The following is a 51,026-nucleotide window of genomic DNA, read 5'->3' on the forward strand; positions in this document are numbered from 1 at the left end:
AATAGATAAATCAATATATGAAAAACAAATCTTTTATTATATCAGATTTAATTTACAGACTTTCTTGCACACTCCCTGTACAGGATCCAATCCTTTTAGTTTAACTCTTCAAAAAAGTGTAATTTTTATCTTTTTGATTCTATATTTGAAACTCTGATTGAATAATCCGTCTTAATACACATTTTTTCTTTGTATCATCATTTTTAATTTCTGAAATAAAACCATAAAATTTCAAAAAATCATTTTCTAATATATCAATTTTATTAGAAAACCTTTATTTTCATTAATATATCACTATAATCCAAGTTATATTGGTAGTTTCTTTTTTAAAATGTTTCTTTATAAAAAAATATACTCAAAGTCATATTTTTTATATATTATTTATTATTTTTTATTTACATTTTTTAAATTTTATGCTAATATGTAAACATAAAATATAAAAAAATACTATTTATCAAATAAAAGCTTTATAAATAAAATTTCTGGGAGGAAGAATGCATTTTGACGATAACGCAGAAATCATTAATCCGGTACTGAAAATTATCAGAGAATACGAAATGATTGAGAAAGCAGAACTCGCACACTATAACTTTCAAAAAGAGCAAAAGAAAAGACTGAAAAGAAAATTCAAAAAATCAAAACAATATAAAGTATTAAAAACCGCCGCGATATATATAGGAATATTTATGATGATTTCAGCTTTCAAGATGAATGCAGTATACGCTGTTATGGATCTGAATATGCAGCTGAAAATACTTGATTCGGAAATTACTGAATCGGAAAAGGTTTTGAACAGCTTCAACATGTCTGATATCTATCAGATGGATCTCGCAAAAGTAAAAGACACTTCCAAAAAAATGGGATTTACAGAAGACAAAAAAGTTGCCTATGTTTATTTTAAATAAATAATTAATTTGGTTTTGTTCATGTTCGAAAGGACCGGCTTTCACATATGCCGGTTAAAGTATAAAATTTACAGACCTCGGAAAATTTAGTCCTCTAAATATTCAGGGGTATTTTTTTATAACATAGCTTTTCCTTATTCAAAAAATTAAAAAAATTTGTGCTGTAATTGAATACTAATAAATGAAAGGAGCTTAATATGAAAATACTGATTGTTGAAGATGAAATTATGATTGCAGAGGCTGTTGCCCATATATTGAAAAAAAATAACTACAGTGTTGATATAGCCGCTGACGGGGAATCAGGGCTGGATTTTGCTTTATCAGGTATTTACGACATTATTATTCTGGATATTATGCTTCCGAAAAAGGACGGCTTTAGCGTACTGCATTCTCTGCGGGACGCCAAAATACCAGTTCCGGTTATTATGCTCACTGCCAAAAATCAGACACAGGATAAGATAAAAGGGCTGGATTCCGGAGCAGATGATTACTTGGAAAAACCCTTTGAAATGGACGAGCTTTTAGCAAGACTGAGAGCTTTGTCACGGAGAAAAGGAGAATTTGCTTATAACGGAATTCTTCAATACGGGGATATAACCCTTAATCCACATCAATTACTGCTCACATCCAAAGACAAAGAAACAAAACTTACGCCAAAAGAAGCTCAGGCTCTGGAACTGCTCATTGCCAATAAATATATTACTGTTTCCAAAGATATAATGATAGAAAAATTATGGGGTTATGAATCAAATGCAGAAGACAACCATGTAGAAATCCATATATCTTTACTGCGTAAAAAGTTAAAGCAGATTAACAGTACGTTGACAATAAAAGCAATTAGAGGATTAGGATATATTCTGAATTATCCCGGGGAGGTATAGAATTGCTCACAAAACTTAGAAACAGATTTTTCCTGCTAATGACAGGTTTTTCGGTAATATTTCTTATCACAGCATTTACAGCTGTTTATGCTGTATCTTATTTCAAAACTTCATCTGAAATCAATGAAAAGCTTAATTTTACCGAAGTATTGGAGATTAATACTGATAAAGAAGTATCTCTCGGCGGCGAAAAAACCACTGCTCTGGTGGTCAGCAGAGTCTTCCCCAATCTGGGAGTTTATTTTAATCTGATTGTAGATAAAAATGGGAAAATACTGGTAATTGATTCTGCACTGGAATTCCCCGCCGATGTTTATGAAAAAGTGGGATTTGATGCATGGACACATAATAACAGACAAACAATAAAATTCGCAGACAGATTATGGAAATATAAAATAACACCTTCTGTAACTCAGATAATAATAGATAACGGCAGTTCCTCAGATCATACCGATACTGATGAAACTTATCAGATTCGCTTTTTGGATGTGACCGAATCTATGGAAAGCCTGAATACTCTCAGAAATACATTGTTATTAACTGGTTCTGCTCTGCTCTTAGCTTTTTTCTTTATGAGCCTGTACTTTTCCAATCGTGCAGTAAAACCAATGCAGGCTGTATGGGATAATCAGCAACGCTTTCTTGGTGATGTTTCTCATGAGCTGAAAACACCTTTAAGTATTATTACGGCAAATATCGGAGTATTGTATGCAAACAAAGAAGAAACTGTGGAAAGTCAGATCAAATGGCTTGACTATATCCTAAACGGAACAAAGCGAATGTCAGAATTAGTTCAGAACATGCTGACTCTCTCCAAAATAGAAACTGAAAATACATTTTCAATTAAGACTCCGGTTAACATAAGCAGCACTCTGGCTGAAACCGTTAATTCTTTTGAAGCTGCGGCAAATACCAAAAATATTAATATAGAAGAAAATATAAGCGGAAATATTTCAGCGACCGCTTATCCAGGCTTAATAGAACAGGTAATTTATATTCTGCTCGATAATGCAGTACGCTATACCCCGTCAGGAGGAATTATCAGCATTATACTGCACAAAGAAAAGTCCGCTGCTGTACTGACAGTTCAAAACAACGGAGCCGGAATTCCAAAAGAGGATCTGCCCAAAATATTTGACAGATTTTTTCGTTCAGATATTTCGAGAACTAACAGCGGCGACAGTTTTGGACTCGGTCTGCCTATAGCAAAATCAGCAGTTGATAAACTAGGCGGTAAAATTGAAGCAGAAAGTACAGAAAATGAAAAAACAACTTTCACTGTTAAGATTCCACTCTAATTTTTTTTGATATTCAAGGTTCCCTAAAGGTTTGATTGTTATAATACAGTATAAACTCAAATAAAGGAGAACCCGAATGAAAAAAAATATTTTATTAAGACAAATTATGTCTGGTTTCATTTTCTGTATTTTTATTACAGGAATAACAGCCAGCAGTGAGATTCACGCTTCAGCTGTACCGCTTCAGGTTCAGCAGTCTGAAAATTCCGGGAACATCGTAAGTTTAAATAACCCGCAAATACTAAGTCCGCTGGAAAAAATACCAACCCGCCAAAGTATCATGACTGAGATTGAAGAACTTAAAACAAAACTAAATAAAAATCCTAAAGATACTGATACACAGCTGGCATATGCCAGAAAACTATTTCAGCTTGGAAATTTTCCTGAATCCAAAAAAATTCTTGATCCGGTTTTGAAAAAAGAAAAATTTTCAGACGAAGCACTTTATCTTTCAGCTCAAATTGAGTATGTTACAGGAAATTATAAAGAAGCAGAAAAACTATATGACAAATTAAATGAAAGCAGTTCAAAAGACTATGAAACAAAGGCGCAAACAGGACTTTTATATATCTACTACCAGACAAACCAATTTGATAAAGCCAAAAATCTTACAGCTGATCTGGAAAAAAACATGGATGAACCTTTAAAGGAAATGATGAAAGGATTTCAGAATAATAAGCCGTATAAAATCAGCTGGAACGGAAATTCTGAAATAAAAATTCCGTTTATTGCTAATGAACCGTTACCTGTAGTCGAAATGCAAATTAACGGAAAGAAAATCAATGCAATTATTGATACTGGTGCATCTGATTTTTACATTGACGAAGAAACTGCCGCTGCATTGAATATTCACACACTATCCGTTAATACAGGAAAATATGCCGGCGGAATAGAAGTAGAGACTAAATTTGGAATGGCTGATTCTTTATCACTTAACGGAGTCAGAATAGAAAATATTCCTGTGGTGATAGCATCTATTAACCAGTTCTCAGCTTTGTACGATAATATAGAAATCAGCGGAATTATTTCCACAGGAATACTCAAACAGTTTTTAGCAACAATGGACTATCCTGACAGCCGGCTTATTTTAAGACCTAAAAATGCACAGGGTAAATCTCTGCTGCAGCAATATCTGGCAAAGCAAAATAAAGTATATGAAATTCCTTTCACCCTTTCCGCTGCTCATTTTATGACAGCTAAAGGCAGTATTAACGGAAAAGATTCTCTAAACTTTTTTATGGATTCTGGTCTTGCTGATGAAAAATCCGGACTTATATTACTGGAGCAAACAATGGCTTACACAGGTATTCCCATGCCCAAAACAACAAAAGGATCGTCTGCTGACGGCAGCGGAGGATTAGGTGGAAATGATTTTGAGGTAGGTGAGTTTATCGTTAATAAATTCAGGCTTGGGAAACTGCCTGCTGAGTATAATGTATGGTCTTTATATGGTATTTTGGAATCATCATTTAATTATGAAGAACCCAATGGCTTTATCATGGACGGACTTATCAGCCATAACTTTTTGAAAAAATACAGCTGGACAATAAATTTTGATACTATGAAAATGATTTTCACACAGTAATTTTTTGAATAATTCAGAGCCAAATAATTTAAAAAGGGTAGTACAGAAATTATAATACTCATATCTAATATTATAAATTCCCAATACTATCCTGATAAAAAGTCAATAATGATAAATACCACTATTTATTCATTATTGCTTTTTTTAATTCTTTTATTTCCTTTTTCTGTTTGTATGCTTTTATTTCTTGATTTTTATACATTAATTCCAAAACAAAACATCTGTATGTACTTTCAAAATTTTTTAAAATAATTATATTTTTCATAACCATTTCATAAAAATCATAATCCGCCGGTTCTTTCATTTCCAGATCCTCAGAAAATTCAGCAAGCTTTTTAGCCCGCTTCATAAGCTTTCTTACAACATTTTTATATAAATCAGTCATTTTATTAATTTTCTTTGTTAACTGTCCAAGTTCTTTTCCGGATTTCCCCTTTAAATTTACCAATAATAACCGCAGTTTCTTTTCTCCAAGTTTTTCCATTTTTCTTATTTCTTTATAAATCTTAATATTATTTATCTCCATAAATCTGGATTCAATTTCCGGATTTATACCTGATTCCCGGTCTTCTCCCGCTATTTCCTCTGCCATAACTTATTCTCCTTCTATAAAAATATTCTGCTATTCATAAAAAGTCACGCTGTAGTCCTTCATTCTTTCATTTTCATCATATATAAATTTAGCAGAAAACATTCTGTCCTCAAGCATCCATCTCATGAAAAGCTCGTCGCCCTCCCACATATCCAGATCAAAAAGTTTGCTGTCCTCTATCCATTTCAGGTCTCCCTCGGGAGATTCTATAAGCTCGCCGGAAAACTTTTCTACAACATAAAGATAGCCGTACCAGTCTTCACTGCTGTTAAAATCAGGAAATGTAAGAAGCCCTCTTAATTTCAGTTCTTCTGCCTTCAGTCCTGTTTCCTCAAAAACTTCTCTTACTGCGCACTCTTCCGGCGACTCCCCTTTTTCTATCTTTCCGCCTACCCCTACCCATTTTCCTTCATGCATGTCATTTTCTTTTTTGGTTCTGTGAAGCATTAATGTTTTCCCGTCTTTTTTTATATAACAGAGTGTTGCTAATTTCAATAGTTTCAACTCCTTTTCGATTTTTTGCCCAAAATTTTTATTTCGTATTATCATATCTCATTCTGCAAATTTCCCTGTACTCACAGAAACGGCAATTCTTCGGGTCGTCTGTCCGTCTGTATTTATCCGACTTCTCAAAGTCATCTATTACATCTTTCATATCACTCATGGTCAGGAAATCTTTTCCGTCATCCTTATCAATAACATCCATATTCAAAACATCATAAATTATCTTTTCTGCACTTTCATTTTCATAAATCAGATTTGAGTAAAAGTAAAGCTGCCCCAGTTTTCCTTTTCCTGATTTAAAATCTATAATAAAATGTTCTTTCTCAGTTTCTATAAGCAGATCGAGCTTTCCTACTATTTTCACATTATCCGTAATCTGTCTTTCCTTTTTGAATTCAGGCTCAAAAACTATAATTTTATCCTTTATTTTTCGCTCCAAACTCCTGAAAAATTCCGTAACACTTTCAGTTACTATAGGGAATATTATTTCCTCATAATAATTGCCATATTTTTTTGATATCTTTTCAGACTCGCTTTTTATTACATCTTTTATTGTTTTCTCTACTTCTGTACTGTTTACATCAAACTTCATTGTATCTATAATCTTGTCTTTCTGAGCAACAGATATCCTTTCAAATACCTCATGTATAAGAATACCCAAGGATTTTGATGTTATTTTTTCCTGAGGTTCTATGAATTCTTTCAGACCAATCATTTTTTTCAGATAAAATCTGTAATGACATTCCTTCAAATCTCTAAAATCATAAGCCCCGATTTTCAGTTCCCTGTCCGGCCCTGATTTATACAGGGTATCGTCTCTGTTCCCCTTATATTCTATTCTTTTTTCATCAAACATTTCTTTCAAAATATCAGCAATATTTGACTCATTAAACATAATCTCATTAAATTTCAGATTATTTTCTATTCTTATTTCTTCTGCTAGTGAACTGACAAAGATATTCTGATCCTGTATCTCTAAAGAGTATATATCTATTAACTTTGCACTGTTCAAAAACCTGAAAATCCTGAATTTCTCAAATTTTTTCAGCTCTTCTGTGCTGGGAAGTCCGTTCAGCTCACGTTCTCTTTCCCCGAGAAAAAATAAATTCTCATTTATATCATAAAGATTTTTTTCATGAATATTAAAAAGTACAATTTTTTCTTTTTCTTCATTTCTAAAGCTTTTAAAATCATCAAGCATTATCTCCTGAGAATCCTCTTTTATATTCAATGTCACTTCTTTAAAATCAAAATATTTCAGTATTATTTTCAAAAAATTCGCACCGTTCGGTTTAAAGTAACTATCCCAGTCCCTGTGTATTTTCAGCTTTTCTATTGCCTCTATTTCATTTAAAGCTTCATAATATTTATCGAGATCATCAGTGTATCTGTTATCCAAAAGCATAGATTTATTGAATTTTTCCATTACTTCTAGGACTTCAAGGAAGTTATCCGTATTAAATATATTTTCCAGATCAGAAAATATTGCAGATATTTTTCCCTTAAAAATGTCGCTTACATTCAGATGCTTTACAAGATTTCTGGTAATGTAAATATAGTCATACTGTATTATTTTATCTACAGTCTCGGTAAAATAAACATCTATTTTATAATAAGCCGCAAAAACTTTGTTTGATATTGCATTTCTGAATTTCTTGAGATTTATGTTAAAATCCTCTGTATGTGATTCCTTACTTTCCAAAAGGTCGAGAATATATTTAAAAAAAGTATAGAATCTCGTGTTTTTCAGATAAATTCTGCTCTTTACATTTGCCTTACTCTGAGACAGCAGATTAAAATAAATCTCATTTTCCAGATCAGGAACAAGCAGATTCAGATTTTCCATATCTTTATTTCTTTCAAGAATATCAAAAACGTTAAGTATCTCATTATCACTTTTATAAAGTGATATTTCCTTATCTTTATCAAAAACCATTCTAGCTTTTTTTATTTTTAACTCAGCGTTATCATAATCTTCTTCATCAATCTGATTTACTATTTCTACGGAAAATTCCTTTTCCAGACTTTTGGCTGTCTCTTTCTCAAAAACAGTGAAATTAAAGTGATTAACAAAAACTATATCATTATATCCTTTTAAAAATAAGGTACTAAAATTTTCAGGACTTTCAAGGAAAAGTTTATTAGTGTAATCTAATTCTGAAAGTTTTTTTTCATATTTCACTTTCATTTCCTCAAGAATTTCGTAGACTTTTCTTTTATTTTCACTTTTAAGAGCAAGTTTTTTTATTCCCCATTCCTTTAATTCTTTATAGAAATTCAAAAATGAAGAGGCTATATCAATAGAATCAAAATAATTTTCTATCTTAAAAAAGTCTCTTTCTCTCTCATCAAGTATTTCATAAAATAATATCTGTTCCTTCTCCTCTTTAAGCATTACTTTATCTGTATAAAACAGCTTTTCCCTAAGTTCCCCTATAAATATAAAAAGGTTTTCACGTGTAATATCTTCATTTTCATATAACTTCTCAAACTCAGCTTTATCCGAAGGACTGGAAAAAACAAATACTGTATTTTTTTTATTCATATATTCTGAAAAATCTCCAAAATATCCTATATTGCTTATTTTCATTCTATCTCCCGTATTTTTTCATACAGCTTTCCAGCTGTAAATTTATTCGGATTTTATTTATAAATATTACATATATGATACCATAAATTCAGCTAAAATATAACAGCAAAAAAACTTCCCGCGGCAAAATCTGTTTACCGCAGGAAACTTTCTGTATACCTTTATTTTCCCCTATCCCAAATCTGTATGATGTTTATAAATTGTCCTGTTGATTCCACCCTTAAATTATTCTTTATTACATTTTCTCATTTTAAAAAACTTCTGCCTTTTTTTCCAATTCCGGCTTTATTTCATCAAATCTTTTATTTAATGTATCTGTATCATATACATTAGTTCCTTCTAAAACTGCAGAATCCGTATCCAACCCGAAAAAGTCCTTAAAAATGAGATTTAGGTACTTTATTCCGTTTTCCATAGATTTCATAGGTTCTTCTGAATAAATTCCGCCTCTTCCCATAAAAAGCATCATCTTTTTCCCGGCTATAAGACTCTGAAAGCCTTTTTCAGTATATTTAAAAGTTTTTCCTGCAATCAGCAATCTGTCAATATATGCTTTTAATATTGACGGAATTGAGAAATTCCAAAAAGGAGCAGCTATAATAAATTTATCATATTCCAAAAACTGATTGGCATATTTTTTTACTTCTGTCTCTTCCGGCATAGGCATTCTCACAAGTTCCTCTGCATTTAGCGCCTGAATCCCCTCATTATAAAGATCTAACTCTTCAACTATATCATCAGGATTGAATTTTTTATAATTCTCCAAAAATTTTTCCGACATCTTTAGGCTCCAAGAATCCTCAACAGATTTCGGAGTTGATTTTATGTACAGTATCTTGCTCATTTCCTACTTCCTTTCTTTTATAAATGTGTTATAATAATGTTATCTTAAAAAGGAGCTTTTGTAAAGTAAGCACTTTTTAGTTATCTGATATCAAAAAGATACTAATTAATTTTACTGTGAAAGAGGTATAAAATATGTATGAAGATTCAAAAACCTGTCCTGTAGAAACAACATTACTGCTTATTAATAATAAATGGAAAATAAGAATTATTGGTTCTCTGTTAAACGGAACGCGAAGATTTAACGAAATCAGAAGAATTCTTGAGGATATTTCCCAAAAAGTTTTGACTCAAAATCTACGTGAAATGGAAAGAAACGGACTAGTTAACAGAGAAATTTATCCCGAAATCCCCTTAAAAGTAGAATATTCCCTGACAAAACTGGGTTATTCTCTAAAGCCTATTTTAGACGAAATGGTGGAATGGGGAATTAAATATGAAAAAAACTTGCTGGATAAATAAAAAATGCAGAATACTCCAAACTTGTATTCTGCATTAATACTTTTTTACTTATATACAGGTACCAGATCCCTGAAATAAAAATAATTATTATCACTTAATTCCCTAAACCATTTCCCTGATTTTTTCATCTTTCTGTTTCTGGAATCTTCCAGATTTATTTCCACAAGACCATATCTGTTCTTAAAAGCATTTGCCGGTGATACACAGTCTGTAAATGCCCAAAGCATATATCCCTTGCAGTTTGATCCTTCATCTATTGCTTTCAAAAGCCATGCCATATGCTCGGATATAAAGTCTATTCTGTAGTCATCCTGTATTACTCCATCTTCATTTTTATATTTATCCTCGCCTTCCACGCCCATTCCGTTTTCAGAAATCATCCATTCCACATTTCCATATTCATTTTTCATTCTCATTGCCATATCATACATAATTTTAGGATATATCTCCCACCCTCTGTGCGGATTCATTCTTTTCCCCTGTATTTCATGATGATCAAAATAATAAGAAGGATGAAAAGGCACTTCTGGATTCCATGCAGAGTTTCTAGCTTTTATTCTTACGGGAAAATATAGATTCAGCCCCAGAATATCCACAGTATTCTTTTTTATTACTTCCAATTCTTCTTCTGTATAATCAAAGAGACAGTTATGCAGATCCAGCACTTCAAAAAGTTCCTTTGGTATCTCGCCTTTTACTGCGGGATCCATAAAAATTCTGTTATAAAACAGGTCAAACATGTCAGCTGCCTTCATATCATGCGCAGATGACGATCTCGGATAAGTCATTTCCGGGTTCAAAACCACGCCTATTTTGCTTCCCGCTTTTTCTCCGTAGTTTCCTCTCCTAAAAGCTTCCACTGCTTTTGCAGTAGCGAGAATTTTATTGTAATTCCACTGCATTGCCAGCTTCGTATCCTGTTTAAACGGGAATCTCTGTGCATCAAGTATTGTTCTTGTCTGTAAAACTATAGGCTCGTTAAATGTAAACCAGATTTTTACCCTGTCCCCGTATCTTTTGAATGCTTCCACAGCATATTTCACATAAAGATCTATTACATGTTTGGAACCCCATCCACCGTATTTTTCAAATAAAGCAGCGGGATACTCATAGTGTTCCAGACAAATCATAGGTTCTATACCATTTTTTATCATTTCATTTATTACACTGTCATAAAAAGCAGCCCCGTCTTCATCTACTTCACCTGTCTCAAAGTCTTTTATAAAACGGCTCCAGTCTATAGAAGTTCTATATGAACGAAGACCGCATTCTTTCATAAGTCCTATATCTTCCTTATATCTGTTATAAAAGTCTGTTGCCACAGCAGGTCCGTAACCGTTATGCCATAATTCAGGAGTAGCCTTATACCATAAATCTATAAATGTATCATGTCCTATTTTCTTTCCGCCCCATCCCTCAGTCTGCCAGGCTGATGAAGCAGCCCCGAGAATGAAGTCTTCTGGAAGCTTATACTTTTTCATATTATTATCCATATCTTCTCCTTACTATTTTTTATCAAAATTTTGTATACTTAAAAGGAGATATTCCAGATACCACCGGATAATCTCCTTACTCCTGTTATCTCTATTCCCCGAGCATATCCAATGCCATTTTCAATACTTTCGGCCCGTTGCACATACCGTAGTCTACCATTGGTATTGCCTCTACTTTCAAATTATATTTAGCAGCTTTCTGCTTCATGGCATCCAGCTGGAATTTTATCTGCGGCCCTATTAATACCACATCTGCATCCTGCATATTTCTGTCAGCAGCATCAGTAGACACAGCCCATATTTTAGTTTCCAGCCCTTGTTCTTTGGCTGCCTTTTCCATTTTAGTAACCAGCAGGCTTGTTGACATACCTGCGGAACACACTAGTAATATTCTTACCATATTTACACCACCTTCTTAATTATCTGAATTATTCCTTATGTTCGCTTAAATGCAATGCTTCTTCCTCAGCTTCCTGCTTTTGCAGGTACAGATCCCACGCTTTCAGGAACGGCCAGTATATCAGTGCGGAGACTGCTATATTTACTGCCTGAAGAATAACTGCTCTCCAGTCGCCGTTTGTAGCGAGAAACCCTGAGAAGAAACTCGGAACTGTCCATGGTACTGCTATTCCCGCAGGAAAGTTTACAAGTCCAAGTGCCATTGATATATATGTTATTGCACCCACTGCCATTGGTGCCAGAACGAATGGTATCATCATTATAGGATTCATCACTATTGGCACACCAAAGATAATCGGCTCGGAAATATTAAAGATCGCAGGCCCTATTGCCAGTTTTCCTATTGATTTCATTTGTTTTGATCTTGCTATTATAAATATACATATTATAAGACCAATTGTAGCACCACATCCGCCCAGCCCGTTTACAAAGTTATCATGAAACTGCTTTGTAACAATATTCGGCAGCGGCAGCCCGGCTTCTAGAGCCTGACGGTTTTGATCCATTGCAGGAAGAAGTATGGAATCCATGACTCCGAATACTACCCTTGTTCCGTGTATACCCATTGTCCAGAATAAATGATACAGGAATATAGTTCCCAATGCCCCTCCAAATGACAGACCTACTTTAGACAGCGGTGTTGCTACGAATTTTGTTATAAAGGCAAAGATTGTTTCGTATTCAGTGCTTTCAAAGAATAATCTTATGCACCAGAATAATAAAAGTATAACCAGACACGGTACTATTGCCGTGAAAGATTTTGACACTGCCGGCGGTACAGATTCCGGCATCTTTATTACAAAATTTTTCTTAACTATAAACATAAAGATTTCAGTGGCTATAAATGCTGTAATTATAGCTACCATCAGACCGCCCGCCGAAAAGTTTCCTGTCGGCCACACTCTTCCAAGGCTTAGTTTTTCACCTGATTCCAGTATTACATTATTGACAGTATTTACAGGTATCAACAGCAGATATGCCGCCAGTGATATTGCAGCTGCGGAAAAAGCATCCATATCCTTTTCCTTTGCTATCTGATACGATATAGACATTACCGCAATTACAGCTACTATGTCAAATGTTACTCTTACTGGATATAGTATCTTTGTCAGTACATCCGGACCAAATGTTGCTGTCATCCATTCAGCATAACCTGGTATAGGAACATTTCCAAGAATCATAAAAACAGAACCTACTATAATAAGCGGCATCGTAACGGCAAGACCGTCTCTCAAAGCTCTGATATATCTCAGAGAAGCTATTTTGGCTGCTACAGGCATAGCATACTTTTCTAAAAAATTAATTACAAAGTTCAAATATTACCACCTCTTCATGATTTTGTGAGAAAATATTTTTCGGAATTTTTTTTGTAATTATATCGATTATTATGAAAAAATACCAAAAAAAGAAAAAAATTTCCTTCTTTAAAATTATACTTTATTTTTTTAAAATGTCAATATCCCTTTCAAATTTTTTTCTCTAGATCATGATTTCACTTTAAATACAATTATTCACCATCAGCCTTTCCGCTTTTATAGTTATTTTTAAAATTATAAAATTTTTTTCACTTTTTGAAAATATGGAAAAAATTTTCATTTAATAGAAAAAGCTGTTCAAAACAGCTCTTATAGGTTTATATATTAGAAATTCAGACTTTTTATTCCTTAAAACAATATTCTTTCAGATAAAATTTCGTGAAAATAAAAGGCTGTTTCGGCATAACCAAAACAGCCTATTTCCTTAAGGGGTATTAAAGGAAATTTAAAATGAAGAAAAAAGCTTTTATCTAAAAGACCTGTATATTATATGTATTCTTTCTTTGAGAGCTCTTTATTTAAACTTAGAATCATGTTAGGACATATATTCTATTTACTGTTATTATTTGCTTTCATCACTTTTTATTTTCTTTTTATCAGGAAATATAAGTTAGAATATTACTTTTATTTCTAATTTACTTAAATTTTCTATTTTTATCTATTATACTAGTTTACAAATTTATAATTTCAATAATTTTGTAAACTAAAAATATATTTAAACGCTTATTTTAGATGAGATAAATTACTTTTATATAAAATGAAATTTTAAAATATTAAAAATTATTCTCTATTGTTAATTATCTTATTTATCATATTTTAAATATGAATATTTTATTTCTGATGCTGATTTTTATTGTTCCCTAAATTAAATTACCTCCTATTCTTTATATATCAATTTATAGTCGTAATAGTTTTTTTAAATAATTAACGTAATTCCTCCGCTTTCACTTAAGAAAACCGGTTTTTTTAAGTTTTTAAACGATAATTTTCCTTTAAATCTTATGCTATTTCTATATTTCAAAATTATACAAGATATATTTACTCATTTTCAAATAGACTCAAAACGACGTTTCCAAAGGATTTTTCTATATTTTTAGTTTACAAATTTCTTTATAAAATCCTTTATTTACACATCTATAATAAATTACATTTTTGTAAACTAAAAATCAATTAAAACTCATTATTTATATAGTTTACATCAATTATTATACTTTTTGATTTATTATATAATAATCTTTGAATCACTTTATTTTACTCACTACTCACTATTTTAAGTTTACAATTTTATTTCATATTCAGTTTACAATATTTCATATTCAATTATTTTTGTAAACCAAAAACATATAAAAATTCATATGAACATTGTATTTATACAAATATTTATATATGAATTTATAATAATCTCTGCTAAAATAATTCTCATATTTCTACAATCATTATTTACAAATATTTCTTTTTTTATTTTTTGTAAACTAAAAATATATTCTAACCCTTTATTTCAAGTGTATTCAACTAAATAAAATTATCATAATTTTATGCTTTACGTAAACATCTCAGTCAAATACTTCCCGTGATAAGATTTTGGCAAGCCCCAGCAGCACAAAATCACGTTATTTTCTTCATTTTCTAAAAGACACTGCCAAATATCCGGCTACAAACAAAAAACGGCTCTAATAAGCCGTTTCTCTAAAATTCTATTTTATTATCTTTTATATATTCTTTTACGTTTATTATTCTTTGATTTCTGCTTCCCCTAAAACTCAGTTCTTCTGAATGAAGTTCCTGAATAAAACGTCCGTCTACGACAACATCAATATATTTCAAACATTCTTTTTTGATACTGTCAAGAAGCAGCTGCTCCATTGTATACCCTGTATAACACCAAATATCAATATCGCCTGTTTCTTTTCTAAGTCTTACAAGAAAATCCAAAAACTCTTCTGCGTTATAAAAAGGATCTCCGCCGCTGAGTGTTACACCGCTCAGCATTTTATTGCCGTTTATCTCGTCTGCTATCTTTTTGAAATACTCACTGTCCATGACATCTCCGTTATCCGGATTCCATGAGTCTTCATTATGGCATCCCGGACATGCATGGGAACATCCTGAAAAATATATTGAATACCGGAACCCCGGACCATCAGATATAGTTTCCCTGAATATTTTTAATATTCTCATTTAGACACTCCGTGCTTTATCCTGTCCTTTTCTTCAGCTTTCTTAAATGAATTCCAGCTGTCAAGATCTCCTGTTAGATATCCTGTTATTCTTCTTGTTCTGGAAATTTCCTCGCTTCCGCATATAGGACATTCTATTTCAATAAGACTTTCAAATCCGCATGACTTACATCTGTCTATAGGATGGTTAATAGAACCGTAACCTATGTTATTATCTTTCATAGCTTTTATTATCTGTAGAATTACTACAGGATTCTTTTTTGCCTCTCCGTCTAATTCTACATATGTAATGTGTCCGCCTTTTGTAAGCTCATGAAATTTTCCTTCTTTCTCTATTTTTTCAAGAGCCGAAATTTCAGATTTTACATCAATATGGAATGAATTTACATAATATTCTCTGTCATTTACATCTTTGATTTCACCAAATCTTTTCTTATCAATAGTTGTAAATCTTCCTGACAGACTTTCTGCCGGCGTAGCCAGTACAGAGTAGTTCAACTTATATTTTTCCTTATATTTATCCACTGTTTCATTCATTATTTCCAAAGCTTTTATCAAAGTATCGTATGACTTCTTGCTGTCTCCGTGACCTTTACCAGTCAGAGCCACCATAGCATTATGACCTCCGATAAATCCTATTCCCAATGTTCCTGAATCCAGAACCGTACCTACTTCATCATTACCCATAAGAGTATTTCCGCCTTTCCAGATGTTGTTTCTCATCATGAAAGGAAACTGTTTTGCAAGTGCTGTTCTTTGAAACAGGTATCTTTCTTTCAATTGTTCCGCAACGAACTCTGTATACTCCTGAAGTTTCACTAAAAATCTTTCAATTGCTTTATCTTCAAGTGATTGTGCATCTATTCCGCTGTTTTCTGCCAGAATTTCATTTTTTGCTTCTACTGCGAGTCTTGGAAAATTAATTGTAGTAAATGACAGATTTCCTCTTCCTATAGAAGTTTTCTCTCCTACTACATTTTCAAAAACTCTTGTTCTGCATCCCATTGTTGCCACTTCATGTTTATATCTGTTCGGATCATCCATTTTCCATAGTTCGTGCTTATTATATGTAGCATCAAGAAATACGAAATTAGGGAATAATCTTTTTGCTGTTGTTAAAGTTGTTTTTATTAATAAGTCAAAGTTTGGAGTTTTGTACTTAAGTTCTCCTTTTATTGCCTTATCCCAGTTTTTAAGAGCTAATTCGTAATCTTCTTCTGAATAATTAAGCCCTTCTTTTACCTTAAAAATCTGAATAGGGAAAATAGGTGTTTCTCCGTCTCCCAGTCCTGCAATTGTTGCATTCAGCAGTTCATTTATAAGCATTCTTCCTTCAGGTGATGTATCAGTACCGTAGTTTATCGAAGAAAATACTACCTGATTTCCTCCACGTGAATGCATAGTATTTAAGTTATGTATAAATCCTTCCATTGCCTGGTAAGTTTCATATTTAGTATCATAATACGCTACATGTATTGCTTTTTCTACTTCGTTCATTGTCAAATTCAGCTTAGACGACAAAATTAGCTTCTTCTCATCAGTTACTACAATCGAGTCTATTAATTCCACGAGAAGATCTTTTAACTCCTGATTTGCTTCTTCCACATAATCAGATTCAAGATATGCCAAAACTCTGTACTTCAAGTGTCTTCTAAAAGATTTCAGTACTCCTTTTGCCATAAAAAAATCAAATGCCGGTATCGATTGACCTCCATGCTGCTCATTTTGATTTGTCTGAAATATGATTGTAGCCAGTGTAGCATACGTTGATATACTTTTAGGCTGTCTTATGAATCCGTGCTTTGATTTAAATCCGTTTTCAAAAAGGTCTTCCAGATCATACTGAACACAAGTTGTAGTTTTCGTAGGATAATAATCCAAATCATGTATATGGATATATCCTTCCTTATGAGCATCAGCATATTTCGGTGTCACCAGATACTTCAGGGCATAATCCTTTGATGTTTCAGAAGCAAATTTCATCATTTGTCCTGCGGGAGTATCAGATGACATGTTAGCATTTTCATTGTTGGTATTATTTTTTTCTACATTTATAATACCGTCAAAAATCTCTTTAAAATTATTTTTTATTGTCGAAAATCCTTCGTATTCCGTTACTCTTTCTTCATCATTTTTATTTATATACACCATTCTATCCATAACGACCTCACTATATATTGTTTTATTTAATATATAATACCACCATATATAGTGTTTTGCAAATAATATCTTAGAATTTAAAATAATAATTTTTTTGAATTTTTCAAGTTATTATTTGATTAAAATTTTTTTATTTCCATAAATAAAGACCTGCCATATTTATATTTTTTTCTTTTAAATTTTTAATCATTGTATGCATAATATTTTTTAATTACTTTTTATTCATAAATGATAAATTTAATAATATAATCGGCAGGTCTCAAAATTTATACGGCAAAACCGTTTTATCCTTTGTTTATCTGGATAAAGCCATAGTTTTTACCTGACATGGTTTTAGAACAATATCCGTACTATCCAGATCATTTAGTTTATCTTCATTTAAATTTGTTTCATATATATTCTTTATATTAGTATCCAAAATAAATGAATCCTGTATATTTTTATTAATATTTGGATTATATATCCTTACCAGCAGAGCATCTTCTTTTTCTGCTTTTTTCACTGCACTGAGAATACTTCCCTCTATTTTTTTGCTAAACAGCGAATATTTCTCAGGTGTATTAAACCCTGCTGGATTTAATCTCATGGCATTATAAGGAATTTTGTTATAAACATAAACCGGAGTGACATACTCTTTTCCTTTTTGCGGAGCCAGTCCGTCTATTTCATTTCCGCTGTGTGTAAATATGGCAAATTCAAATGTTAATTTACCAAGCATCTGTGAATCAGGGGTTTCTAGCTTTATTCCAGACGGTCTTCCCGGTCTGTAATACATCTCTTCTTTCCCCAGAAGTCCTATTCCTCTGAATAATGTAAGTGCTATCTCGCTAAAATCTTCTCCTGTTATCTCATATTCACGAAGTCCGTTTGTCAGCAGTGACATACCCGAATTCCCGTCATTCAAATCTGCAAAAGACATCATTTGATATACAGGAACCGGTTTTTCCTTCCAATTCTCCGTTTCCCATACTTCATTTGCAGTATCTATAACCGGTCTTTTTATAGTTCCGAACTGATTATCCGACACAGATTCTGTACTTTTATATCCTGTAGGAACTATGAATCTGACTCTGTGATCTTTCGACTGATTATCTATTTCTGTTTTTACTTCCACTTTATCAGAATTTTTTCTTAATTTTATTTCTGTAGAAACCATCATTTTTGAATCTTTTATTTTATTTTTTCTGCTGTCAAGATCCTTTGGTATTTCCATTTCATATGAAACATATATTGTTTCAGCAAACGAAGTATGTTCAAATTTTATTTCTGCATCTATATCTTTATTTGTAACTATAAAATCATCTTTCAAAGGTGAATAATCATATTCATCCCCGTCGTCAGAACCGTCTTCTGCCATAAGCAGTTCCTTGTATTCCTTCATCAGCTTTTTATCAAAAAGATTTATAGTTCCGTTTGAATTAACTGTAATCTTATAATATTCATTCTCAATAAAAGCTTTTTCTTCTTTTGTTTCTTTCAACCCTTCATTGCCTGTATTATACTTAATATAATATGTCTCATAACCCACGGCAGGAATATTTTCTGCCAAAAACTGTATTGAAAACTCATGGAACGGATCATAATTTCCGTAATGTACTATTTGTCTGTCTATCAGTCCCGGATCCAGTTCTTTTTTCTCCTTTATATAATAGGGAATTTCTTCTCCTTTTTTATTATATATAGTGAAATTCCCGCCTCTCAGCCTTATTTTTGTTTCTATAGTCTCTGTACGCTCATACGGCAGAAGGTTAAATGCTGTTAGTTTATCCATTCCGTCTTTATCTTCTATTGCATCCACGATTTTTCTCATATAAAAATCTATCAGCTTATCAGCTTTATCATGAGCCAGTTCAAATCTTGCCATTATTTCCCTGTGCACCTGATCTGTACAGCAGCAGCTGATACTGTCATGTGCATGATTTTTCATAATTTCCTTCCACATAAGCTCTATCAGCCCGTGATGATACTCAAAGCCAAGTGAATAAGCTATAGAAGCAAGCGGTTCCAGAATATTTGTTATTTTATTTTCTATAGTAACATTTGCGATTTTTATATCCATTCTTGTTGATGATATAGTTCTATGCACTCTCATATACTTCGGATCATTAAATTCGCCTTTTATTACATCAAGCTTTTCCCTGTTTTTTTCCAGTTCTGCAAATATATTCTCATATCTGCTAATAAAAAAATCTTTGTCAGGGTATATTTTTTTCATCATATCCATTACTTCAAATATATTTTGCTGAAGCGGCATCTGGTCATGCCCGTTTGGAAGTATAATATTCTCAGTTACTGCTCCTCTCTCCAGCACTGGAAAATATTTATCCAGCCTGTCTTTCAGCTCTTCCTCGTTAAGCGGCAGATATTTTCCTATTGCATATCCCAAAGGCAGTATCTGTGCAGTAACTTCACTTCCGTCATTAGACTGCCATAAAAATTCCGTTTTATTTGTTCCGTGTCTTTCAGAACATCCTCTCCAAAAAACCGTATCCTTTATACCAAACCCGTTCAAAATCTGCGGCAGCTGCGCACTCTGCCCGAAGGAATCGGGAAGATATCCTATTTTCATATAATCCCCGAATTCCTCTGAATCTTTTATACCATAAAGAAGGTTTCTAACTATTGATTCTCCCCCTACCATCATTTCATCTGTCTGAGTGTACCAGGGACCGATTATAAGCTTTCCTTTTTGTACCAGATTTTTTACTCTTTCCCTGTTTTCAGGCTTTACATCAAAGTAATCCTCAAGAATAGCTGTCTGCCCGTCCAGCATATAATACTTATAATCTTCGTCATTCTCCAGTCTTTCAAGTATTTCTTCCATATTATTTACCAGAAGAATTCTTGATTCCTCTGTCGTAAAATACCACTCTCTGTCCCAATGCATATGGGGTATTACATGTACTTTCCAGTCCATAGTCTTATTGCCTCCTGTTTCCTTATGAAATCTATTATTTTGAAATACTTTTCTTATACTTATGCCCTTTTAAGATTAATAGTAAAACAGTTGAAATAGCAGTTCCTATTAGTGCTGCTACCAGCCATAAAACTCCTCCTGCAAGAGAACTTTCCGCTCCGTCCATATTCATAAACAGCATAGAAAGTATTCCTGCTCCGGGAACCCCAAGCCCGAGTTTGAAATATACTACCATTGCTCCTGTAACCATTGATCCCGCTACAAATGCTCCCAAAACCCTGAAAGGATCATTTAACGCCACAGGAATCGCACCTTCTGTAATTCCAGCAAGTCCCAGTATCCATGTAGAATTTCCCAGCTCTCTTTCCTCTTCCAGAAAATAATGCGGTTTCAGCTTAGTCACCAGTGTCGTTGTGAATGCCGACACCATTTTTACAGATGCAAAAGCTGCATAAGGCACGAGATTCCCGTTCCCCATTGCTCCTAGACAGAAAGCATAGGCTGCTTTATTCACCGGTCCTCCGAGGTCAAATGAAACCATTGCTCCCACTATTGCCCCGAGTAAAATTGCATTTGCTCCCTGCATTGCATTCAGCCAGTCCGTCAGCGCTGTATTCAGCCATGCCACCGGTTTCCCCACTACAAACATCATAAGTGTTCCTACTACAAATGTCCCTAATACTGGATACAAAAAGAAATTAAAGAAACCATGAAGCGTTTTTCCGCCTTTTATATTAGCTTTGATCCACTTCATTATATAACCTGCAAGGAATCCTCCGACTAATCCTCCAAGAAATCCTGAATTAATAAGGTTCGCTGCGAATCCTGCCGCAAATCCCGGTGCAAGACCCGGCTTATCAGATATTGAAAACGAAATATACGCTGCAAGTACCGGTACCATTAATGTTCCAAGCAGTCCACCGCTTAATTTTCTGTACATCCAAAGCCATGAATTTTCCTGATCCCATAAAGCTTCCAGATGAAGTGTCTGCTTCATAAGTGTAGCTATGGCAAGAAGCATTCCTCCCGCGACAATAAGGGGTACTATATATGATATTCCTGTTAAAATTGCTCTTTTTGATTCTTCTCTGAATGAAAGCTTTCTCTCAGGTTCCTGTACTGCTGTATAAGCACTTCTTCCTTTTTTAGCAATTTCAAGTGCTTTCTTTATAAGACCCTCACCATTCTTAATCGGTTCCGCAACAGGTACTTCTATACTTGGAATTCCTGTGAATCTTTCCTTTTCTTTTACTGCTACCTCAACTGCAAATATTACTGCTTCTGCTTTGGCAAGCTCTTCATTAGTGAATCTTCCTTCTATTCCGTTTGCTCCCTGTTTCTCTGTTCTTACATTTACATTAAGCTTTCTCCCGGCTTTTTCCAAAGATTCCGCTGCCATATATGTATGTGCTATTCCTGCGGGACATGCAGTAACCCCGAGTATTAATCTTTCTGCATTAGTATCTTTGTTTTCTTTTTTTACTTCCTCTTCCGAAAGTAGTTCCAGAAATTTTTCACTGCTGTCAGCTTTCAAAAGTTTTTCTATTAATTCTTCATCAGCAAGTTTTGACGTAAGTTTAGTCAATATTTCAATATGAGTACTCCCGGCTTGTGAATCCGGTACTGCTATTAAAAATATAAGTTCCGCATCTTCTGAATCCTCATCTATTTTTTCCCAGTCTTTAATGGGAGTTTTCACTGTAGCAGCAGCAAAACACGGCTCTAGTACATACGCTGACTTCCCGTGCGGAATAGCAAGTTTCATACCGACATTTGTTGCCCCTTGCTTTTCTCTGGCTTCTACATCTTTAAGATAACCCTCTTTATCGCTTATCTTTCCGCTTTTAAAAAGCTTTTCAGCCAGAGCTTCCAGCGCTTCCTGCTTTGATTTGTAATCAGCTTTCAGGATTATCAAATCTTCTCCCGTTAATTTTTTCAAATTCATAATTCCTCCTTGTATAGACATGTTTAACTTTCTTAAAAAAATTGTCTTTTTATGAATAAAATCAGCATCTTATCCTGTATAGACAACTTGTTTTTCCCTAAAAAATAAAGAAGAAAAACTTCTTTACTTATATATACCACATTTTCAATATTTGTCAATATCTTTTTTTAAAATTTCCAAAAATTTATATTTTTCCTGATTATAATAAGCCTTTGTATACTCGAATATTTCATCATTTTCAAGCACCGCTGTATTTTCCAGCTTAAATACCGGTATATTTTCTTTTATATTAAGCAGTTCCTTTATATCTCTGTTCGGCAGTACACCCATGTATTCTTTCTGCATTTCTTTTATCTTGTAATTCTCGCTTAATGCGTAATTATACTTAGATTCAAAGAATTCATTTAATTTTTTTTCGTTTACAAATTTCTTGGGGATATATGTTATTTCCACAACCACAGGTTCTTCATTAATAAATCTTAGTCTTTTCAGATATACTATGCGTTCATCCTTGTTTATATTAAGTTTTTTGCTGATCTGATCAGACGGGAAACGTTCCTCATACAAAAGAACATGAGTAACTGCATTTAGATTTTCTCTTTTTGTTCTTTCGCTGAACCCTATTGCCTCATTCAAATAAATTATATGCTTATTTTCATTATTTTTTACATAGGTACCTTTTCCTTTTATTTTGTACAGATAATTTCTCTGAACGAGATTTTCAATGGCTTTTCTGCATGTCATACGGCTCACTCCGAATTTTTTTGCCAGCTCATTTTCAGATTCTATTTTTTCCTCTGATAAATATACGTCACTTTTTATATTATTTAAAATATACTCTTCTATTTTATCGAATTTCATCATATTCTTAATTTTTCCCTTTATTTTTATTATATGCCATATGGGAGTTTTTTTCCAGTGTTTTTATAGTTGATTATTTTCGGGTTATTTCTGAGCTTTAATACTATGTCGTTATAGGAGTAATTCTATTTTTCTGTTATCCAGGGAATTTATGTCTATTTGATCTATAATATTGATTGTTACTGTATGCTCTCCATCTTCCATTCCGTATTCATCAATAACAGAGATTTTTATTTCTTCATCTCCCAGCTCTTTTACATATCCTGTTAGAGAGCTTTTATCTTCATCAAAATATAAAGTGATCAAAAGTTTCTTTTTCTTTGCTATTTTCAGTGTATCTGTCAGCAGATCTTTTTCTTTTGTATTGTTGATTTCAATATTTTTTTCCAAGTAATGTAAATTTTCGGCTATCTTCTTTATTTTCTTTAAATAAAGTGTGTTTCTCTCAATTTTTATGATATCTGATAATCTTCTTAATATATATCCGTCATTTAAGCCTTCTGGAGAAACTGCCCTTATTCTTATAATATTATCTTTTACCATATCTACATAACCGACAAAAAGGCTGTTCAATTTACTTTCATTGAAGTAAAATTTCATTATTTAATTTACATTCTTCTATTTCTTTTTTAGTATGTTCATTTCTTTTCCTCCATATGCTTTTTTATTAATCGCTGCTATTTCATATATAATATTTCTTCCAGAGAAGGCACTTCCGGATTATCTTCATAAGGCAAGTCCACATAAATATCATCTAAATACTTTATTCTGCCTTCTTTTTCAAAATAAATTGTTATATCTAAATTAGTAAAGTCATATGAACCGCCATATTCATGTTCTTCATATTCAAACTCAAATTCTTTATTTAATTTTTTATGATGATATCTGATTTTTGTCAAAACTTCTCTTATATCTTCACCATTTTTTATTTTTAATCCATTTTCCAAATATAATTCTTTCACTATAAAACTCAAAGAGTGAAAATCAACCAAATCTCTTTCTAAAAAATAATTAGTTCTATAGAAAATTCGAAGTTCCAATTCGGAATATACAAAATATACATTAAAATCTTTGTATTCACTATCTCTTTCTATTTTTCTTTCATCTGGTTCTCCAAATGCTTTTATTATTTCTTTCAAATCAATTTTCTCTATTCCGTTAATTCCATAGATATTATTTAATGTGAATTTCATCGTTTCCTCCTTATTTTCACTATACCAAATACAAAATCCAGATTTTTTCAATTTATACTTTTTGTAAAAAAAGAATTGCTTTATCCAAAGCTTCTTCTGGTGTTAATAATATACTTGAGTACCTGCTGAAACCAGTGAATTCTTCCGGGTAACTATATTTTGCATTAATATACTCCAATTTTCCCCGCAATTCATCACCAGATAGTTTTTCTGCTCTTAATTCCAGCAAATCTGCCAGTCCTATTTTCTTTATTTCTTCTGCGCTTTCTTCAGCAGTTATTGTTTTCTTTTTATCATAAACAATATTTCTAAATATCTCATAATCATAGAGCTTCCCGCCTGCCAGTATTTCTATATCATCTTCATAGTATCCGCTCTTCATTAATTTAGCACTAAAATCAATTAATTGCAATTTATCTATAAAATCATAACAATAAGCTACTATTCCTGTCTTTAATTCTTTACTGACTTCAAAAAGCCATTTGATTTCTTTCATAATTTTCTCCTAATCCCCTTATCTTCAAACAAATAACCTGAGTAAAAATTTTAATAAAACAAAAAAAGTCCATAAAATAAAGGCAATGAACTTTTCCCAAGAGACTTTCACTTAATAGCACTGTCCAAACAATAACCATCCAAACCACAAATATAATTTTCTTCTTTAACTATTTATTATTTTTATCATTTCAATAATAGAAAACTCTTTCTCAACATTAAAATCATAAAAACCAACATGAATATCATTCTCATACAACCAACATAAATCAGTTCCATAGGGTGCACTAAAAATATCCAAAATTACAGGATTTATATTATGCATAGATTTCGCACTTAAAATTATAAAATTATCAGGATTGCTAACATATTCTTCATCTTCATCAATCGCATAAAAATTCCAGCCATTCAGCTGTTGAATTGAACTCTCTTCTCTAAATGAATATTTTATTGGTTTCCCGTAAAGAATATTCTTAGAAACTATAAAACCGCCATAAAGTTCACTTTTTATCCCCATTTTCAAACTCCTCCACAATTTTTAAAATATCATTTCTGCCAGAATAACTAAATTTCATAATTCTCTATTACCTTTTTTGATTATTCCATATTCCTCTTTAGAAGTCAAATAATTCTAGTCTTTGTTAAGAAAAAAACTAAGTCAAAAAGTATTTCAATTTTATCGACTTTAAAACTATTAAGATTTAAAATATAAATATAATTTCTATCTGAAAATACAAAAGTTTGAAGTTATTAGACCTCACTTCCAACCCACAAAAAAAGACTGCCTTAGCAAAGACAGCCTGAAAGTTTAAAACAAAATTTCTGGAGAGATTTTAGCACCCGGCCTCATGACCGGATACAAGTGTTTTAAAATTAACAGATACTTATTAGTCCTAATTTCAGTTAAACAAAACACTGGTGTTAATAACACATTGACTTTTTTCCCTACAGTATAAAATATTTATCCCGATACTTTCATCCCAAAAAACTCCAATTTTTTTAAAATTATCATAAACTTTTATACTGTTTGATATTATAATACTACTTCTATGTGAACTTAATGTGAATAATAAAAATATTTTTTATATTTTCATATCCCCTTGTTTTATAAGTCCCATTTTTCTCATAACACCAGATACTAAAAGAGCTATTACAGCAGGAAATACAAAATGCAGAAGAATCATAGGAAGAAGTGACTTCTCCCCCATTACTTCAAATGTGGTGAACTGCCCCACTAGACCGCTTGTCCCCATTCCTGCTCCGATTTTATTATTTTCCATCTTAAATATTGCCGCCCCTACACCTCCGAGTATTACCGATGCTACCATCGGCGGTACCAGAATAAGAGGATTTTTTATGCTGTTAGCCATCTGCAGCTTTGAAGTTCCCACTCCATGCGATATAAGTCCGTTAAATCCGTTATCCTTATATCCTGCCACTGCGAAACCTATCATATGACATGCACATCCTATAGTTGCCGCTCCTGCTGATAATCCCGACAAACCAAGGGATATTGCCACAGCTGCACTGCTTATCGGAGAAGTTATTATAATTCCCATTATTAGTGCTACAAGAATTCCCATAGGCAGAGGATTCAAATTCGTAGATTTATTTATTATGTTTCCTATAAGCATCATAAATCTGCTTATATACGGCGAAGCAAACACGCTTACTACTCCTCCGGTTATTATGGAAATACCCGGAACAACAATAATATCACACTTAGTTTTACCAAATACCACTTTTGAGGCAAGTGCTCCGGCTACACTGGCTGCAAGTGCTCCCACAGGTTCACCCGATGCAAGTATATACGAACTTCCCCCGTATTTAATGGTTCCTGCTCCGAGCATACCGCATACTACAGATGCAAAAACTCCTAAAGGCGGTGCTTCAAGTGATAATGCCACTCCTGCTCCAATGGCCGGCCCCATCATATACTGCGCTACCTGCCCGAACATAATTAATTCCTTGATATGCAGATATGTCCCTATCTGCTTAAGAATAACCCCTGTTACCAGCGATGCCATTAACCCTAATGCCATTCCGTTCAAAATTTTTACCAAAGTATTGTTCAAAAATCCTGTTTCCTGTTTTTTCAATTTTCTTCTCCTTTTGTATATCAAAAATTTTATATTATAATATTAGATATCCCTTTTTTAATAATTCACTTTTTATCTTTTCAAAACTTTCTTTATTCATTGTCTCAATTGTATGCATATGAAGTCCGTCAGTAAGTGAACACAACGGCTCTACACTTGATGATCCCAGCTTTTCCATAAACTGCTCTATGTCGCCCATATTTCCTATATTCAAATTTCCTTTTACTTCACCATAAACACCGTGTTCTACTGATACATCCAAAATTTTCCCGCCATAATTCACTATAATTTCCAATTCATCCTCCAGTTCATATTTCCCCGAATGACGGCAGACTATTGTATTCACTATTCCCTCATGTCTGAGTTTTATATAACCGTTAGGAGTCGCTATGATATCTTCCCCTGTTGCTCTCAAAAGAGATATATCCTGTACTATAACCTGTCTTGAAACATTAAACTTTTTTCCTAAAATACTGCCTTTTACACTCTCGGAAGATTCATTTAATATTTTCAGTATTTGGTTTCTTCTTTCCTGATTATCCAACTTTACACCTCATTTCACATTGTCTATTCTTCTGTCTTGTCACCTATGTTATTTAATTTATCATATTTTGGATATTTTTTCAATTTTTATTTTTTCTTATGTATGTATAAAAAAAACTTTACATAATGATATTTTTCTCTATTACATGACAAATCTGATTTACATATGTAAACCAAAGGAATATTTGTCCTTGACAATGAAAAAATTTTGAGACTATAATTTATTACAACATACATTTTACTTAACAGAAAATAAATATGTACTTTTTATAATTCTTTATTTGAAAAAGGTGGCTGATAATTATGTGTCCGAACCGACTAAAAGAAAATGGATTCAGAGAACTGGAAGCATTCATAAATTCACTGGATACAAAGGAGGGAGCATTAATCACAGTTTTACACAGAGCTCAGGAAATCTTTGGTTACCTCCCCAAGGAAGTACAGGAATTCATAGCTGATAAACTTAATGAACCCCTTGCCAGTGTTTATGGCGTTGTTAGTTTTTATACTTTTTTTACTATGATTCCCAAAGGAGATATTGCGATATCTGTCTGTATGGGGACAGCCTGTTTTGTCAGAGGTGCTGAAAAAGTCCTTGATGAATTCCAGAGCAGGCTTGGAATAAAAGCTGGGGAAACCTCTCCCGACGGAAAATTTTCTCTGGATGTTCTGCGTTGTATAGGTGCCTGCGGAATTGCTCCTGTAGTATTGGTAAACGGTAAAGTATACAAGAAAGTAGAAGCAGGAGAAGTAAAAAATATTGTAAGCGAATATATGTGAAGGGAGTGAAGTGTATGCCCCGTGATGAACTCATTGAAAGACTCGAAGATATGAGGAGCAGTATTTCCAAGGAAAGAAATTACAAAAAGCAGGTACTTGTCTGCTGTGGAGTAAACTGCCTCACTTCAGGAAACGACATAATTCTGGAAAAATTCCAGAGCAGAATAAAAGAAATGAATCTGGACAGTGAAATTAACGTGACCAAAACAGGCTGTTTCGGATTTTGTGCCAGAGGCCCTATTGTAGAAATCCTTCCGGACAAAATCTTTTATACTGAAATAACACTGGACGATGTTGATAAAATTATAGATAAACACCTCTTAAAGAATCAGGAAATCGAAGAACTTTTATACACCAATCCACTCACCAAAGAAAAAATTGGCAAACCAAAACACATGGACTTTTACAAAAAACAAAAAAAAATCGCACTTAGAAACTGCGGTATTATTAATCCTGAAAGCATTGATGACTATGTTTTGGCAGATGGTTACACTGCATTAGACAAAGCTCTGAAAATGACTCCTGAAGAAGTCGTGGAAATTGTGAAGAATTCAGGACTAAGAGGGCGCGGAGGTGCCGGCTTTCCCACAGGAAAAAAATGGGAAATAGCTCTTCATAATGAAGCTCCAGAAAAATATGTAGTCTGTAATGCTGATGAAGGTGATCCCGGTGCATTTATGGACAGGTCTATTCTTGAAGACGATCCTCACTCAATAGTGGAAGCTATGGCTATCTGCGGTTATGCCATAGGTGCTGAATATGGTCTTGTATATATCAGGGCAGAATATCCAAATGCTATGAAAGTGATTGCTAAAGCTATAAAAGATGCAAGAAGCCATGGATTTCTCGGAAAAAATATTTATAATACTAACTTTAGTTTTGATATTCAGCTCAAATACGGTGCAGGTGCTTTTGTCTGCGGTGAAGAAACTGCTCTTATCCGTTCTATGATGGGAAAAAGAGGTGAACCTGTGAACAAACCTCCGTTCCCCGCAGAGAGAGGTTACAAAAATTCTCCTACCAATGTCAATAATGTAGAGACTTTGGCTAATATCCCCGTTATTATAAAAAGGGGAGCCGAATGGTTCAGATCTTTTGGTACTGAAAATTCACCTGGAACAAAAGTATTTGCCCTTGCGGGAAAAATCAACAATACCGGTCTTATAGAAGTTCCTATGGGAACTACATTAAGAGAAATTATATACGAAATAGGCGGAGGCATTAAAAACGGAAAAAGATTCAAAGCCGTGCAGACAGGAGGTCCGTCAGGGGGATGTCTTACTATTGATGATCTTGACACTTCTATAGATTTCGACAGTCTTACGGCTAAAGGTTCTATGATGGGTTCCGGAGGTATGATTATCATGGATGAAGATAACTGTATGCCTGCCATGGCAAAATTTTATCTGGATTTTACAGTTGATGAATCCTGTGGAAAATGTACTCCGTGCAGAATAGGAAATAAAAGGCTTCTTGAAATATTAAAAAGAATAACAAGCGGTGAAGGAACTGAAGATGACCTGTATACACTGAAAGAGCTTTCACTTATTATAAAAGATTCTGCTTTATGCGGCCTTGGGCAGACAGCGCCGAATCCTGTGCTTTCCACCCTTGATAAATTCTGGGATGAATATATTGCCCATGTAAGAGATAAAAAATGCCCTTCCGGACAATGCAGGGCTTTAATAAAATATGTAATTAATAATAAGTGTATAGGATGTACACTGTGTGCAAGAATCTGTCCGGAATCCTGCATTACAGGAAGCCCGAAACAAAGACATTATATAGATACCGAAAAATGCATTAAGTGCGGTTCTTGTTATGAAGCATGTAAATTTCACGCAATTGACAGAGTCTAACTCTGAGATGGACTTGATTTTACATTATTAACAGAACCACTAAAAAGGAGGATATTTATGAAACATGATTTAATCACTCTGACTATAGATCACAAAACTGTGGAAGTACCGGAAGGTACTACTATACTTGCAGCAGCCAAAAGTGTCGGTATCAGTATTCCTACTCTCTGTTACCTGAATCTTGCAGACTTTGGCTGTGTAAATACCCCGTCTTCATGCAGGATGTGCCTTGTAGAAGTAGAAGGCAGAAGAAATCTCGCCCCTGCATGTGTTACTACTGTTACGGACAAAATGGTAATCAGCACTAATTCCGTGAGAGCATTAAAAACCAGAAAGACTATGCTGGAGCTGCTTCTTTCAGACCATCCCAAAGAATGCCTCACATGCCAGAAATCCGGAAACTGTGAATTACAGAATCTTGCTGACAGATTTTCTATAAGGGATATAAAGCTGAAAGGTGAGCAATCTACTTACAGGCTTGATATATCCAAGTCTCTTATACGTGACATGGACAAATGTATAATGTGCCGCCGTTGTGAGACAATGTGTAATGAAGTCCAGACTGTAGGAGTCTTATCAGCAATTAACAGGGGCTTTGAATCTGTTATTGCCACTGCTATGGAAATCAATCTAAACGACTCTGTATGTACATACTGCGGTCAATGTGCTGCTGTGTGTCCTACAGGAGCTTTAGTGGAAAATGACTCTACATGGGATGTTGTCACAGCTTTGGGAGACCCTGAAAAAACAGTAATTGTTCAAACAGCTCCTTCTGTAAGAGCGGCTCTGGGAGAAGAATTCGGATTAGAGCCCGGTACGCTTGTTACGGGAAAAATGGTAGCAGCTCTTCGAAATCTTGGTTTTGATAAAGTATTTGATACCGACTTCGGTGCTGATCTTACTATTATGGAAGAAGCTTCCGAATTTTTAGACAGATTAACACGTCATCTTGCAGGTGACACCAGTGTAAAGCTCCCCATTCTTACTTCCTGCTGTCCTGCATGGGTAAACTTCTTTGAACACAATTTCAGCGATCTTTTGGATGTTCCTTCTACTTCAAAGTCTCCTATGCAGATGTTCAGTGCTGTTGTAAAAAATGTCTATGCTCAGGAGCTTGGCGTTGACAGAAAAAATCTTGTTGTTGTTTCGGTTATGCCTTGCCTTGCCAAAAAATATGAAGCAAGCAGGGATGAATTTTCAATAGGAAATGATTATGATACTGATATTGTTCTTTCTACAAGAGAACTTGCCAAATTAATAAAGCAGTATAATATAGAATTCAGTCTGCTGGAAGATGAAGAATTTGACAATCCCCTTGGCGAATCAACTGGTGCAGGTGTTATTTTCGGAAGAACAGGCGGAGTTATTGAAGCAGCTCTGAGAACAGCTGCTGACTGGTACACTAAAGAATACCTGAAAGATATTGATTATACTCAGGTCAGAGGATTCGAAGGAGTACGGAGTGCTGATGTAAAAATCGGAGATCTGGATCTGAAAATAGGTATAGCCCATGGCCTTGGAGATGCAAGAAAACTTCTTGAAGAAGTGAGAGCTGGTAAATCTGTATATCATGCTATAGAAATAATGGCATGTAAAGGCGGATGTATCGGAGGCGGCGGTCAACCTTACCACCATGGAAATACTGCTATCTTAAAGAAAAGAACCGAAGCACTTAAAATAGAAGATGAGTCTAAAAAAATAAGAAAATCTCATGAAAATCCTTTTATTATAAAACTATACAAAGAATACTTCGGTGAACCGCTCAGCCACAGATCCCATGAATTACTGCATACAAGATATTTTAAAAAACATAAGATATAAATACAAAACAGCTGTCTTTTTAGCGGCTGTTTTCTATATATACCATGATTTTCAGTTTAAATTCTGTATTCACTAAAAATATCAGAATATTATAAAAAGAGGCCTGGCAGCATTAGTACCAGCCTCTCTAGATGTAAACTTAGGAGATAAGGTTCTTTGCAGCTGTTTCGGAATCCTTATATTAATTCCAAAACATTCTGTTTCGAACCAGCTTTCTTTCCATTTACTAGCAGTATAATGTTTATTTCTTTTGAAAACTTTTTTACTAAAAACTCCTGGATTTGTGTAAAATTAAAATATTATACTGCTCCTATATATCATATAATTTCAATGTGAAAATAATGTGAATAAATAAAAATTTATTTTATATTTAACAGTCCGCATTATTATTTATATATTTATCAAAAAATCTTATATCTACCTGTATCCCATAAAAAAAGAACTGTCTCAAAATAATTCTTTCATTTCAATAATCTTATATCAAAATCTATTTTGAAGCAATTCTTTATATATTATTTTTTTTCATTTGATTTTATAACTCTGAATATTTGTTCAGCTGTTTTTTCCACTAATCTCTGTGCATTTTTTGTGTCCATTGCCTCATTAAGAGTCATCGGCGAATCTATTATTGAAAAAGCTGCTGTAATTCCACATTCATATATATTCCCGATCTCGTCATCAACGCTTCCGCCGATTGCTATAACGGGAATTCCATACTTTTTCGCCAGCTTTGCCACACCGGAAGGTGTTTTTCCCATTGCTGTCTGAAAATCTATTCTTCCTTCTCCTGTAATAACATAGTCCGAACCTTTTATACTTTTTTCCAGTTCTATTTTCTCAGTTATAATATCTATTCCCGGTTTTAATTCCGAATTGAAAAAAGCCATAAATGCACCTCCGAGCCCGCCTGCTGCCCCTGCTCCCGAAATATTGGAAATATCAGTTTTTTTTATGTTTTTTATTACATTTGAAAAATTTTCCATACCTTTATCAAGTATTTTTATCATCTCTTCAGTAGCGCCTTTTTGTTTTCCATACACATAGGCGGCACCATTAGATCCGTAAAAAGGGTTATCCACATCACATGCTATCAAAAATTTTGCCTCGGATACTTCTTTCATTACTTTATTATCTCTAAAGCTTTTTATCTTCAGGAGATTTTCTCCGTTTGGATTTAACTCATCCCCGTTTTCATCCAGAAATATATATCCAAGAGCTGAAAGCATTCCTATTCCTGCATCATTGGTAGCACTTCCGCCTATTCCTATTATAAACTCACGGCATCCTTTTTCAAGAGCATCTTTTATCAATTCCCCTGTTCCGAATGTAGTGGCTTTCATAGGATCACGTTCGTCTGAATCAAGGAGGGGCAGACCGCTTGCTGCTGCCATTTCTATTACAGCTGTTTTCCCGTCTCCGGAAATACCGTAAAATGAATCTACATCACGCATTAATGGGTCTTTTACCTTTATATTGACCATTTTTCCGTCCAAGTTATCTATCAGCGCTTTTACTGTACCTTCTCCACCGTCTGCAAGAGGGATTTTTAGGAATTCGGCATCTTTATATACCTTTTTTACACCTTTTTCAAAAGCTTCTGACACTTCCAACGATGTCATACTGCCTTTAAATGAATCTATTGCTGCTACTACTTTCACTTTTTACTCCTCCTTATTGGAATATAATATTCTTAATTTATAAGCTAAATTTCTTATTTTGTCAATTTAATTCTGTATTTTTGCTATAATAGAATCATTAATTTCAATTAGGAGCAGAAATTTTACATATTTTCTTTAACTTCATTTATTGAACTTTCTACATGTCTTATAGAAAAGATTTTTGCCGTCTCAATGTCATTCTCTCTTATAGCATTAAGAATTTTTATATGCTCTTCGAGTCTTTCCTGATTTTCGCTGTTTCCTCTTTCGATATTTCTTCGTCCGTGAATTTTCAGCAATTGCGATATTATGTCATACAGTCTTGTCATTAGTTCATTATCAGTACATTCTGCAATTTTCTTATGGAATTCCATATCCCATTCATAAAATTCCTTGTTTAAATCCTTATATTCCATCATCTTTTCTACTATTGGTATAAGTTCCGCTGTTAAAATACTGCAATTATTCGCCATCGCCACACTCACTGCCAATGGATCCAGAGCTTTCCTCACTTCCAGTATTTCCAGATATCCGTCCAAATTAAGTGAAATATTCGGTATGATATCATTAAAATAAATATTAGGTGTAAGATTATTTACGTAAGTCCCCCCACCTTGTGTTCTTGAGAGTATATTCAAAGCAACAAACTTTTTTATTGCTTCTCTCACCACTGAACGGCTAACGCCCAGCTCTTTGGAAAGAGATATTTCCGGCGTTATTTTGTCACCGACATCCCATTCGCCCGTTAAAATTTTTTCCTGTACATAGTTAAATACTTTTCCAACCTTATCATCCATAGTTTTTCTCCCTTAAGTTTAAATAAATTATAGTTCCGGATTTTAAAATATCTAAGTAAAAAATTTTCCTAATACAAAATGACCTGATAACCCTAAATTTTAAAATAAGATCACCATAGATTTAACATAATTAAAAAATTACGCTCTATTGTCAAATATATCTAGTTAAATTTTTTATGTTATGTAATCACCTCCTTGTTTAATTCCTTGTTATCTTAAAAAATTTATTAACTATTGACATGTTTTTCTAAAACAGTTTTTTATTTTGGGATGAGATTTTTTTATTATAATTTCGTCTATTTACATATATAATCATAGTATAAACATATATTATTATATTGTCAATAGAAATTTGCCATATGTTTCTGATAAAAGTTATATCTGTTCAATTTTCAATTTTCCTTTGTAATGATTCCACTAAAATTGTTTACATATTTCATTGTTTTTTTATAAAAACTAACAATAAAATTATATTTTCTCAGTTTTTATCATATGGCCTTTTCTATTATTTTCAAGCCCGGACTTTGTCTGCTTAAAACCCATCCAGTGTATAATGATTACACAGCTGCTGCTTTATAACATATCTTCGGTTTTATATTACAGATACTTATCTTCTTTCATGAGATAATTCTGTACATAATCCTTTATCCCCTCTTCCAAAGATGTAAATCCTGCATTGTATCCGGCTTTTTTCAGTTTTTCCATCTTTGCTTCTGTAAAATACTGATATTTTCCTCTTAAATCTTCAGGCATATCTACGAATTTTATTCCGTTGATATCCCCGTTCATTGATTCCACGGTTAATTTTGCCAGTTCGTAAAAAGCTCTTGCTCCGCCTGTTCCCAGATTATATACCCCGTTAGGTGCTCCTTCTTCTTTCATAAGGAAATACATTACGTTTGTAACATCTTTTATATATACAAAGTCTCTAAGCTGATACCCGTCCTTATATCCTTCTTTATGTGACTTAAAAAGTTTTACGCCTTTTTCTGCATTATATTGGTTAAATGCGTGAAAAACCATACTCGCCATTCTCCCCTTATGATATTCCTGAGGTCCGTATACATTAAAGAATTTCAATCCGAACCATTTTTTCGGAGTTTTCTTCTGCTTTAATGCCCACACATCAAAAATCTTTTTTGAATAACCGTATTTATTCAGAGGTCTTAATGTAGTATGACCTTCGAGATCTATTTCATCATCATATCCAAGCTCGCCGTCTCCATATGTAGCAGCACTGCTTGCATATACGAAAACCGCATCTTTTTTTATTGCATAATCCCAAAGCTTTTTAGTATACTCATAATTGTTGTCCATAAGGAAATCCATATCTTTTTCAGTTGTTGCCGAACATGCTCCCATGTGGATAATTGCCGTTATTTTTTCATCTGTTGTTTCCAGATAATTAAATAATTCATCTTTATCTACCCAGTCGTAATATTTTCTCTTAGCGAGGTTCAGCCATTTATCTTCTGTTCTGAGTTTATCAGAAACTATTATATCTTCCATTCCCATTGTATTCAGCTGCCATACAAAAGCACTTCCTATAAATCCTGCAGCTCCTGTCACTATTATCATTCTTATACCTCCCCGGCAAATATTTTGGCTAATCTTTCCAGTGCTTCATTTATATCACTATATTCAAGTATTTTTATCTTATGGTTTCCTCTGATCATTGCGGATAATTGCTTCTCCGAACTTTGGTCATAAAGACATATTATATTCTTATCCATTGCATCGGCATAACCTATTTCATATCCCACTCCTATAGAAAGTATTGATACTTCGGCTACCATTACGTCACTTTCTCTCAGCCAGTTTATATCCTGCTCATAAATCTCCCTGTCTGTCTGATGATACACGAATTTTTCTTCATCAGGCTCTGATATATGCTCTGTAAGAACCTTTCCGTATTCTTTTAATCTTCCTATTATCATCTCAAATTCTTTTCTTTTTTCTCTTCCGCCTCTTACTGAGCCTGCAAAATATATTTTCATATTCTATTACACCTTCCCGTTTCCATACATTTAGTTAAAAAGGAAGATTTGAAACTCTTCCCTTGGCATATGATCCTTAGTTTGATTCAAAATATTAATGTTTATTTTTTTGTTCATAAAGCTCATCCCAGATGTAAAAAAGTTCTTTTGGTGCGTAATTATCTCCTATATCCACGCCTTTTCTGTTTTCACCGTGAAAATCCGATCCCGCACTTTTTATAAGAGAAAATTTTTCTGATGTTTTTTCAAAGTATTTTATATCCTCTTCTGAAAATAACGAGTAGTATGTTTCTATTCCGTCCAGTCCGTTATCTTTCATATCTTTTACCAGCTGGACAAAAGCATCTTCATCCAGTCCTATAAGCTTCGGGTGGGCTAAAAACGCCAACCCTCTGCTCTTTTTTATTATTTCAATTCCGTCAAAAGGATTCATGTTCGATTTTGGAACATAGGCAAGGCCGTTTGAGCCGAGATATTTTTCGAATGCTTCTTTTACATCAGCCACATATCCCTTTGCTATCAAAGCCCTTGCAAGATGTGTCCTGCTTATAATCTCCCCTTCTGCCTCACGGAATGTATCTTCTTTTGTAATTTCTATCCCATGGTCATTCAGTATCTTTATGGCTTTTTCATTTCTGTTGATTCTTGCCTGTTTCATTTCTTTGGAAAATCTTATCAGGTTTTCATCGTTTTCATCTACGAAGTAGCCGAGTATATGTACTTCTTTCCCCATGTATTCCGTGGATATTTCTATCCCGCTTATGAATTTTATGTTATTTTCCATGCATTCTTTTCTAGCCTCGCCAAGCCCTTCCACAGTGTCATGATCAGTAAGCGACAATATTTTTATGCCCTTTTCCACAGCTCTTTTTACTAATTCGGGGACAGTGAAAGTTCCGTCTGAATACAGCGAATGCATATGGAGATCAGTCATTGTTATTACCTTCTTCCTTTATGATTCTGTCTTTCCAGTTCTCTTCTTTTCTTTCTCGAAACATTAAGCATTTCACTTTCAGCCTTTTCAAGTGCATCTCCCACTTCTTCGGCTTCTTCTATCTCCTGATGTACAGACTCTAATCCCTGTGCTCTTTCCTCCGCTTCCATCTCTTCTTCAGTTTTGAATCTCAGCTTCATCAGGAATGAGCTTACTTCTCTCTTTATACCGTCTATCATTTCATTATAAAGATCAGTACTGATTATTTTATATTCATTAATCGGATTCTTTTGCCCGTATGATCTCAGATATATTCCTTCTCTCAGTTCTGTAAGGTTTTTCAGATTTTCTCTCCATCTCTGATCCAGTACTTCCAGCATTATGTATCTTTCTACATCTCTGAACTGTTCAGAACCAATTTCTCTCTCTTTATTATTATATCTGTCAAGAAGATCCTGAATAATTTCAGCTTTCATTTTATTTCTTTCCATATCAAGGTACAGTTCAGGTACATGATAGTTATAGCTGTCTCTAAGATTATCCACCAGATAATCAAAATTCCAGTCATCTCTTGAGTCTCCTGAAAGTGCATTATCTATGAAGTCCTCTACAGTTTCTTTCATCATGGAAATAATCAGGTCTTTCAGATCCTCATTTCTCAGAACAAGGTCTCTTTGTGCATATACTACTTCTCTTTGTTTATTATTAATATCATCATATTCAAGCAGATTTTTTCTTATTGAAAAGTTTCTGCTTTCTACTCTTTTTTGTGCTCCTTCTACTGCTCTTGTGATGAATTTATTTCTTATTTCCTCGTGTTCTTCTACTTTTAACGAAGCCATCATGTTTTGCAGTCTGTCTCCGCCGAACAGTCTCATTAGATCATCTTCAAGTGACAGATAAAATTCAGATGCTCCCGGATCTCCCTGACGTCCTGCCCGTCCTCTAAGCTGGTTATCTATACGTCTGCTTTCATGTCTTTCTGTTCCTAATATAAATAGTCCCCCTGCTGCTACGACTTTTTCCTTGTTTTCCTCACATTCTCCCTGATACTGATCTACCAGTTCTCTGAATTCAGGAGTTCCTCTGTCTGTAGTTTTTAATGCAAGAGATTCCGGATCTCCTCCCAGTTTTATATCCGTTCCTCTTCCTGCCATATTTGTTGCTATTGTTACTGCTTTATATCTACCTGCCTGTGCTATTATTTCCGCTTCTCTTGTATGCTGCTTGGCATTCAGGACATCATGCGGGATTCTTGCTTTTTTCAGCAGTTTTGACAGATCTTCGGAGTTCTGTATCGAAGCTGTTCCCACCAGTATCGGCTGTCCGTTCTCGTAAAGTTCTTTTATTTTTTCTACTATTGCATCGTATTTTGCTCTTTTTGTAATGTAAATAACATCAGAAAAATCTTTTCTTATAACAGGTTTATTCGTAGGTATTGCTACAACACCCAGTTTATATATCTGCTTAAATTCATCTTCCTCAGTTTTTGCCGTACCCGTCATTCCTGACAGTTTCTCATACATTCTGAAGTAATTTTGAAGTGTAATTGTGGCAAGTGTCTGGTTTTCCCCTGCTACTTCCAGATTTTCCTTTGCTTCAATTGCCTGGTGAAGACCGTCTGAATATCTTCTTCCTTCCATTAGTCTTCCTGTGAATTCATCTACTATTATTACTTCGTCATCTTCATTTATTATATAATCCCTGTCCAGTTTGAACAGTTCCTTAGCTTTCAGTGCCTGAGCCAAAAAGTGCGTAAGCTCTACGTGTTCAGGTGAGTAAAGGTTTTCTATATTAAGTATTCTTTCTACGTTTTTTATACCTTTCTCAGTCATTGTTACATTGTGCTGTTTCTCGTCTACTTCATAATCTTCGTAATCTTCCTCAGGTATAACAGTATTTTTCTTATCTTTTATTTTTTCTGTTTTCACACTTCTTTTCAGCTGTAATACTACTTTGGCAAAAACATTATACCAGTGTGTAGTTTCTTCAGCTGCTCCTGAAATTATCAGAGGGGTTCTTGCCTCATCTATCAGAATCGAATCTATTTCATCGACTATTGCATAGTGATGTACTCTTTGTACTTTTTCTTTGATATTATGAACCATATTATCCCTTAAATAATCAAAACCAAATTCATTATTCGTACCATAAGTAATATCAGATGCATATGATCTTTTTCTGTCTTCGTTTGATATACCGTTTACTATTACACCTACAGACAGTCCCAGAAAATTATAAAGGGGTCTCATTATTTCCATATCCCGCTGTGCAAGATAGTCATTTACAGTTATTATATGCACACCCTTGCTTGTAAGTGCGTTAAGATAAATAGCAAGTGTCGCCATCAGGGTTTTTCCTTCCCCGGTTTTCATTTCTGCTATTCTTCCGCTGTGAAGAATCATTCCACCAATAAGCTGTACATCATAATGACGCATTCTAAGTACTCTTTTTGCACCTTCTCTTGCCACGGCAAACGCTTCCGGCAGTATATCATCAAGGTCTTCTCCGCCTTCAAATCTTATTTTGAATTCTTCTGTTTTTCCTTTTAGTTCAAAATCTGTAAGCTTTTCTATTTTTGGTTCGAGGGCATTTATCGCCTCTACTTTTTTCATTAATTTTTTTACTTCTCTCTCGTCAGAAGTCCCGAATATTTTGTTTGCGACTGCGTTTAACATCTCTTCTCCTTTAGGTTTTATTTTTTTAGTAATTATTATACAACAAAATAAAGGAGTCTCTATTCCAAACTTCTTTCCATCACTTCCTGAAGCTTTTTATTTTTTATGTCTTCATTCTTATTTATATATATTAATTTTTCAGTCTCTTTTTTTGAACTTATAAAATAATCCCTGAAATCTACAGGTTTTATACTGACTTCTGCATAATAATCGTCATGCAGGTCTTTCAGGTCGTCTATGCTAAGATTGTCTTTCTTTATATCTTTTATCTTAAGTATAAGTCTTTTCAGCTCTTCCTCATTTAAACCCGATATAAACTCCAGCTTTTCCCTATGTATAATTAAACCCTGACTTTTTCCAGCATAATTATTCGTGTAGCTCAAAAGGAACAACACTAATGATGCCAAAAACAAGGCTTTCTTACTTTTCATGTTTTACCTCTTTTTTCTTTATTAATTGCTCAAAATCAGGCAATATGCACCAATGCTAAAACATATGCCCCTTATCTCTTTACTAAAACATAAGTCTGCAGCTGAGACAAGGTATTACTATTTTATCATTTATTAATAAATTTGTATAGTTAAATAGTGAAATTATTATGATTTTCAAAGAAAAAACTATATTTTTTTAATAACAAACAATATTTAATAAAATATTCTGATAATTTAACAATTACTCCTTTTACATTATTTAGTAAAATGTTTTTATAAATTTGTTTTAATTTTTCTGCATAATATTTAATTTCGAACTTCTTATTATTTGGCTGTCCTTATCCTACAAGAATAAATACCGTTAGTATTATAAAATAAAAAATATCAATAATTATAGTGAATTTCATACTTTTCTTTTTTATAAAAAGAAATTTTATAATCAGCACCAAAAGTGATATTCCTGTTAAAAAAACCGCTATCTTTGTATTTATTCTTTCCATACCATAGACAGCTATAAATATCAGTGCAAAAAACATATAAAAACCCACTGTTGCTGTACTTAGTAAAAAATCAAATATTTTCGCAAATGGTTTTCCGTCATTCGTTTTGTACATAAAATATTTTACAATATATAATAAAAAAAATATTCCTATAATCCTTATCATTTTAATTTTAACCTCTTTCTTTATAAAATAAAAGCTTATGTTCATTTTATCATATAATATCAGTAATATAAAAGAAATTTCCGGCAGCAAAAAATTTTATGATATAATAAATTAAAAAGATTATCTTCTCCATTTCCAAGTAAATTATCATTGACTTTCCCCTAACTGGAAAGTGTATAATCTAATCATAACCCGGGAAAATAAATTAAGGAGGTTCTAATTTGCTGCCTATAGGTATTTTTTCAAAATTCAGCAATGTAACTACTAAAACATTAAGATATTATGATGAAATCGGTTTATTGAAACCTGTATATATCAACGATGAAAACGGATATCGGTATTATAAGGCTGAGCAGCTCGTAACTGTACTGCTGATCAAAAAATTAAAATTATATGGTTTTTCACTGGAAGAAATTTCCAAAACATTGATAAATTCTGGTGATAATACTCTTTTCCTTTTATATATGAGAAAAAAACAGGAGGAAATGAGGAAAAAATTAAAAGATTATACAGCTATCCTTGCCAGTCTGGACAAGGATATCCAAAATCTGGAAAGGGGAATAAATATTATGGCATATTTAGATGATATTCAGGTAAATCTCGTCGAAACCCAGCCTAAAAATATTATTTTTATAAGAGAAAAAATAAATGTAAGTGATTACGGGAAATATTTAGGGAAACTTTATGAAACAATTATGGCAGAGAAATATAAAATAACCGGTGTTCCTTTATCTATATTTCACGACAGAGAATTTAACCCGGAAAATTATGATATAGAAATAGCAGTTCCTGTAGAAGAAGAAACAGAAAAAACCCGTGAGCTTTCAGGTGGTTTATGTGCAACAGCACTTTTCAAAGGACCATATTCTGAACTCACTTCTGTTTACACCAAGCTAAATCAATGGATAGAAAATGAAGGATATAAAATTATAAACGCTCCTTATGAATTATATCTTACAAATCCCGGAACCACAGCACCGGAAAATTATATGACAGAAATATACTGTCCTGTGGAAAAAATAACTTAATTTTCACCAAATCAAAAGGGCAGTTTTTAGCTGCCCTTTTTATCAAATCTTATTTTTCAAAACTTACAAAGCCCATATAAAGTATGGAATCATTTCCATTGCACTTTCCTCTGTCTTTGCAGTAAATACATTCTGAGATATCATAGAACTGTTATCTGTGGCAGTTCCGCTGTTTACAGCTGCTTTAGCATATGGGTGCAATGCGACTTTCTTATCTTTTATCACACCTGCTATTTCAAATATTAAGCCTGCCGCACAGTGTCCTGCTAGTTTTTTGTTCAGTTCATTGAATTTTGCTATTATCTCAAACATATCTTTATATTCAGTCTCTTCTTTATGCTTTGCAAATTCCTTGATTGCATCTCCGCATGCGAATACCACTCCGTCATACTCTGTTTCGTGTCCTTTCAGATCACCGATTACTCCGTCTAATTCTAAAGCCAGTCCCGAATTAGTCTTTACATTTTTTGTACTGTTCACGGCAAATGTCTTATACTCCACACCATTTTCAAAAAATGCTTCCAGATATGCGAATAATCCATAACCATTTACGGGATTCGGAACTAGTACTGCTACTTTTTTTCCCATTACAAAACCTCCTGACCATATTTTTATCTATATAAATCTGCTTCTTTTTACAGCAGTATATTCTGCCTGCCGCAGCTTTATATCTTTTTTTATCACTGTTATTTTTTAATAAAGTTTTACTACTTCGCTGAAGTCCAGAAATTTTCTGTCTCCAGGAGTTTCATCAGCAAGTCCGAAAGGCATTTGTGCTCTTAATCTCCATGTAGAAGGTACATTCCATTCCTGCTTTACAGATGCATCAATCAGCGGGTTATAGTGCTGTAATGATGCTGCAAGTCCTTCTGTATGTAACAGCATCCATACTGCATACTGTAACATTCCGTTTGCCTGCTCAGCCCATACAGGAAAGTTATCCGCATATAACGAGAAGTTATCCTGCATATTTTTTGTTGTAGTGTCTTCTTCAAAAAACATTACTGTACCAAATCCTGAGGCAAAACCGTTTAATTTATCTTCTGTCGGCTTAAAATCCTGACCTTCGGGCAATGTTTTCTTTACTTCTGCTTTAGCTATATCCCAAAGTTTTTTATTTTCATCTCCAGTTACTACGATCATTCTTGCACTCTGCATACCAAATGCAGAAGGCGTATAAAGTGCCACTTTTAAAATTTCTTCAATTTTTTCCTTTGTCAAATTTTCAGGTTTTTTCAAATTTCTGATTGATCTACGTTCCTTAATTGCATCTGCAATACTTTTAGAATTCATTGACATTCTAAATCACTCCCTTAATTAAGTTTTATTTTAAAAGTTACAAACATTTTATAACATGTCCAGAATATCTTTTATGGTTACTTCTTTAAGAACCTGTTCCATTGCTTCCTGAGCTTTTGAAAGAAATATTTCCAGTACCCCCTGTATTTTTGCACCTACAGGGCATTCTGCATTGGCATTCTCATGAATACTGAACAGTTCACCAGCAGAAACTACATCTCCGGCCTTGTATACATCATATAAAGATATTTCTTTGGGTGCTTTCAAAAGATGTGCACCGCCTGTACCGCTTTTCACGTCTATTAATCCCGCTTCTTTTAGTTTCCCCATAATTCTTCTTATGACCACAGGATTGGTATTTACGCTGCCGGCAATAAACTCAGAAGTAAATATTTTGTCTTTTCCGCATTCCAGCAGCACTAATATGTGAATTGCCACGCTAAATCTACTGCTTATTTTCATTTTTACCACCTCTGATGTAACTATTATAGTTACATCTAATAAAAAAGTCAAGTTATTTTTTTATATACAAATAAATTATACTGTATTTCAATTATAAAATTCTATTCAAACATAAGAAAATACTTGCTTAACACTTTATTTGAAACTACAAATTCAAATAAAAATATTTATATATATTTAAAAAATTTAAATTTTTCTGTTTCAAAAAGAAAAGCCGGATCAAATAATCCGGCTCTCTCTATATTAATTTTGTGAGTAATCAAGTGATGCCAATCTCTTATAGTAATTCCATCTGTCTTGAGCATTTCTCTTATTTTGTGCAAATAATTCTTTTGCTCTTTCAGGGAATTCTCCTGCAAGAATTGTATATCTTCTTTCTCTTTTCAAGTAATCCTCGAATTTATCCCAGTCAGGATCTTTACAATCTATTTGTAATGGATTCTTACCTTGTTCAGTTAATCTTGGATCAAATCTGAAAATTGGCCAGTATCCTGCTTCAGTAGCTAATTTTTCCTCAGTCTGAGATTTTCCCATACCTTCTTTGATTCCGTGTGCTATACATGGTGAGTATGCTATTACAATTGATGGTCCTGGATAAGCTTCAGCTTCTTTGAATGCTTTTAGTGTCTGGTTCTGGTTTGCACCCATAGATATCTGAGCTACGTAGATATTTCCGTAAGTCATAGAAATAGCTGCCAGGTCTTTTTTCTTAGTTGGTTTTCCAGAAGCTGCGAATTTCTCCACAGATGCTGCCGGTGATGATTTAGATGCCTGTCCTCCAGTGTTTGAGTAAAGCTCTGTATCTAATACAAGAACATTTACGTTTTCTCCAGATGCAAGTACGTGGTCAAGACCTCCATAACCTATATCATATGCCCATCCGTCTCCTCCGAATATCCATTGTGATTTCTTAACAAGATATTGTTTTAGAGAAAGGATTTCTTTTGCTCCCTGTCCGCTTTCTTTTTCTAATAAAGAAACTATTTTATTTCTTAATTCTTTTGTTTTATCTCCGTCTTGCTTATTCTCGATCCATTCTTTGTATAATCCTTGTAATTCAGGAGATACTTCGTTCATAGTATTATTCATTATTACTTCAATTCTGTTTCTAAGAGTTTCTACTCCTAAGAACATACCGAATCCGTACTCAGCATTGTCTTCAAATAATGAAGATGCCCAAGCTGGTCCTTCTCCGTCAGCATTTGTAGTATAAGGTGTTGCTGGTGCAGATCCTCCGTAAATAGAAGAACATCCTGTAGCATTGGCTACCATCATTCTGTCACCAAATAACTGTGTAACTAATTTTACATATGGAGTTTCCCCACATCCTGCACATGCTCCTGAGAATTCAAATAACGGCTGTGCAAACTGAGAAGATTTTACATTGTCTTTCCCCATAATGTGGTCTTTGTAGCTTACTTTATCAAATAAGTATTCTGCATTTTCTTTTTCGCCTTTATCTATTTGTGATTCGATAGGCTCCATTTTTATAGCTTTTCCTTTTGGTGCAGGACATACGTTTACGCATGATCCGCATCCTGTACAGTCTAGCGGTGAAACCTGTATTTTGTACTGTAGTCCTTCAAGACCTTTACCCATAGCTTTTATAGTAGTTAATCCTTCTGGTGCAGCTGCAAGCTCCTCTTCATTAATTAAGAAAGGTCTTATTACTGCGTGAGGACAAACAAAAGCACACTGGTTACACTGTATACAATTTTCAGGTACCCATTCAGGAACATTTACTGCTATTCCTCTTTTTTCATATGCAGTAGTTCCGTTTTCAAATGTTCCGTCTTCATATCCTAAGAATGCTGATACTGGTAAGTCATCACCTTTTACTGCATTGATAGGTTCTGCTATTCTTTTTACGAATTCTGGTTTTCCGCTGTCTACTATTTCTTTATCAACAGGAAGATTTGACCATGCAGGATCTACTGTTACTTCTACAAGTCCGTCTGTTCCTTTGTCTACAGCTGCCCAGTTCATTTTTACTATATCCTGTCCTTTTGCACCATATGTTTTTTCGATGTATTCCTTCATGTATGTTTTAGCTTCGTCATAAGGTATTACATTAGTCAGTTTGAAGAATGCAGACTGCATAATTGTATTTGTTCTTGTTCCCAATCCTACTTCTTCAGCTAAAGCTGTTGCATTTATGATATAAAATTTTGCTTTTCTGTCAGCAAGTAATTTTTTAGTTTCATTTGGCAGGTGCTCTACTACTTTATCTGCTTCCCAGATACTGTTTAGTAAGAAAGCTCCTCCTTCTTTAAGACCTGTTAACATGTCATATTTTCCTAAGTATGCAGGAACCGAACATGCTACGAAGTTTGCTTTTGTAACTAAGTATGTAGATCTAATAGGATCTTTACTGAATCTAAGGTGAGATCTTGTTACTCCTCCTGATTTCTTAGAGTCATATGCAAAGTACCCTTGTGAGTATAATGGTGTTTTATCCCCGATGATTTTGATTGAGTTTTTGTTAGCTCCTACTGTACCATCTGATCCCAGTCCGAAGAATAAACACTCTGTTACATCTGCATTTCCTGTGAAAACAGGTTCAGCAAGCGGTAATGATGTGAATGTAACATCATCTATTATTCCTATAGTAAACTGATCTTTTGGTTCAGGCTGCTTTAAGTTATTGTAAACTGATACTATCTGTTCAGGTGTAGTATCTTTTGAAGATAATCCATATCTTCCTCCTACTATGATCGGAGCATTTTCTTTTCCGTAGTAGATAGATTTTACATCAAGATATAAAGGTTCTCCTGTAGCTCCAGGTTCTTTAGTTCTATCTAATATTCCCACTCTTTTTACACTTTTAGGCATTGCTTCAAAGAAGTATTTTTCAGAGAATGGTCTGTATAAGTGAACACTTAGTAATCCTACTTTTTCACCTTTTGATACTAAAAGATCAACTGTTTCTTTTATAGCTTCTGTTACTGATCCCATTGCTATTATTACATATTCCGCATTTGGGTCTCCGTAATAAACAAATGGTGCATATTCTCTTCCAGTTACTTTTGAGATTTCCTTTAAATAGTGATTCATAATGTCAGGTACTGCATCATAGAATTTATTTTGTACTTCTCTTGTCTGGAAATATATATCATCATTTTCAGCAGTTCCTCTTGTTACCGGATGCTCAGGATTTAATGCATTTTCTCTGAATCTTGTTACTGCTTCCATGTCAATTAAGTCTTCATATACTTTATAATCCATTACTTCTACTTTTTGTATTTCGTGTGAAGTTCTGAATCCGTCGAAGAAGTGTAAAACTGGAACTCTTGATTTTATTGCTGCTAAGTGTGCAACACCAGCTAAATCCATTACTTGCTGAACTGAACCAGTTGCCAGCATAGTCCATCCGGCTTGTCTTGCAGAGTAAATATCAGAATGATCTCCAAAGATTGACAAAGCCTGAGCTGATAGTGCTCTAGCACTTACATGCATTACTCCAGGTAGTAATTCCCCGGCTATTTTATACATATTAGGTATTTTTAATAATAAACCCTGTGATGCTGTATAAGTAGTCGTTAAAGCTCCTGATTGCAGTGATCCATGTACAGTTCCTGCTGCCCCTCCCTCTGATTGCATTTCCGCCATTTTAACCGGTACACCGAACAGATTTTTTTTACCGTATGCTGCCCATTCATCTGTGTATTCAGCCATTGGTGAAGATGGTGTTATTGGATAAATTCCGGCAACTTCTGTAAATGCATAACTTGCATATGCTGCTGCTTGGTTTCCATCCATAGTTTTCATTACTTTAGCCATTTCTTTTCCTCCCTAGATTTATATATAAAAATTATTATTACGTTCATAAAAATCATACTACTAATTTTGCTGTTTAGTCAAGCAGATTTTTTGTTCAAAGCCCCTGTTTTGAATACTTTGAACCGTATATATTTTGAACTTCAAAGTATTATTTTTCTAAAAGCTAGATATTTAGAGCCGCCTGTAAAATCGACCTTGTTAATTTCTTAACTTTATTTCTGACTTTCATAATTATACTTTTTTTTTATAAATAAACCCAAATGTATTTATTTGATTTATGTTTCAAAATTTAGCATAAGTCCTGTATATAATTAATGATATTTAAAATCCGAAACATCAGAATTCTTACCTAAAATTCTCTATGTCAGGGGATTTATATTTTCATCTGTTTTATCAGACCTAAAATACTAAATTCACAAAGAACAATCGATATAATATTTTTCACATCAATTAATTAATTGTATAATATTTCGCAAGAAATTTCAACTTAAATTTGTATGTGAAAGTGTTTTCATTTTTACTTTCATTTTTTAAAAATATTTTTTAATGAAATTCACAATAAGGAATTTATCTTGCACGCATTTTTCTGATTTCACAAATTATTGTATTCTTATTTTAAACTTATATTTACCTTAGATAATATTGACATTTAGGCACTTATAATTTAAACTTATTGTACAATATGCATAATGGAGTTCTGCTCCAAAAAGTATACAGGTAATATAACGGAGGTATTTTATATGTATTTTAAAAAGTCACTTTTAGCAGTGGTATGTGCTTTATTCTTATTCAGCTGCTCTAATTCGAAAGCAGACAGCCAGACCACAATGACTTCTTCCAGTCCTGCAGCATCTAAAAATGCTATTGAGACACAGAATGAATTTGTGAATGTTTCTAATAAGCTTAAGGATTCTGTAGTAAACATAAGAACTAAAAAAACTGTTTACGTGAATTATTACAATCCTATTGAACAGTTTTTATACGGAAGATCGGAACCCAGAACTGAAAAGAAGGAATCTGGCTCGCTTGGTTCAGGATTTATAATTACTAATGACGGTTATGTTATGACAAATAACCATGTTGTTAACGGAGCCGATGAAATTTTTGTAAAATTTTCTGATGGAAGAGAACTAGAGGCGAAGCTTGTAGGCAATGATCCTGAAGTTGATATAGCAATACTGAAAATACAGTCTAAAGAGACATTTAAGCCTGTGGAATTCGGTAATTCAGATGGTATAAACGTTGGTCAATGGGCTATTGCTTTTGGAAATCCTCTTGGCTTAAATGATACAATGACTGTTGGTATAGTAAGTGCAAAAGGAAGAAGCTCATTAGGAATTGAGAAAATAGAGAACTTTATACAGACAGATGCTGCGATAAATCAGGGAAACAGCGGCGGTCCGCTTGTTGATATAAGCGGAAAAGTAATAGGTATTAACACTGCAATTTATTCTCCGTCAGGAGGAAGTATAGGAATAGGATTCGCAATTCCGGCAAATCTTGCTGTAAACATCAAAGATTCTATTATCAGAACAGGTAAAGTGGAACGTGCATTCTTAGGTACAGAACTGCAGGATCTCACTCCGCAGCTGGTTAAACAGTTTAACCTCAGCACTTCAAACGGAATTCTTGTAACAAATGTATCTGAAGGTTCGCCAGCAGAAAAAGCTGGTTTGAAATCAGGAGATGTTATTACACAGATAGATAATTCAAAAGTTAACAGTGCAAGCCAGCTTGTAGCACAAATAGCCTCTTTGAGAATCGGGAGTAATATTTCCATCACTTATATAAGAGACGGAAAAACTTACAAAGCAAATACAGTATTGACAAAAAGAGCTGATACACCGGTTTCTCAGGCATCATTTTCAGGTTTATCATTAAAAACACTTACTAAACAAGATATTCAAAAATACGGATATCCTGCTAATATGACAGGACTTCTTGTTTCAGGTGTTGTTGGTAATACAGAAGCTGCACAGATAGGCATACAGCCGGGAATGATAGTAAGAAGCATAAACAGAGTCCCTGTTAATACAGTGGAAGAGTTCAAAAAAGTGTATGACAGTGTCCAAAAAGGAGCAAGTATGCTGATTTTAATAGCCACTCCTAACGGTTCGCAATACATTACATTAAGTAAGTAAATCATATACAGCGGGTTTTTTTTACCCGCTTTTTTATTTCCTTATTTTCAAGTGTATTTTCCGTGAAAATTCACCGTATTTATGGTATAATTTTAAAAGATATTATTATAATTAAGGAGTTATGATGTACGATATAGCAATAATAGGTCTGGGACCTGCCGGTTCCACACTGGCAAGGATGCTTGATAAGAATCTCAAAGTAATTGCCATAGACAAAAAAACAGAAGAAGAAAATAAAGGGTTTCAAAAACCGTGCGGCGGACTTCTTTCCCCTGATGCACAAAAAATGCTTATACAGTTTAACCTTACCCTCCCTGTAAATATTCTGTCAAACCCTCAGATTTTCGGAGTAAAAACTATAGATGCTGGTTCAAACCTGCTGCGTAATTACCAGAGAACATATGTTAACGTAGACCGTCATAAATTTGATCTGTGGCTGCAGTCACTGATCCCGGATAATATAGAAGTAAAAAATCATTCTTTCTGTAAAAGTATAAAGAAAACTGAAAATGGTTATCTTGTCACTTTTGTAGAAAATGAAAAGGAAAATACCATATCTGCAAAGTATATTGTAGGTGCTGACGGAGCTAATTCCATTGTAAGAAATACTGTTTACGGGAAAAATAAAATACCGCAGTATACATCTATTCAGCAATGGTTTAAGGATATAAATCCTAATCCTTTTTACTCATGTATATTTGATGAAGACACACTGAAAACATGTGCATGGAGTATATCTAAAGATGGTTATTTTATATTCGGCGGTGCATTTACCATGGAAAAATCAAGAGAAAATTTTGAAAAATTAAAGGAGAAACTAAAAAAGTTTGGTTTCAATTTTGGTGATGTGTTGAAAACCGAGGCGTGTCTTGTTTTAGCACCTAATAAATTTTCAAATTTCTGCTGTGGAAAAAACGGTTCTTTTCTTATAGGTGAAGCTGCGGGGTTTATCAGTCCCAGCTCATACGAAGGGATAAGTTATGCCTTTGACAGTGCATACATATTGAGCAGAATTTTTAATTCAAAAATTAGTAATCCAAATCAAAAATATAAATCGAAAACATTGAAAATACGTTTGAAAGTTTTCAGCAAAATTATAAAAGCCAAAATTTTATATAACCCTTTTCTTAGAAAAATGATTATGAAAAGCGGAATCAGCAACATTTCAGTAATTGATGAAAATAAATAAAATTTCAGACTGCCCTTTTAAGGGTAGTTTTTTTATCTGGAAATTCTAAGGAACCGGACACACAACTGACATATTCATTGTATATAATAAATATAACCAGAAAATACACTATATTTAGACCAGTTATAAAATGTCAAGGAAAAAAAGAAGAATTTTTAAATAAAAAAATGAGTATCACAAAATAGACAG

General features: G+C 33.6%; 41 protein-coding genes. 11 read left to right on the forward strand and 30 right to left on the reverse strand.

The window, feature by feature from the left end:
• Window positions 1–494: 494 nt before the first annotated feature.
• From NK213_RS07720 to NK213_RS07735, 4 genes are all read left to right on the forward strand, one after another.
• Window positions 495–905: a hypothetical protein gene (locus tag NK213_RS07720; protein ID WP_253348333.1), complete on the forward strand. Its 411-nt coding sequence runs from the start codon at window positions 495–497 to the stop codon at window positions 903–905.
• 197 nt (window positions 906–1,102) lie between these two features.
• A complete protein-coding gene (locus NK213_RS07725) occupies window positions 1,103–1,786 on the forward strand; it encodes a response regulator transcription factor (RefSeq protein ID WP_253348334.1) in 684 nt (227 codons plus the stop codon).
• 2 nt (window positions 1,787–1,788) lie between these two features.
• The gene (locus NK213_RS07730) at window positions 1,789–3,084 is read left to right on the forward strand and encodes a cell wall metabolism sensor histidine kinase WalK (protein ID WP_253348335.1); all 1,296 of its coding nucleotides are present in this window, start codon (window positions 1,789–1,791) and stop codon (window positions 3,082–3,084) included.
• Window positions 3,085–3,160: 76 nt separating this feature from the next.
• The gene (locus tag NK213_RS07735) at window positions 3,161–4,669 is read left to right on the forward strand and encodes an aspartyl protease family protein (protein ID WP_253348336.1); all 1,509 of its coding nucleotides are present in this window, start codon (window positions 3,161–3,163) and stop codon (window positions 4,667–4,669) included.
• Window positions 4,670–4,790: 121 nt separating this feature from the next.
• On the opposite strand, the gene NK213_RS07740 is transcribed toward NK213_RS07735, so the two are convergent.
• From NK213_RS07740 to NK213_RS07755, 4 genes are all read right to left on the reverse strand, one after another.
• Window positions 4,791–5,261, reverse strand: a complete 471-nt coding sequence (locus NK213_RS07740; RefSeq protein ID WP_253348337.1) for a hypothetical protein — start codon at window positions 5,259–5,261, stop codon at window positions 4,791–4,793.
• A gap of 30 nt (window positions 5,262–5,291) precedes the next feature.
• Entirely contained in the window at window positions 5,292–5,756 is a 465-nt protein-coding gene (locus NK213_RS07745; RefSeq protein WP_371926393.1) for an NUDIX domain-containing protein, read from the reverse strand.
• Window positions 5,757–5,793: 37 nt separating this feature from the next.
• Window positions 5,794–8,355, reverse strand: a complete 2,562-nt coding sequence (locus NK213_RS07750; RefSeq protein ID WP_253348339.1) for a PD-(D/E)XK nuclease family protein — start codon at window positions 8,353–8,355, stop codon at window positions 5,794–5,796.
• A gap of 250 nt (window positions 8,356–8,605) precedes the next feature.
• Window positions 8,606–9,199 (reverse strand): FMN-dependent NADH-azoreductase, encoded by a 594-nt coding sequence (locus NK213_RS07755; RefSeq protein ID WP_253348340.1) that lies wholly within the window; start codon window positions 9,197–9,199, stop codon window positions 8,606–8,608.
• Window positions 9,200–9,333: 134 nt separating this feature from the next.
• Here NK213_RS07755 and NK213_RS07760 point away from each other — a divergent pair, with 134 nt between their 5' ends.
• Window positions 9,334–9,660: a helix-turn-helix domain-containing protein gene (locus NK213_RS07760; protein ID WP_253348341.1), complete on the forward strand. Its 327-nt coding sequence runs from the start codon at window positions 9,334–9,336 to the stop codon at window positions 9,658–9,660.
• Window positions 9,661–9,704: 44 nt separating this feature from the next.
• Here the strand turns inward: NK213_RS07760 and NK213_RS07765 are convergent, their stop codons facing one another.
• The 14 genes from NK213_RS07765 to NK213_RS07830 all read right to left on the reverse strand — a co-directional run bounded on the left by NK213_RS07765 (window position 9,705) and on the right by NK213_RS07830 (window position 27,319).
• Entirely contained in the window at window positions 9,705–11,153 is a 1,449-nt protein-coding gene (locus tag NK213_RS07765; protein WP_253348342.1) for a glycoside hydrolase family 1 protein, read from the reverse strand.
• A 91-nt stretch (window positions 11,154–11,244) separates the two neighbouring features.
• Window positions 11,245–11,553: a PTS sugar transporter subunit IIB gene (locus NK213_RS07770; protein WP_253348343.1), complete on the reverse strand. Its 309-nt coding sequence runs from the start codon at window positions 11,551–11,553 to the stop codon at window positions 11,245–11,247.
• A gap of 28 nt (window positions 11,554–11,581) precedes the next feature.
• Window positions 11,582–12,928: a PTS cellobiose transporter subunit IIC gene (gene celB / locus NK213_RS07775; RefSeq protein WP_253348344.1), complete on the reverse strand. Its 1,347-nt coding sequence runs from the start codon at window positions 12,926–12,928 to the stop codon at window positions 11,582–11,584.
• A 1,686-nt stretch (window positions 12,929–14,614) separates the two neighbouring features.
• Window positions 14,615–15,106, reverse strand: a complete 492-nt coding sequence (gene nrdG / locus NK213_RS07780) for an anaerobic ribonucleoside-triphosphate reductase activating protein (RefSeq protein ID WP_253348345.1) — start codon at window positions 15,104–15,106, stop codon at window positions 14,615–14,617.
• A complete protein-coding gene (locus tag NK213_RS07785; protein ID WP_253348346.1) occupies window positions 15,103–17,265 on the reverse strand; it encodes an anaerobic ribonucleoside triphosphate reductase in 2,163 nt (720 codons plus the stop codon). Before NK213_RS07785 ends, nrdG begins: the two co-directional genes overlap by 4 nt.
• Window positions 17,266–17,560: 295 nt before the next feature.
• Window positions 17,561–20,182 (reverse strand): mannosylglycerate hydrolase, encoded by a 2,622-nt coding sequence (mngB, locus tag NK213_RS07790; protein ID WP_253348347.1) that lies wholly within the window; start codon window positions 20,180–20,182, stop codon window positions 17,561–17,563.
• 34 nt (window positions 20,183–20,216) lie between these two features.
• The gene (gene mngA / locus NK213_RS07795) at window positions 20,217–22,127 is read right to left on the reverse strand and encodes a PTS 2-O-a-mannosyl-D-glycerate transporter subunit IIABC (RefSeq protein WP_253348348.1); all 1,911 of its coding nucleotides are present in this window, start codon (window positions 22,125–22,127) and stop codon (window positions 20,217–20,219) included.
• A gap of 144 nt (window positions 22,128–22,271) precedes the next feature.
• On the reverse strand, window positions 22,272–22,991 hold the full coding sequence (locus NK213_RS07800; RefSeq protein WP_253348349.1) for a GntR family transcriptional regulator: 720 nt from the start codon (window positions 22,989–22,991) through the stop codon (window positions 22,272–22,274).
• Window positions 22,992–23,099: 108 nt separating this feature from the next.
• Complete coding sequence (locus NK213_RS07805) at window positions 23,100–23,588, reverse strand: hypothetical protein (RefSeq protein ID WP_253348350.1); 489 nt, start codon at window positions 23,586–23,588, stop codon at window positions 23,100–23,102.
• A gap of 77 nt (window positions 23,589–23,665) precedes the next feature.
• Window positions 23,666–24,181, reverse strand: a complete 516-nt coding sequence (locus NK213_RS07810; protein WP_253348351.1) for a histidine kinase — start codon at window positions 24,179–24,181, stop codon at window positions 23,666–23,668.
• Between the two features lie 52 nt (window positions 24,182–24,233).
• On the reverse strand, window positions 24,234–24,677 hold the full coding sequence (locus tag NK213_RS07815; RefSeq protein WP_253348352.1) for a hypothetical protein: 444 nt from the start codon (window positions 24,675–24,677) through the stop codon (window positions 24,234–24,236).
• 165 nt (window positions 24,678–24,842) lie between these two features.
• Window positions 24,843–25,193 (reverse strand): DUF2185 domain-containing protein, encoded by a 351-nt coding sequence (locus tag NK213_RS07820; RefSeq protein WP_253348353.1) that lies wholly within the window; start codon window positions 25,191–25,193, stop codon window positions 24,843–24,845.
• 565 nt (window positions 25,194–25,758) lie between these two features.
• Window positions 25,759–26,751 carry a PTS transporter subunit IIC gene (locus NK213_RS07825; RefSeq protein ID WP_253348373.1) on the reverse strand — a complete coding sequence of 331 codons (993 nt, stop codon included), beginning with the start codon at window positions 26,749–26,751 and terminating at the stop codon, window positions 25,759–25,761.
• 58 nt (window positions 26,752–26,809) lie between these two features.
• Window positions 26,810–27,319 carry a transcription repressor NadR gene (locus tag NK213_RS07830; RefSeq protein ID WP_253348354.1) on the reverse strand — a complete coding sequence of 170 codons (510 nt, stop codon included), beginning with the start codon at window positions 27,317–27,319 and terminating at the stop codon, window positions 26,810–26,812.
• Window positions 27,320–27,621: 302 nt separating this feature from the next.
• Here NK213_RS07830 and NK213_RS07835 point away from each other — a divergent pair, with 302 nt between their 5' ends.
• The 3 genes from NK213_RS07835 to NK213_RS07845 are packed head-to-tail and all read left to right on the forward strand — an operon-like array spanning window position 27,622 to window position 31,778.
• The gene (locus NK213_RS07835; RefSeq protein WP_253348355.1) at window positions 27,622–28,098 is read left to right on the forward strand and encodes an NAD(P)H-dependent oxidoreductase subunit E; all 477 of its coding nucleotides are present in this window, start codon (window positions 27,622–27,624) and stop codon (window positions 28,096–28,098) included.
• Between the two features lie 50 nt (window positions 28,099–28,148).
• Entirely contained in the window at window positions 28,149–29,957 is a 1,809-nt protein-coding gene (locus NK213_RS07840) for an NADH-ubiquinone oxidoreductase-F iron-sulfur binding region domain-containing protein (RefSeq protein WP_371926397.1), read from the forward strand.
• 57 nt (window positions 29,958–30,014) lie between these two features.
• The gene (locus NK213_RS07845) at window positions 30,015–31,778 is read left to right on the forward strand and encodes an NADH-dependent [FeFe] hydrogenase, group A6 (protein WP_253348357.1); all 1,764 of its coding nucleotides are present in this window, start codon (window positions 30,015–30,017) and stop codon (window positions 31,776–31,778) included.
• Window positions 31,779–32,290: 512 nt separating this feature from the next.
• On the opposite strand, the gene NK213_RS07850 is transcribed toward NK213_RS07845, so the two are convergent.
• From NK213_RS07850 to NK213_RS07885, 8 genes are all read right to left on the reverse strand, one after another.
• Window positions 32,291–33,436, reverse strand: coding sequence for a glycerate kinase (locus NK213_RS07850; protein WP_253348358.1), 1,146 nt, complete (start codon window positions 33,434–33,436; stop codon window positions 32,291–32,293).
• A 122-nt stretch (window positions 33,437–33,558) separates the two neighbouring features.
• Complete coding sequence (locus NK213_RS07855; RefSeq protein WP_253348359.1) at window positions 33,559–34,233, reverse strand: FadR/GntR family transcriptional regulator; 675 nt, start codon at window positions 34,231–34,233, stop codon at window positions 33,559–33,561.
• Between the two features lie 597 nt (window positions 34,234–34,830).
• Window positions 34,831–35,811 carry an ADP-glyceromanno-heptose 6-epimerase gene (gene rfaD, locus NK213_RS07860; RefSeq protein ID WP_253348360.1) on the reverse strand — a complete coding sequence of 327 codons (981 nt, stop codon included), beginning with the start codon at window positions 35,809–35,811 and terminating at the stop codon, window positions 34,831–34,833.
• Between the two features lie 2 nt (window positions 35,812–35,813).
• Window positions 35,814–36,230: a nucleoside 2-deoxyribosyltransferase gene (locus NK213_RS07865; RefSeq protein WP_253348361.1), complete on the reverse strand. Its 417-nt coding sequence runs from the start codon at window positions 36,228–36,230 to the stop codon at window positions 35,814–35,816.
• A 94-nt stretch (window positions 36,231–36,324) separates the two neighbouring features.
• Window positions 36,325–37,164, reverse strand: coding sequence for a PHP domain-containing protein (locus tag NK213_RS07870; RefSeq protein WP_253348362.1), 840 nt, complete (start codon window positions 37,162–37,164; stop codon window positions 36,325–36,327).
• Window positions 37,165–37,169: 5 nt separating this feature from the next.
• Window positions 37,170–39,842, reverse strand: coding sequence for a preprotein translocase subunit SecA (gene secA / locus NK213_RS07875; RefSeq protein WP_253348363.1), 2,673 nt, complete (start codon window positions 39,840–39,842; stop codon window positions 37,170–37,172).
• A gap of 59 nt (window positions 39,843–39,901) precedes the next feature.
• On the reverse strand, window positions 39,902–40,273 hold the full coding sequence (locus NK213_RS07880; RefSeq protein ID WP_253348364.1) for a hypothetical protein: 372 nt from the start codon (window positions 40,271–40,273) through the stop codon (window positions 39,902–39,904).
• 338 nt (window positions 40,274–40,611) lie between these two features.
• Window positions 40,612–40,938: a hypothetical protein gene (locus tag NK213_RS07885; RefSeq protein WP_253348365.1), complete on the reverse strand. Its 327-nt coding sequence runs from the start codon at window positions 40,936–40,938 to the stop codon at window positions 40,612–40,614.
• Window positions 40,939–41,159: 221 nt separating this feature from the next.
• On the opposite strand from NK213_RS07885, the gene NK213_RS07890 reads away from it, so the two are divergent.
• Window positions 41,160–41,966 (forward strand): MerR family transcriptional regulator, encoded by an 807-nt coding sequence (locus NK213_RS07890; RefSeq protein WP_253348366.1) that lies wholly within the window; start codon window positions 41,160–41,162, stop codon window positions 41,964–41,966.
• A 63-nt stretch (window positions 41,967–42,029) separates the two neighbouring features.
• Here NK213_RS07890 and NK213_RS07895 read toward each other — a convergent pair whose 3' ends face one another.
• The 4 genes from NK213_RS07895 to nifJ form a co-directional block, all read right to left on the reverse strand.
• On the reverse strand, window positions 42,030–42,554 hold the full coding sequence (locus tag NK213_RS07895) for a DJ-1/PfpI family protein (protein WP_253348367.1): 525 nt from the start codon (window positions 42,552–42,554) through the stop codon (window positions 42,030–42,032).
• 105 nt (window positions 42,555–42,659) lie between these two features.
• The gene (locus tag NK213_RS07900; protein ID WP_253348368.1) at window positions 42,660–43,265 is read right to left on the reverse strand and encodes a nitroreductase family protein; all 606 of its coding nucleotides are present in this window, start codon (window positions 43,263–43,265) and stop codon (window positions 42,660–42,662) included.
• Window positions 43,266–43,313: 48 nt separating this feature from the next.
• Window positions 43,314–43,727 (reverse strand): Rrf2 family transcriptional regulator, encoded by a 414-nt coding sequence (locus NK213_RS07905; protein WP_253348369.1) that lies wholly within the window; start codon window positions 43,725–43,727, stop codon window positions 43,314–43,316.
• A 243-nt stretch (window positions 43,728–43,970) separates the two neighbouring features.
• Window positions 43,971–47,507, reverse strand: coding sequence for a pyruvate:ferredoxin (flavodoxin) oxidoreductase (nifJ, locus tag NK213_RS07910; RefSeq protein WP_253348370.1), 3,537 nt, complete (start codon window positions 47,505–47,507; stop codon window positions 43,971–43,973).
• A 740-nt stretch (window positions 47,508–48,247) separates the two neighbouring features.
• Between nifJ and NK213_RS07915 the strand changes: the two genes are divergently transcribed.
• Window positions 48,248–49,648 (forward strand): Do family serine endopeptidase, encoded by a 1,401-nt coding sequence (locus NK213_RS07915; RefSeq protein ID WP_253348371.1) that lies wholly within the window; start codon window positions 48,248–48,250, stop codon window positions 49,646–49,648.
• A gap of 124 nt (window positions 49,649–49,772) precedes the next feature.
• A complete protein-coding gene (locus tag NK213_RS07920) occupies window positions 49,773–50,837 on the forward strand; it encodes an FAD-binding protein (protein WP_253348372.1) in 1,065 nt (354 codons plus the stop codon).
• Window positions 50,838–51,026: the final 189 nt, after the last annotated feature.

The sequence above is a fragment of the Sebaldella sp. S0638 genome (genome assembly GCF_024158605.1).
In the GTDB taxonomy this organism is placed as follows: domain Bacteria; phylum Fusobacteriota; class Fusobacteriia; order Fusobacteriales; family Leptotrichiaceae; genus Sebaldella.

Bases quoted from the DNA above. Each gene is read 5' to 3' on its own strand.
- NK213_RS07720 (WP_253348333.1), top strand. From the start codon at position 495: ATGCATTTTGACGATAACGCAGAAATCATTAATCCGGTACTGAAAATT.
- NK213_RS07725 (WP_253348334.1), top strand. From the start codon at position 1,103: ATGAAAATACTGATTGTTGAAGATGAAATTATGATTGCAGAGGCTGTT.
- NK213_RS07735 (WP_253348336.1), top strand. From the start codon at position 3,161: ATGAAAAAAAATATTTTATTAAGACAAATTATGTCTGGTTTCATTTTC.
- NK213_RS07740 (WP_253348337.1), bottom strand. From the start codon at position 5,261: ATGGCAGAGGAAATAGCGGGAGAAGACCGGGAATCAGGTATAAATCCG.
- NK213_RS07750 (WP_253348339.1), bottom strand. From the start codon at position 8,355: ATGAAAATAAGCAATATAGGATATTTTGGAGATTTTTCAGAATATATG.
- NK213_RS07755 (WP_253348340.1), bottom strand. From the start codon at position 9,199: ATGAGCAAGATACTGTACATAAAATCAACTCCGAAATCTGTTGAGGAT.
- NK213_RS07760 (WP_253348341.1), top strand. From the start codon at position 9,334: ATGTATGAAGATTCAAAAACCTGTCCTGTAGAAACAACATTACTGCTT.
- NK213_RS07765 (WP_253348342.1), bottom strand. From the start codon at position 11,153: ATGGATAATAATATGAAAAAGTATAAGCTTCCAGAAGACTTCATTCTC.
- NK213_RS07770 (WP_253348343.1), bottom strand. From the start codon at position 11,553: ATGGTAAGAATATTACTAGTGTGTTCCGCAGGTATGTCAACAAGCCTG.
- nrdG (WP_253348345.1), bottom strand. From the start codon at position 15,106: ATGAGAATATTAAAAATATTCAGGGAAACTATATCTGATGGTCCGGGG.
- NK213_RS07785 (WP_253348346.1), bottom strand. From the start codon at position 17,265: ATGGATAGAATGGTGTATATAAATAAAAATGATGAAGAAAGAGTAACG.
- mngB (WP_253348347.1), bottom strand. From the start codon at position 20,182: ATGGACTGGAAAGTACATGTAATACCCCATATGCATTGGGACAGAGAG.
- mngA (WP_253348348.1), bottom strand. From the start codon at position 22,127: ATGAATTTGAAAAAATTAACGGGAGAAGATTTGATAATCCTGAAAGCT.
- NK213_RS07800 (WP_253348349.1), bottom strand. From the start codon at position 22,991: ATGATGAAATTCGATAAAATAGAAGAGTATATTTTAAATAATATAAAA.
- NK213_RS07805 (WP_253348350.1), bottom strand. From the start codon at position 23,588: ATGAAATTTTACTTCAATGAAAGTAAATTGAACAGCCTTTTTGTCGGT.
- NK213_RS07810 (WP_253348351.1), bottom strand. From the start codon at position 24,181: ATGAAATTCACATTAAATAATATCTATGGAATTAACGGAATAGAGAAA.
- NK213_RS07815 (WP_253348352.1), bottom strand. From the start codon at position 24,677: ATGAAAGAAATCAAATGGCTTTTTGAAGTCAGTAAAGAATTAAAGACA.
- NK213_RS07820 (WP_253348353.1), bottom strand. From the start codon at position 25,193: ATGGGGATAAAAAGTGAACTTTATGGCGGTTTTATAGTTTCTAAGAAT.
- NK213_RS07835 (WP_253348355.1), top strand. From the start codon at position 27,622: ATGTGTCCGAACCGACTAAAAGAAAATGGATTCAGAGAACTGGAAGCA.
- NK213_RS07840 (WP_371926397.1), top strand. From the start codon at position 28,149: ATGAGGAGCAGTATTTCCAAGGAAAGAAATTACAAAAAGCAGGTACTT.
- NK213_RS07845 (WP_253348357.1), top strand. From the start codon at position 30,015: ATGAAACATGATTTAATCACTCTGACTATAGATCACAAAACTGTGGAA.
- NK213_RS07855 (WP_253348359.1), bottom strand. From the start codon at position 34,233: ATGGATGATAAGGTTGGAAAAGTATTTAACTATGTACAGGAAAAAATT.
- rfaD (WP_253348360.1), bottom strand. From the start codon at position 35,811: ATGATAATAGTGACAGGAGCTGCAGGATTTATAGGAAGTGCTTTTGTA.
- NK213_RS07865 (WP_253348361.1), bottom strand. From the start codon at position 36,230: ATGAAAATATATTTTGCAGGCTCAGTAAGAGGCGGAAGAGAAAAAAGA.
- NK213_RS07870 (WP_253348362.1), bottom strand. From the start codon at position 37,164: ATGACTGATCTCCATATGCATTCGCTGTATTCAGACGGAACTTTCACT.
- secA (WP_253348363.1), bottom strand. From the start codon at position 39,842: ATGTTAAACGCAGTCGCAAACAAAATATTCGGGACTTCTGACGAGAGA.
- NK213_RS07880 (WP_253348364.1), bottom strand. From the start codon at position 40,273: ATGAAAAGTAAGAAAGCCTTGTTTTTGGCATCATTAGTGTTGTTCCTT.
- NK213_RS07885 (WP_253348365.1), bottom strand. From the start codon at position 40,938: ATGATAAGGATTATAGGAATATTTTTTTTATTATATATTGTAAAATAT.
- NK213_RS07895 (WP_253348367.1), bottom strand. From the start codon at position 42,554: ATGGGAAAAAAAGTAGCAGTACTAGTTCCGAATCCCGTAAATGGTTAT.
- NK213_RS07900 (WP_253348368.1), bottom strand. From the start codon at position 43,265: ATGTCAATGAATTCTAAAAGTATTGCAGATGCAATTAAGGAACGTAGA.
- NK213_RS07905 (WP_253348369.1), bottom strand. From the start codon at position 43,727: ATGAAAATAAGCAGTAGATTTAGCGTGGCAATTCACATATTAGTGCTG.
- nifJ (WP_253348370.1), bottom strand. From the start codon at position 47,507: ATGGCTAAAGTAATGAAAACTATGGATGGAAACCAAGCAGCAGCATAT.
- NK213_RS07915 (WP_253348371.1), top strand. From the start codon at position 48,248: ATGTATTTTAAAAAGTCACTTTTAGCAGTGGTATGTGCTTTATTCTTA.
- NK213_RS07920 (WP_253348372.1), top strand. From the start codon at position 49,773: ATGTACGATATAGCAATAATAGGTCTGGGACCTGCCGGTTCCACACTG.